At 63.2% G+C, this 55841-nt stretch carries 55 protein-coding genes, 5 tRNA genes and 1 other RNA gene (1 of these 61 running past the window's edge); 36 read left to right on the top strand and 25 right to left on the bottom strand.

The features are described 5' to 3' along the window. Positions 1-398 carry the final stretch of a hypothetical protein gene (locus QP884_RS09120; RefSeq protein WP_284821801.1) on the top strand. 511 nt of this gene lie to the left of the window's left edge, so 398 of the gene's 909 nt are visible here — the last part of the coding sequence; its start codon lies off the left edge, out of view; it ends in the stop codon at positions 396-398. 11 nt (positions 399-409) lie between these two features. Then, the gene (locus QP884_RS09115; RefSeq protein WP_005323207.1) at positions 410-850 is read left to right on the top strand and encodes a GtrA family protein; all 441 of its coding nucleotides are present in this window, start codon (positions 410-412) and stop codon (positions 848-850) included. A gap of 294 nt (positions 851-1144) precedes the next feature. Here the strand turns inward: QP884_RS09115 and glfT1 are convergent, their stop codons facing one another. From glfT1 to wzm, 3 genes are all read right to left on the bottom strand, one after another. Beyond that, positions 1145-2068, bottom strand: coding sequence for a galactofuranosyltransferase GlfT1 (gene glfT1, locus QP884_RS09110; RefSeq protein WP_284821800.1), 924 nt, complete (start codon positions 2066-2068; stop codon positions 1145-1147). 74 nt (positions 2069-2142) lie between these two features. Next, positions 2143-2946, bottom strand: a complete 804-nt coding sequence (wzt, locus tag QP884_RS09105; protein ID WP_284821799.1) for a galactan export ABC transporter ATP-binding subunit Wzt/RfbE — start codon at positions 2944-2946, stop codon at positions 2143-2145. Between the two features lie 46 nt (positions 2947-2992). Beyond that, positions 2993-3844: a galactan export ABC transporter permease subunit Wzm/RfbD gene (gene wzm, locus QP884_RS09100; protein ID WP_204611390.1), complete on the bottom strand. Its 852-nt coding sequence runs from the start codon at positions 3842-3844 to the stop codon at positions 2993-2995. Between the two features lie 213 nt (positions 3845-4057). On the opposite strand from wzm, the gene QP884_RS09095 reads away from it, so the two are divergent. Continuing rightward, positions 4058-5314: an aminotransferase class V-fold PLP-dependent enzyme gene (locus tag QP884_RS09095; protein ID WP_284821798.1), complete on the top strand. Its 1257-nt coding sequence runs from the start codon at positions 4058-4060 to the stop codon at positions 5312-5314. On the opposite strand, the gene QP884_RS09090 is transcribed toward QP884_RS09095, so the two are convergent. Then, complete coding sequence (locus QP884_RS09090) at positions 5311-6267, bottom strand: NAD(P)H-quinone oxidoreductase (protein ID WP_284821824.1); 957 nt, start codon at positions 6265-6267, stop codon at positions 5311-5313. The two genes, QP884_RS09095 and QP884_RS09090, sit on opposite strands and share 4 nt — an antisense overlap. Before the next feature lie 177 nt (positions 6268-6444). Between QP884_RS09090 and QP884_RS09085 the strand changes: the two genes are divergently transcribed. Next, positions 6445-6528, top strand: a tRNA-Ser gene (locus QP884_RS09085). A 226-nt stretch (positions 6529-6754) separates the two neighbouring features. Next, positions 6755-7015 (top strand): hypothetical protein, encoded by a 261-nt coding sequence (locus QP884_RS09080; protein ID WP_284766412.1) that lies wholly within the window; start codon positions 6755-6757, stop codon positions 7013-7015. Between the two features lie 29 nt (positions 7016-7044). On the opposite strand, the gene QP884_RS09075 is transcribed toward QP884_RS09080, so the two are convergent. Genes QP884_RS09075 through QP884_RS09060 form a run of 4 tightly spaced genes read right to left on the bottom strand, consistent with a single transcriptional unit; the run spans position 7045 to position 10103 of the window. Then, positions 7045-8043, bottom strand: a complete 999-nt coding sequence (locus QP884_RS09075) for a ThiF family adenylyltransferase (protein WP_284821797.1) — start codon at positions 8041-8043, stop codon at positions 7045-7047. After that, on the bottom strand, positions 8040-8501 hold the full coding sequence (locus QP884_RS09070; RefSeq protein WP_284597723.1) for a molybdenum cofactor biosynthesis protein MoaE: 462 nt from the start codon (positions 8499-8501) through the stop codon (positions 8040-8042). The genes QP884_RS09075 and QP884_RS09070 overlap by 4 nt, the downstream gene beginning before the upstream one ends. Next, positions 8491-8970, bottom strand: coding sequence for a MogA/MoaB family molybdenum cofactor biosynthesis protein (locus QP884_RS09065; protein WP_284821794.1), 480 nt, complete (start codon positions 8968-8970; stop codon positions 8491-8493). The genes QP884_RS09070 and QP884_RS09065 overlap by 11 nt, the downstream gene beginning before the upstream one ends. Next, positions 8967-10103, bottom strand: coding sequence for a molybdopterin molybdotransferase MoeA (locus QP884_RS09060; protein WP_284821792.1), 1137 nt, complete (start codon positions 10101-10103; stop codon positions 8967-8969). The genes QP884_RS09065 and QP884_RS09060 overlap by 4 nt, the downstream gene beginning before the upstream one ends. A gap of 59 nt (positions 10104-10162) precedes the next feature. Here QP884_RS09060 and QP884_RS09055 point away from each other — a divergent pair, with 59 nt between their 5' ends. After that, a complete protein-coding gene (locus tag QP884_RS09055) occupies positions 10163-10423 on the top strand; it encodes a MoaD/ThiS family protein (RefSeq protein WP_269953802.1) in 261 nt (86 codons plus the stop codon). On the opposite strand, the gene QP884_RS09050 is transcribed toward QP884_RS09055, so the two are convergent. Together QP884_RS09050 and hisC are read right to left on the bottom strand one after the other, a co-directional pair. Further along, positions 10420-10812, bottom strand: a complete 393-nt coding sequence (locus QP884_RS09050) for a phage holin family protein (protein WP_239279081.1) — start codon at positions 10810-10812, stop codon at positions 10420-10422. The genes QP884_RS09055 and QP884_RS09050 overlap by 4 nt on opposite strands. Continuing rightward, entirely contained in the window at positions 10813-11865 is a 1053-nt protein-coding gene (gene hisC / locus QP884_RS09045) for a histidinol-phosphate transaminase (RefSeq protein WP_284821790.1), read from the bottom strand. A gap of 108 nt (positions 11866-11973) precedes the next feature. Here hisC and QP884_RS09040 point away from each other — a divergent pair. Then, positions 11974-12062, top strand: a tRNA-Ser gene (locus tag QP884_RS09040). 80 nt (positions 12063-12142) lie between these two features. On the opposite strand, the gene QP884_RS09035 is transcribed toward QP884_RS09040, so the two are convergent. Further along, the gene (locus QP884_RS09035) at positions 12143-12280 is read right to left on the bottom strand and encodes a hypothetical protein (RefSeq protein WP_284821788.1); all 138 of its coding nucleotides are present in this window, start codon (positions 12278-12280) and stop codon (positions 12143-12145) included. Between the two features lie 175 nt (positions 12281-12455). Next, complete coding sequence (locus QP884_RS09030) at positions 12456-12839, bottom strand: NUDIX hydrolase (RefSeq protein WP_284821787.1); 384 nt, start codon at positions 12837-12839, stop codon at positions 12456-12458. 120 nt (positions 12840-12959) lie between these two features. Here QP884_RS09030 and QP884_RS09025 point away from each other — a divergent pair, with 120 nt between their 5' ends. From QP884_RS09025 to QP884_RS08980, 10 genes are all read left to right on the top strand, one after another. After that, a complete protein-coding gene (locus QP884_RS09025) occupies positions 12960-13322 on the top strand; it encodes a YidH family protein (RefSeq protein ID WP_284821785.1) in 363 nt (120 codons plus the stop codon). Continuing rightward, entirely contained in the window at positions 13315-13623 is a 309-nt protein-coding gene (locus tag QP884_RS09020; RefSeq protein ID WP_284597718.1) for a DUF202 domain-containing protein, read from the top strand. Before QP884_RS09025 ends, QP884_RS09020 begins: the two co-directional genes overlap by 8 nt. A gap of 44 nt (positions 13624-13667) precedes the next feature. Then, positions 13668-14447, top strand: a complete 780-nt coding sequence (locus QP884_RS09015; protein ID WP_284821783.1) for a hypothetical protein — start codon at positions 13668-13670, stop codon at positions 14445-14447. 91 nt (positions 14448-14538) lie between these two features. Beyond that, positions 14539-15903 (top strand): magnesium transporter, encoded by a 1365-nt coding sequence (gene mgtE, locus QP884_RS09010; protein ID WP_284821782.1) that lies wholly within the window; start codon positions 14539-14541, stop codon positions 15901-15903. A 260-nt stretch (positions 15904-16163) separates the two neighbouring features. Further along, positions 16164-17738 carry an SLC13 family permease gene (locus QP884_RS09005; protein WP_284821781.1) on the top strand — a complete coding sequence of 525 codons (1575 nt, stop codon included), beginning with the start codon at positions 16164-16166 and terminating at the stop codon, positions 17736-17738. 50 nt (positions 17739-17788) lie between these two features. Continuing rightward, a complete protein-coding gene (locus QP884_RS09000) occupies positions 17789-18862 on the top strand; it encodes a GTP-binding protein (RefSeq protein WP_284821780.1) in 1074 nt (357 codons plus the stop codon). Positions 18863-18981: 119 nt separating this feature from the next. Then, positions 18982-19054: transfer RNA gene (locus QP884_RS08995), tRNA-Arg, on the top strand. A 63-nt stretch (positions 19055-19117) separates the two neighbouring features. Beyond that, positions 19118-19309 (top strand): hypothetical protein, encoded by a 192-nt coding sequence (locus tag QP884_RS08990; protein WP_239229284.1) that lies wholly within the window; start codon positions 19118-19120, stop codon positions 19307-19309. 237 nt (positions 19310-19546) lie between these two features. After that, positions 19547-20410, top strand: coding sequence for an acyltransferase family protein (locus QP884_RS08985; RefSeq protein WP_434736461.1), 864 nt, complete (start codon positions 19547-19549; stop codon positions 20408-20410). Between the two features lie 2 nt (positions 20411-20412). Then, positions 20413-21459, top strand: coding sequence for a trypsin-like serine protease (locus QP884_RS08980; RefSeq protein WP_284821778.1), 1047 nt, complete (start codon positions 20413-20415; stop codon positions 21457-21459). Here the strand turns inward: QP884_RS08980 and QP884_RS08975 are convergent. Beyond that, positions 21456-22484, bottom strand: coding sequence for a prephenate dehydrogenase (locus QP884_RS08975; protein WP_284821776.1), 1029 nt, complete (start codon positions 22482-22484; stop codon positions 21456-21458). The genes QP884_RS08980 and QP884_RS08975 overlap by 4 nt on opposite strands. A 39-nt stretch (positions 22485-22523) precedes the next feature. Here QP884_RS08975 and QP884_RS08970 point away from each other — a divergent pair, with 39 nt between their 5' ends. From QP884_RS08970 to tgt, 6 genes are all read left to right on the top strand, one after another. Further along, a complete protein-coding gene (locus tag QP884_RS08970; protein WP_005323176.1) occupies positions 22524-23003 on the top strand; it encodes a tRNA adenosine deaminase-associated protein in 480 nt (159 codons plus the stop codon). 25 nt (positions 23004-23028) lie between these two features. Beyond that, positions 23029-23460: a nucleoside deaminase gene (locus tag QP884_RS08965; protein WP_284821823.1), complete on the top strand. Its 432-nt coding sequence runs from the start codon at positions 23029-23031 to the stop codon at positions 23458-23460. 51 nt (positions 23461-23511) lie between these two features. Next, the gene (locus QP884_RS08960) at positions 23512-23712 is read left to right on the top strand and encodes a CsbD family protein (RefSeq protein ID WP_284821775.1); all 201 of its coding nucleotides are present in this window, start codon (positions 23512-23514) and stop codon (positions 23710-23712) included. Between the two features lie 91 nt (positions 23713-23803). Further along, a tRNA-Ser gene (locus QP884_RS08955) sits at positions 23804-23891 on the top strand. A gap of 202 nt (positions 23892-24093) precedes the next feature. Then, a complete protein-coding gene (locus QP884_RS08950; protein WP_284821774.1) occupies positions 24094-26682 on the top strand; it encodes an MMPL family transporter in 2589 nt (862 codons plus the stop codon). 2 nt (positions 26683-26684) lie between these two features. Next, positions 26685-27929 carry a tRNA guanosine(34) transglycosylase Tgt gene (gene tgt, locus QP884_RS08945; RefSeq protein WP_284821773.1) on the top strand — a complete coding sequence of 415 codons (1245 nt, stop codon included), beginning with the start codon at positions 26685-26687 and terminating at the stop codon, positions 27927-27929. Here tgt and QP884_RS08940 read toward each other — a convergent pair. Then, complete coding sequence (locus tag QP884_RS08940) at positions 27914-28588, bottom strand: queuosine precursor transporter (protein WP_179387271.1); 675 nt, start codon at positions 28586-28588, stop codon at positions 27914-27916. The genes tgt and QP884_RS08940 overlap by 16 nt on opposite strands. Positions 28589-28621: 33 nt before the next feature. Here QP884_RS08940 and gluQRS point away from each other — a divergent pair, with 33 nt between their 5' ends. From gluQRS to QP884_RS08925, 3 genes are read left to right on the top strand one after another with little or no spacing between them, the layout of a single operon-like run. Further along, the gene (gluQRS, locus tag QP884_RS08935) at positions 28622-29515 is read left to right on the top strand and encodes a tRNA glutamyl-Q(34) synthetase GluQRS (protein WP_150851312.1); all 894 of its coding nucleotides are present in this window, start codon (positions 28622-28624) and stop codon (positions 29513-29515) included. An 11-nt stretch (positions 29516-29526) separates the two neighbouring features. Then, positions 29527-31107: a cation:proton antiporter gene (locus QP884_RS08930; protein WP_284821771.1), complete on the top strand. Its 1581-nt coding sequence runs from the start codon at positions 29527-29529 to the stop codon at positions 31105-31107. A 10-nt stretch (positions 31108-31117) separates the two neighbouring features. Beyond that, entirely contained in the window at positions 31118-31453 is a 336-nt protein-coding gene (locus tag QP884_RS08925) for a hypothetical protein (protein WP_086588628.1), read from the top strand. Between the two features lie 76 nt (positions 31454-31529). Here QP884_RS08925 and QP884_RS08920 read toward each other — a convergent pair. After that, a tRNA-Ser gene (locus QP884_RS08920) sits at positions 31530-31618 on the bottom strand. Between the two features lie 179 nt (positions 31619-31797). On the opposite strand from QP884_RS08920, the gene ffs reads away from it, so the two are divergent. From ffs to recR, 6 genes are all read left to right on the top strand, one after another. After that, positions 31798-31896, top strand: an RNA gene (ffs, locus tag QP884_RS08915) — signal recognition particle sRNA small type. A gap of 60 nt (positions 31897-31956) precedes the next feature. Then, entirely contained in the window at positions 31957-33228 is a 1272-nt protein-coding gene (locus QP884_RS08910; RefSeq protein WP_284821770.1) for an aminotransferase class I/II-fold pyridoxal phosphate-dependent enzyme, read from the top strand. Then, on the top strand, positions 33182-33772 hold the full coding sequence (locus QP884_RS08905; protein ID WP_284821769.1) for a hypothetical protein: 591 nt from the start codon (positions 33182-33184) through the stop codon (positions 33770-33772). Before QP884_RS08910 ends, QP884_RS08905 begins: the two co-directional genes overlap by 47 nt. Before the next feature lie 18 nt (positions 33773-33790). Continuing rightward, on the top strand, positions 33791-36127 hold the full coding sequence (locus QP884_RS08900; RefSeq protein ID WP_284821767.1) for a DNA polymerase III subunit gamma and tau: 2337 nt from the start codon (positions 33791-33793) through the stop codon (positions 36125-36127). Between the two features lie 62 nt (positions 36128-36189). Next, positions 36190-36558: a YbaB/EbfC family nucleoid-associated protein gene (locus tag QP884_RS08895; protein WP_005327377.1), complete on the top strand. Its 369-nt coding sequence runs from the start codon at positions 36190-36192 to the stop codon at positions 36556-36558. A 70-nt stretch (positions 36559-36628) separates the two neighbouring features. Continuing rightward, positions 36629-37285: a recombination mediator RecR gene (gene recR / locus QP884_RS08890; protein ID WP_005323161.1), complete on the top strand. Its 657-nt coding sequence runs from the start codon at positions 36629-36631 to the stop codon at positions 37283-37285. A gap of 24 nt (positions 37286-37309) precedes the next feature. On the opposite strand, the gene QP884_RS08885 is transcribed toward recR, so the two are convergent. The 7 genes from QP884_RS08885 to leuA all read right to left on the bottom strand — a co-directional run bounded on the left by QP884_RS08885 (position 37310) and on the right by leuA (position 46943). Beyond that, positions 37310-38413: an HNH endonuclease signature motif containing protein gene (locus QP884_RS08885; RefSeq protein WP_284821766.1), complete on the bottom strand. Its 1104-nt coding sequence runs from the start codon at positions 38411-38413 to the stop codon at positions 37310-37312. Between the two features lie 109 nt (positions 38414-38522). Next, complete coding sequence (locus tag QP884_RS08880) at positions 38523-39296, bottom strand: type 1 glutamine amidotransferase (RefSeq protein WP_179387277.1); 774 nt, start codon at positions 39294-39296, stop codon at positions 38523-38525. Beyond that, positions 39289-40566 carry a Mur ligase family protein gene (locus QP884_RS08875; protein WP_284821765.1) on the bottom strand — a complete coding sequence of 426 codons (1278 nt, stop codon included), beginning with the start codon at positions 40564-40566 and terminating at the stop codon, positions 39289-39291. The genes QP884_RS08880 and QP884_RS08875 overlap by 8 nt, the downstream gene beginning before the upstream one ends. A 27-nt stretch (positions 40567-40593) precedes the next feature. Next, entirely contained in the window at positions 40594-41895 is a 1302-nt protein-coding gene (locus QP884_RS08870; RefSeq protein WP_350309251.1) for a DNA polymerase III subunit epsilon, read from the bottom strand. A 198-nt stretch (positions 41896-42093) separates the two neighbouring features. Continuing rightward, the gene (locus QP884_RS08865) at positions 42094-44178 is read right to left on the bottom strand and encodes a hypothetical protein (RefSeq protein WP_284821763.1); all 2085 of its coding nucleotides are present in this window, start codon (positions 44176-44178) and stop codon (positions 42094-42096) included. A gap of 110 nt (positions 44179-44288) precedes the next feature. Beyond that, positions 44289-45068, bottom strand: a complete 780-nt coding sequence (locus QP884_RS08860; protein ID WP_284821762.1) for a hypothetical protein — start codon at positions 45066-45068, stop codon at positions 44289-44291. 57 nt (positions 45069-45125) lie between these two features. Beyond that, complete coding sequence (gene leuA / locus QP884_RS08855; RefSeq protein WP_284821760.1) at positions 45126-46943, bottom strand: 2-isopropylmalate synthase; 1818 nt, start codon at positions 46941-46943, stop codon at positions 45126-45128. 217 nt (positions 46944-47160) lie between these two features. Here leuA and QP884_RS08850 point away from each other — a divergent pair, with 217 nt between their 5' ends. Continuing rightward, positions 47161-48288, top strand: a complete 1128-nt coding sequence (locus tag QP884_RS08850) for a mannosyltransferase family protein (RefSeq protein WP_284821759.1) — start codon at positions 47161-47163, stop codon at positions 48286-48288. Here QP884_RS08850 and QP884_RS08845 read toward each other — a convergent pair. Beyond that, the gene (locus QP884_RS08845) at positions 48285-49163 is read right to left on the bottom strand and encodes a DMT family transporter (RefSeq protein ID WP_005323152.1); all 879 of its coding nucleotides are present in this window, start codon (positions 49161-49163) and stop codon (positions 48285-48287) included. The two genes, QP884_RS08850 and QP884_RS08845, sit on opposite strands and share 4 nt — an antisense overlap. 226 nt (positions 49164-49389) lie before the next feature. On the opposite strand from QP884_RS08845, the gene QP884_RS08840 reads away from it, so the two are divergent. Both QP884_RS08840 and QP884_RS08835 read left to right on the top strand, forming a co-directional pair. Continuing rightward, positions 49390-50655, top strand: coding sequence for an aspartate kinase (locus QP884_RS08840; RefSeq protein ID WP_179387282.1), 1266 nt, complete (start codon positions 49390-49392; stop codon positions 50653-50655). A 34-nt stretch (positions 50656-50689) separates the two neighbouring features. Then, positions 50690-51721, top strand: coding sequence for an aspartate-semialdehyde dehydrogenase (locus tag QP884_RS08835; RefSeq protein ID WP_284821757.1), 1032 nt, complete (start codon positions 50690-50692; stop codon positions 51719-51721). 110 nt (positions 51722-51831) lie between these two features. On the opposite strand, the gene QP884_RS08830 is transcribed toward QP884_RS08835, so the two are convergent. Both QP884_RS08830 and QP884_RS08825 read right to left on the bottom strand, forming a co-directional pair. After that, positions 51832-53232 (bottom strand): YkvI family membrane protein, encoded by a 1401-nt coding sequence (locus tag QP884_RS08830; RefSeq protein ID WP_284821756.1) that lies wholly within the window; start codon positions 53230-53232, stop codon positions 51832-51834. A 284-nt stretch (positions 53233-53516) separates the two neighbouring features. Further along, a complete protein-coding gene (locus QP884_RS08825; protein WP_284766139.1) occupies positions 53517-54059 on the bottom strand; it encodes an RNA polymerase sigma factor in 543 nt (180 codons plus the stop codon). A gap of 106 nt (positions 54060-54165) precedes the next feature. On the opposite strand from QP884_RS08825, the gene QP884_RS08820 reads away from it, so the two are divergent. Further along, positions 54166-55716 carry a catalase gene (locus QP884_RS08820; RefSeq protein ID WP_284821755.1) on the top strand — a complete coding sequence of 517 codons (1551 nt, stop codon included), beginning with the start codon at positions 54166-54168 and terminating at the stop codon, positions 55714-55716. Positions 55717-55841 lie beyond the last annotated feature (125 nt).

The raw sequence follows: 55841 nt of genomic DNA, 5'->3' as shown, positions 1-55841 counted from the left end.
CCCCCGTGCGCGATTTGATTGAGCGCACCAAACTCTATGATTTTGTCCCGCTGCTGCAAGCGATGGACCTGGGCAGGGAAACCGACCTCACACCGCATACTTCCCGCGTGCTCGCCAGCCTGCCGCGGGAGGTGACCCATGAAGGCAAAGACGCCTTTTGGTCCATGGCGCTCGCCCTATCCTGCATGGGTGGCGCGGAGCTGACCGATTCCGTCGTGGAGACCACCATGGATGCGCTCGGCTGGGTCAATGACGATGGCACGGCGCTCTCCGGCGCCGACGTGCGGGAACTGTGTGCGGCGTCGTTGCAGCAATTGGCCGGGATAGGCGCCTATGGCGCCGAATCCGCCGCGCCGGTGGATCGGTTGGACATGTACCGAGCGCTCTTGCGCGGGTAGGCTACTCACTCGTGACTAATTCCGCTGACGACGCCGTAGAAGTAAAGCCCTCCTCCACCTCGCTGCACACCCAGCTAGTGCGTTTTATTTCCGTGGGCGTATTTACCGCCGCCATTGATTACGGTCTCACGCTGCTATTGACCTATCTGGGCCTGCACCGTTCCGCCGCCAAGGCCATCGGTTGGGTCTTTGGCACCATCGCTGCCTACCTAGCCAATGCGCGGTGGACCTTTGGGGCCAAGGTATCTGGCCGCACGGCCGCGACCGTGGGCATCTTGTACGCTTCTACCTTTGCAGTCCAAAACTTCCTGTACTGGGTGCTCAATGAGCCGCTTATGGCCCTCGGCTTTGAGGGGGCGGTGAAAGACACCATCGCCTTCGTCATCGCCCAAGGCGTGGCCACGGTGACCAACTTTGCCATTCAAAGGGCCTTTATCTTTAAGGAAAAATAGATGGCAGCAGCCTCCCCACGGGCGTGGCGCGGCGCGGCCCAGCGGGCTTCGCGCTCGACTAGCCTGCGCGCGCAAAGCGCCAGGTTCGCGGTGACGGGGGGCACTTGCCGCGCTTATCGACGTCTCCTTAACCTGGCTCCTGCAGATCGGCTTCGGCCTGCTGAGCGCCGATCCGGCGCGGGCGGTGGCCTTTGCCATCTCGCAGGGCACCGCCACCGTGGTGAACTTTACGGTGCAACGCTGGATTATTTTTAGGAATGCGGGAGTCAGGGTCGTCGCCAAGCAGGATCCGTCCTAGCCCTGGTGTGGCCGGCGGAAATCTTCTTGGCGCCCGCGGTTGTGGAGCTTGAGCCATTCGATAAAACCGGCCGGGTCGTGGCGCTGGACCAAGAAGAACCAGCCAAAGCGGGCAAATTCCTGGGGCAGTAGCTTGCGCATGCCGCGCTGCCACAGCAGGTAGCCGCGATTGCGGTAGATGAAAAAGCGCTTGAACTCACCCTCGGGGTACTGGGTATGCATCTTGCCGCCCAGGATGGGCTTGAACTCATCCGATCCGTCCGGGTGCAGGTAGCTGGTGGTCAGCGCCGTGCCGAAGGAGAGACCGGAATTGACCAGCCGGCGGTGGTATTCCACCTCATCGCCGCGGATAAACAGCCGGTAGTCCGGCACACCAATGATCTCCATGGCCGCGGCGGAAATCAGCGCGCCGTTAAAGAGCGAGGCGATGCCGGGCAGGAAATCGCCCTCCAGCTCGTCCATCCGGCGGCGCCATACCAACCCCTGTCGCAAGGGGAAAGCGAGGCGGCCGGGATCGGCAATATTGCATACCGCCGGGGAGACCTCATGCAGGTGGTTGGCCTCGGCCACCCGATATAGCTCCGCTAGTACCGCGTGATCGGCAGGGCGGCCGTCATCATCGGCACACCACACGGCATCGGCGCCCAAAGACAGCGCGGTGAGAAAACCCAACGCAAAGCCACCGGCGCCGCCCAGGTTGGTTTCCGAAGGCACGTAGACGCCCCGGTCACCCGCCATGGATTCGACGAGTTCGCGCACCGCATCTTCCGCGCCATTATCCACCACGACTACCCACTGCACGGGGTGGGTTTGGTGGACCACCTGTTCAAGCGAGGCCCGCAGTAGCTCGGCGCGCTGATGGGTAACAATGACGGCGGCGGTGGAACCGGTGGAAGTCAGGGTGGCAGTCATGGGTTCCATCTTGCCACCGGGCTGGGGCGGGCTAGCGCAGAAACACTCCGCGCAGCGGAAGCAAGATGCGAAAAAGAGTGCTGCTAGCTGTCGTTCGTATCCTCGTTCTCAAAACGCTCGCGCAGGTCGCGCACGTACTCGCCCACCTCAGGGCCTTCGTATTCACCGACTACCTCGGAAACCTCGCCCACCGAGCGGATCTCGCCATGGTCGATCCACAGCGCGGTATTGCACAGCTGCGCCAAGAAGTCATTGGAGTGGGAGGCAAAGACCAGGATGCCGGAGCGCTTCACCAGCTCTTGTAGGCGCACGCGCGCCTTGGCCATGAAAGCGGCGTCGACGGCGCCGATGCCCTCATCCAACAGCAAGATTTCCGGCTCAATGGATGTCACCACGCCGAGCGCCAAGCGCACGCGCATACCGGTGGAATAGGTGCGCAGCGGCATGGAGAGATAATCGCCGAGTTCAGAAAACTCCGCAATCTCATCCATCTTTTTCTTCATCTGCTTGATGGACTGGCCCAAAAAGAGGCCACGGATAATGATGTTGTCGTAGCCAGAGACCTCTGGGTCCATGCCTACGCCCAAATCAAAGACGGGGGCCACGCGGCCGCGCACATCGGCAGAACCACGGGTGGGCTCGTAAATGCCAGACAAAAGGCGCAGCAGGGTGGACTTACCGGCGCCGTTATGGCCCACCAAACCCACGCGGTCGCCCTCGCGCAGGTGCAGGTTAATATCCTTTAGCGCCTCCACCACGACGGTGTTCTGGGCATTTTTGCCAATGGCGCCGCCGGCGGAAGAAAGCATGGCCTTCTTGAGCGAGCGGGATTTGGCATCAAAGATAGGAAAGTCCACGCACGCGTTATACGTATCAATCGAGACCATCAGTCTGTATCCTTTCGAGGAATCTCAGGAAGTGCAGGGCGTGGGCTTAAACCCAGTAGCTGACGCGGAAGCGCCACTTGCGCATGACCAAGCCGGCGATGAGCAGGCCGAGAACCGTGCAGCCGATGACGATCCACCAGTGGTAGGCGGCCACCGGCTCACCGATCATGGGCGCACGGACGATTTCCAGGTAGTGGTAGAGCGGGTTGATTTCCGCGATGCGGGCGCGGCTGGACACCGCCCCGCCCTGGTCCTTCAAGGTATTAGTCATCCACACAATCGGGGTGACGTAGAACAGCAGCTGGGTCAGTGCTTCTAGCAGCGGAGCGACGTCACGGAAGCGGGTAGCGATGATGCCAAAGAACATCGTGACCCACACGCCGTTGACCAACAACAAGGCCAAGCCAGGGAGGAAGAGGAAGAACTCCCATCCCAAGTTGCGCGGGAAGATAAGGATAAGCAGCAACCAGATGATGAGGTTATGGCCCAAAAACAGCGTCTGGCGCCACACCAGGCGGTAAACGTGCACCGACAGCGGGGCGGGGAGCTGTTTAATCAAGCCCTCGTTGTCAATGAAGACGGTGGAGCCTTCCTTGATGCAACCCGAGATGAAGGTCCACATAATAAGGCCCACGGTGACGTGGGGGAGGAACTCCGCGACGGGAATCTGGAAGAGCATGGAATACAACAGGCCCAAGGCAAGGGCCATCACGCCGGTGGCGATGGTGATCCAAAACGGGCCCAGGACAGAGCGGCGGTAGCGCTGCTTAATATCTTGAATGCCCAGTTTGAACCACAGCTCGCGCTGCTGTGCACCCTGCGCCAGGTCCGCGAAGGCGGCCTTGAGGGTCTCGGACTGGGACGCTGGGGTGGCCTCGCCGTCTGGCTGGGAGGTCATGCGGGCGATATCAGCGCGCAGTTGATTGTTATCTTGCACGCTCAACACCCTAGCGCGCGGGCTGGGCAAACGGGAACTACACGCCGCCAGCCTGCGAAAACAGCGATATCCAGCGAAAATTCAGATTTGGGAAACTTGGGCCAAACGCGTATACAGTAGGGAACCGACCGCCACTGTGTGGCGATGCCTAGCGCGATAAAGAAGGGGACCGTAATGCCAGCAGGAGCTTCGGCACACTACGACGTATTCAGTGTGCGCGGTTTATACACCGGGCTATCTGATGGTTGGACCTACCTCAACGCGCACGCGGTGCCCCAAATCTCTGAGCGCGTCGCCTCCGGCGTGGCGCGCTCCTTCCGGATGTCCACTGCAGTGGCCACCCAGGAGGGCCCAGGCGGCGCCCACTCTGCCACGCCCGCGCCGGGCCGTTTGGAAGGCGATGGTAATTACACCGCCGCACGCATGGCTGTAGCGGATCTGACCGGGTCCAAGGCAGACCGCGTGGTGCTTGGCCCGTCCTTGCCCGTGTTGTACCAGTCCTTGGCGCACGCGGCCCGCCCGCTGTTGGGCAGCAACTCTTCGGTGGTGCTCTCCAAGCTGGATCCACCGTCTTTGTACTCGGCGTTTTCTGAGGTCAAGGCAGAAACCCGCTGGGCCCAGCCAGACTTGGGCACGGGTGAGCTGCCAGGTTTCCAATTTGCCGAGCTTGTCGATGGCTCCACGCGACTTGTCGCTTTTTCCGCCGCGCACGAGCTTTTGGGTACGGTATCCCCGGCCGCCGAGATCATTGACACCGTCCATGAGCGCTCCCGCGCCTGGACGCTTCTCGACGTCTCTGCGATCGCCCCCTACCGCCCCATCAACTTTGATGATCTCGGCGCCGATATCTTGGGCCTCGACCTGGGACTGCTGGGCGGACCGCAGCTAGCAGCTTTGGTCTTCCGCGATACCCGCATGTTCCGCCGCCTCGACTCCCTCGATCCGGTGCATACCGGCAAGGGCGCCCGCAAGCTGGAAACGCCCATTTCCTCTGGTCTGGCCGGCGGTGTCGGACCGCTTGTAGACCATCTTGCCGCCCTCGCCGGTGGGGAGAGCGGCTCGCGCCGCAAGCGCCTGCGCACTTCTATGGATGCGCTCAGCATCTACTTGGAGGATCTGCGCGCTGACCTCTATTCTTTCTTGAGCACCCTGCCCGCCGTGCATATTCTTGGCGTGACCGGGGAAGCGGCCGCAGGCGCCTCCGACGATCGCCTGCCGCGCCTCACCTTCGCAGTAAAGGGTGTTCCGGCCGAGACCGTGTACAAGCGCCTCTTCGATAACGGCCTTGTTACCACGCTTGCCCCGCAGACCCCGTTGCTCACGGAGATGGGCGTGGAAGAAATTGGCGGTGCCGTTACCGTTGCGCTCGGCCCCTTCAACACCCATCACGACGTCGAGCATCTCATCCGCGTCGTAGCCTCGCTGGCCTAAACGTTAAGCACCAAGGTGCCGGTGACCTCGCCGCTGTCTAGGGCGGTGTGGGCTTGGGCGGCGTCGGCAAGCGGGTAAGTAGCATGCAGTGCGTGCTTTACTCGGCCGTCTTCCAGCATGGGCCATACATTTTCTACCGTGCCCGCAACAATCTGTGCCTTGTCTTCTAAGTCGCGGGCGCGCAGCGTCGTGCCCTGGATGGTCAGGCGCTTGGGCAGCATGGCGCCCAAGTTGATTTCCGCCTTGGTGCCGCCCTGCATGCCAATGATGATGAGCTTGCCGTCCTTAGCCAGGCACTTCATATTCTTTTCCAGATATTTCGCACCGATGATGTCCAAAATGACATCGCAGCTTCCCTTCAACTCTTCTACGAAGTCGTGCTCCTTATAGTTGATGAGAATATCGGCGCCTAGCTCGCGGCAACGATCCAGCTTCTCCTGCGAGCCAGCCGTAACCGCCACCTCTGCGCCGAGCGCCTTGGCTACCTGAATGGCAAAAGTGCCAATGCCGCCGCCTCCGCCATGGATGAGGACGCGCTGGCCCTCGTGAAGGCCCGCTTCGATGCCCAGGTTGGACCACACGGTGCATCCGACCTCAACCACCGCTGCAGTTTCCTCGACGCTCAACCCCTTGGGCACGGGAAGCAGCTGGCCCTGCGGAACCGCAACGTATTCGGCGTAGCCACCACCCGCGAGCAGGCAGCCCACCTCGGTGCCTACCTCCCAGTTCGTATCCCCGGCATCGGCGATGGTGCCTGCTGCTTCTAAGCCCAAGATTTCCGATGCCCCTGGTGGCGGCGGATAGGCACCCATCGTCTGCAGGATATCGCCCCGGTTAACGCCGGCTGCCTGCACCTTGACGAGCACTTCGCCGGGGCGCAGCTGCGGGACGTCAACTTCGCGGAGCTCTAAGGACCGACGATCCTGCGGGTCGGTCTGAACGATGGCCTTCATGTGTGTTGTAGTCATGGGCCCAATCTAACGAACCTTGTGTGTCCTGTGCCACGAAATTCGGAGTATCCTACGGTGACATTCAGTGCTGCAGGTGGCTTTTTGGGAAACCGGGCTATCAATTTAGTACACTGACTAAGTTGCTTCGTAGGCGCGAAGAGCGTTTACGAAATACAACGTGGAGACGTGGCAGAGCGGCCGAATGCACCGGTCTTGAAAACCGGCGAGGTAATACCTCCGCGGGTTCAAATCCCGCCGTCTCCGCAGCTGCCTAAGCTTCCTTTCTAAGTTAAGGGAGCATAGAAGCTTATAGCTTCTGAGTGAGGGAGAGCAGCATTAAGGCACCCTACCGAATCGGTAGGGTGCCTACTCACGTTTTGGGACGGATGCGCTGGGCGACAGTGAAACTTAAGTCCACGGCCAGACAGCGTTTACATTGAGCTTCTACCTTGAGGTACGGAATTTCAAACACCGTTAACGTTGAGGCACTATGACAAATTACATTTCCTACTTGGCCGAGGAGCAGATACCGGCATCGTATGACTGGCTATGGAGCGGGCTAGGCGCCGTCATCGTTATTGGTCTGTTGGTCTTTTGGGTGGCCTCCCTCATTTCCATCATCCGTTCGGGATATAGCGGAGGCGTCAAGGTATTGCTGGTGATGGCGGCATTTGCCTACCCATTCCTCGGGCCACTTGTATGGTTCCTTTTTGCGCGAAATAAGGAGCATAAGACCAAAATCGACCGTTAGGCTGCGGTCTCTTGCCAAGGGGCATTCGATTACTGCTGCTCGAGCCAGGAATTGATGCCGCCGCGCAAGGAGACGACGTGGGGGAAGCCGCGCTTGCGGAGGACATCGACGGCTTGGGCGGAGCGGATGCCGCTGGCGCAGTAGATAACGGCCGCAGCATCTGGTTCGATGTCGGGATCTTCGCCGGCGAGGATGCGGTCGAGCTCAAAGTGAGTGGAATTGGGGATGGCGGATTGGGCACGCTCGGGGGAGGTGCGGACGTCGATAAGCGGGGCGTGTGGGGGAACCTCGCGGACCTCGGGGGCGTCGGCAGGCTGGGTTGGTTGCGCGCCGGTGGGCTGGAGGGGAATGTATTCCCAGGTACCCGATAGGGCGTCGAAGTAGCCGAGCGTGCCGATGAGTGGAGTGCCCACGCCGGTGATGAGCTTGAGTGCTTCGAGCGCCATGGCTGAGCCGACAACGCCGACCACTGGGCCGAGGACTCCGGCTTGCGAGCAGGAAGGAACCTCGCCGGGAGCGGGAGCGGTGGGGAAGACATCCTCGTAGACAGGGCCGTGGCCGGACCAGAACACGCTGAGCTGGGCATCGAAGCCGAGGATGGAGGCCCATACGTGCGGGATGCCGAGCTCGTGGGCAGCCCAGGAGCTGAGGTAGCGGGCGTCGAAGTTATCGGTGCCGTCGAGAATGAGATCGCAGCCGCGCAATTGTGCAAGGGCCGTCGCCGATTCGAGGCGGCCGTAGCAGGTGATGTCCACCTCTGGATTGAGCGCGCGCACGGCGGCCGCGGCGGAATCCGTCTTCGGCGTACCGATGGCGGCGGTGGTGTGGATGACTTGGCGGTGCAGGTTGGAGGGGGAGACCACGTCGTCGTCGAAAAGCGAAATGCGGCCCACACCCGCCCCGGCGAGGTAGAGCAGGGCCGGGGAGCCCAGGCCGCCGGCGCCGATGACCGCTACGTGGGCGTCGCTGAGCTTGCGCTGGCCGTCCTCGCCCCAGAGTGCTTCCTGGCGGGCATAGCGGATGCTCATTCCAGACCCACCCAGTTGGTGGAGCCATCGCCGTGGCTTTGCTCCTTCCAGATGGGGACTTCTGCCTTGACGCGATCGGCGCATTCCTCGGCGGCGCGGAAGGCATCGCCGCGGTGTGCTGCGGCAGCTACTACGGCAAAGGCGAGGTCGCCGACCTTGAGATCCCCCGTGCGGTGGGCGGCCCACAGGCGCACTGGGTGGTTGGCTGCGACGGAATCGGTGACGTCTTGCAGCTTCTCCGGCGCGGATGGGTGGGCGCTATAGGAAAGAAGGGTGACATTCGGCCGGCCGCCATCGTGATCGCGGACGATGCCCTCAAAGGTGACGACGGCACCCATGGCGGCCGTGGCGGCCTCTTCCTTGGCAGCGGCAAGGAGGGACTCCAGGGGTTGATCACTCAGAAGCGTGTCGATGGTGCACCCGGTTTGCTCGGCCACATAGGAGGGATCAGTGCTCATGTTTTCCTTCTAACATATCGACGATCGGAACGATTAATTCTTCCAAAACCGCGCAGCCGTCTTTTACCCCGCCGGTAGAACCGGGAAGCGTCATGGCAAAGGTGGAGTCATTGACGCCGGCAATGGCGCGAGAGGCCACCGCGGTGGGCACGGTTTCCAATCCCTTCTGCCAGAAGGCCACCGCGATGCCGGGCAGCTCGCGGGTGATGTGTGGCGCTACGGCCTCTACCGTGCGGTCATCGTGTGTCAGCCCGGTGCCGCCAGAAGTCAGGATGACCGCGGGCTTTTCCGCGAAGGCGGCGGCAACGGCGGCGGCAATATCGGCATCGGGGACGATGCGCGCGTCGGGGCAGTCAAAGCCCTTGCGGCGCAAGAACTCCACCGCGATAGGGCCGGAGCGGTCGTCGTAGATGCCCGCGGCGGCGCGGGTAGAGGCGACGATGACGATGGCGGTGCGCTGTGGACTCATAGTGGGTAAACCTCAACTTCTTGGCCTTCTTCCAAGCGTTGACCGGCAGGAATGCGGATGAGATGGGTGGCGTCTGCCGCTTGGGCGAGCAGGTGGGAGCTGGCACCACCGAGGATATGGGCGCGGGAATCGACGCGCCCGCGGCGAAATTGGTCCTTGTGCGGGAGGCCCTCGACGCCCGCGGCAAGGGGGACGAGGAAAGGCCGCGGAGCCCAACCGAGCGCAGGGGCGACGAAGAGGCGGAAACTTACCAAGGTGGATATGGGGTTTCCCGGCAGGCAAACCACCGGCGTGCTGCGGAATGCGGCGATGCCCTGCGGGCCGCCGGGTTGCTGGTCCACATGGCCGAACCAGCCATTGAGTACCTGGCGGACTACTTCAAATTTCCCGGCGGAGATTCCACCCGAGGTAATGATGGCGTCTGGGCGGTGTTGCGCGATGGCTTCCGTGAAAGCGCGCTCTAGGGCCTGTGGGTCATCGTCGGTAGTGATATAGCCCGCGACGTCGATGCCGGCGCGGTGGGCCATTGCCATTAAGAGTGGCGCATTGGCATCCGGAATGGCGGCGCTGCCGTGGCCGATTTCAGCGCCGCCGGTGCAGATGAGGATGCGGGCGGGGCGGTAGACCTCTACCTCGTCGATTCCTTGGGAAGCGAGGGCGGCCAAGCGCACCGGCGTGAGCTTATCGCCGCGGGCGGCGAGGAGGGCGCCTTCTTCCAGGTCGGAGCCCGTACGGCGGATGAATTGGCCTGGCGAGGTCTCTGGCACGGTAATGCGGTCACCCGGAGCGAGGAATTCTTGTGGTTCGCAGCGCTCGATGGGCACGATGGCTGCAGTTCCTTCCGGTACCTTGGCGCCGGTCATGATGGGGCAGGCGCTGGAAAGCGGGCTGTCGAGTACCTGGGCGGGCTCAGTGCCGGCCGCGATGGTGGGGCCCACCGGGTAGGTCCCGGCCGCACACTGCGGGAGGGCGTAGCCATCCATCTGGGAGTTATCAAAGCGAGGGGAGGGGAAACCGGCGTGGATATCCGCAGCCAGAACCATATCCTGCGCCTGGGTGAGGGGCACGGTGGTGGCTTGGCGTGCGGGCAGGGCCGCGGCGACCTCGCGCGCGTGAGTCTCGGGTGTGCGCATGGCGGCTAGTTTACCCGCGGTCTCGACATGGCACGGGCGTGCGGGGCATAGTAGAGGGCATGTTGACCGTTCACTATTTCGCCGCCGCCCGCGCCGCTGCGGGCGTGGCTTCTGAGCAGGTAGAAGCCCCCGCCACCTTGGGTGACCTGGTGGCGCAGCTAGGCAGGGAACATGCCGGCACCACCGAGGCCGGCATGAGCCTGAAAGAGGTCTTGGGGCGCTGTAGCTTTCTTATCGACGGCGCCGGGAACACCGCCATGGATTCCCCACTGGCTGGCGTCACCCGGGTGGACGTCCTGCCGCCGTTTGCGGGCGGCTAATCGCGCTGCCGCAGCGGGCTAGTAAAGAAGTTGATGACGCTGCTGACGATGGACAGCACGATGGCGCCGATGATCGCGGCGCCCCAGGAGTCGATGACGAGGTGGCCGATTCCCAGGTCCAGGGAATTGAGCGCCCACTCCACGATGATGAGCGCGGCACCGTTGATGACGAGGGAGAAAAGCCCGAGCGTCAGGCAGGTCAGCGGCGCGCCGAGGACGCGCAGAACCGGCATGACTACGGCATTAATAATGATGAAGACGATGGCGATGGCGATGAAATTGCCGGTCTCTGCTGGGGTGATGGTGATGCCGGGAATGACGGTCACCACCGCCCACAGTGCCACCGCGATGGCAAAGACATTCAGGGCAAAGTTAATGAGTGAGCGCATTTAGCCTCCTATGGTTGCGTTCCACGCCTGCAACAGGGCGTCGGTTTCTTCCTCGGTGGTCACGGTAATGCGTATGCCTTCGCTAAACGCGCGCACGAGCACGCCGCGTTCGGCCAGGCGGGCGGCCACCTCCTGCGGGGTACCAAGGCGGGCCAGATTCGCGGCCGGCAGCCAGACATGGTTTGCCTCGGAATGCGGCACTCCCCAGTCCTGCAAGGCTTCTTCTAGGCGCTCGCGCTGGGCGACGGCCTCATCGGTGCGCTCCCGCAACGAATCCTGCGCCGCCAGTGCCGCGCGGGCACCAACCTGTGCCACGGTGCTGGCGGAGAAGGGGATGGCCACCTTATTGAGGGCCTCAATAATATTTTCTGGGCCAAAGGCATAACCGATGCGCACCCCGGCCAGGCCATAAGCCTTTGAGAAGGTGCGCAGGCACACCAGGTTGGGATAGGTGCCCACCAGCTCCGTACCCAACGGGATGTTGGTGGCACGGTTGTATTCGATATAGGCCTCGTCGAGGGCGACGAGGACGTCGGCAGGCACGGCATTCATGAAGGCGGCGAACTCCTCCTTGGTCACCGTGGTGCCGGACGGGTTATTGGGATTGCACACGAAGATAAGCCGGGTCTTGTCCGTAATCTTGTGCGCCATGGCCGGCAGATCCACGCGCTGGTCTGCACCTAGCGGAACCGGGATGGGGTGGGCGCCGACTACCTGGGCGAAGATGGGGTAGGCCTCGAAGGAGCGCCACGGGAAGAGGACCTCTTCACCAGGGGTAGCGGCAATTTCCACCAGCTGTTGGCACAGCGCGGACGATCCGGTGCCCACCGCAACCTGTCCATACTCCACACCCAGGTGCGCGGCGAGGTCCTCGCGCAGCGCGGTGGCCGCAATATCCGGGTAACGGTTGGCCTTCGTCACGGCCTCCGCCATGGCCGCGGCCGCCTCCGGCAGCGGCGAGTGCGCCGCCTCGTTAGAGGAGAGCTTGAGCGCGTCATCATTGCGCGCACCGGCGACGTAAGCGGGGATGGCTTTCAGGTCTGGGCGAATCATGCCTCCCACTTTAGGGCCTGCGCCTTTGCTGCGGGCGCGAAAGCAGGGGGCTAGTTTGGCAGCGGCGGGGCAGGCAGGTATTCTCAAACGAGGTTCCTTGCGAACCGTGGAGATGTGCCAGAGCGGCCGAATGGGGCTCCCTGCTAAGGAGTTGACCCTTCTGGGGTCCGGAGGTTCGAATCCTCTCATCTCCGCCATCTAATCCCGAGCGAGCGCGCTCGGGATTTTCTTATTTCAACTGGCGGCGCAAAGCTCGGGGTAAGCGTTGAGAATTCTGCTATTTGCGCTGGTACGCGGCGCAGCGGCGGAAGAGTAGGAGCATGCCGATGCCGAAGATAAAGCTTCCGGTAAATGCCGCAGCGCGCAAAGAAGTGACCTCGTGGAAGAGGGCGGGCACCAAGAGGATGGCGATCACAGAGCTAATAACTCCGAGGACGAGGAAGCAAATCGTTGTGATAGGACCAGGTGTGGATGGTTGCGGCACGGAGGGAAGTCCTTTCATCAATTAGTCCTGATGAAAATAACTTTAAGTTGACCTCCTAGGAGGCGCAATAGGGAGCGCGAAAGCGCCTTAGGATCGGTCGGGGGTTTTAGGGACGCAGGACGGGAAAGACCTTGTCACGCAAGAGGTGGGCGAGCTCGCGGTCCGGGTTGGTGGGGTCTACCCACGCGATTTCGGCAATTTCTGCGGCAGCGCGGGCCAAGACAGGGCGCGGATAGGTAAAGATGCGTCCGCGCACGGTTTCGCCGGGTTCGTTGGCGGCCGGGGCGTCGAAGGTGCCGAGCAGGGATAGCTCGGGGAGGCGGACGTCAACGCCGATCTCTTCTGCGACCTCGCGGGCCGCGGCCTGTACTGGGGTTTCGCCGACCTCTAGCTTGCCGCCGGGCAGCTGGAACTTGGTGGAAGACTCCTTGCGCACGGTGAGGACATGGCCAAAGGAATTACGGAAAACTACGGCGGCAACTTCAATCATGTGCCCGACTATAACTCGCGGCAGCGGATTAATTCAGAAAGCCTGGTACCCATTCGTGCCCACACACAGACCGTCGGGCTTATCACGACGCGGATGGCAAATGAATATAAAGTGGTACCCATGAGTGACTCGAGGTTTCCCCGCTCGGTGTTCGCGGTTGGCACCGACCCTGATCCGCGTTTCACGCTCGCTAATGAGCGCACGTTCTTGGCTTGGATCCGCACCTCCCTGGCTTTGATTGCTGGCGGCGTGGCACTCGAGGCCTTTGACGTTCCCCTGCCGGCCGAATTGCGCTCTGCGGTGTCGGTATTCATGCTGGTCGTCGCCATTATTCTGCCGCTAGTGGCGTGGGTGCATTGGAAGCAGTCCGAACGCGCGATGCGCGAGGAACGCTCGTTGCCCTTTAGCTTTGCCATCCCGGTGCTCGTCGTGGCGATCATGGTGGTAGCGGGCGCGCTTGTAGTGGGCGAGTTTCTTGGCTAACCCACTTTTTGATCCCGGCCTGCAGCCCGAACGCACCCGCCTATCGTGGCAGCGCACCCTATTGGCGTTGTCCTTGGTGGTGCTGGGCGTAATGCGGGCGGTAAGCGTGCATGTCTTTTTGCCGCTGGTCTTCCTCGCCGCCGGCGTTGTGGCGTTGGCCTTGGCGGTGTGGCAGCGTGCCTCGCTTGTCGACGCCGCCTTATCCACCCACCGTTCCCTCCCGCACGCGGTCATCCTTGCGAGCACCGCGGGACTCGTGTCCCTGCTGGCCTCTTTCGCACTGTGGGGGCTCTTCTTCTAGGTTTTCACCCGGCTCGGGGAGCCGCAGCGCTGTATATTATGCCTATGTCTAAATCCCTATCTCTCCCTCTTGCCGTCCTCGCGGTGACCGCCGTCGCCGCCTTGAGCGGCTGTTCCAATTCCACTGACTCCACCGAGTCCGCGGATAAGCCGAATTTCACCGGCACTGCCCCGAGCTCCTCCGTGGCGGCCGCATCCGAAACAGAGGCCGAGTCTCAGTCCTCGGCCACGGACTCCCCGGCAGAAGAAACCACCACCGAAGCCGCAGCGGATAAAGATGAAAACGATGAAGAAAAGGACACCGAGGGTGGCGGGGAAAATAAAATCATCCCGGTAGAGGCCCTCGATTCCCTGTGGGTGCCCGCGTTGTGCGATAACCAAGCGGGCAACTTAGAAGGCGGCCAGCTGCCACAGCATCTTAAGACCGGGATGCTCTTTGACGTCGCCGCGGCGGGTCTGAAGTTGAATCAGGACGATACGCCAAAGGGCGCCTACGCGGATATCAACGGTGATGGCAGGGACGAAGCAGTTATTACCTACGTCTGTAATAAGGGCGGTACGGGATGGCCGGATAACTTGCTGATCTATGACAACGACCTGAATTACATCACCAAGGTGGATGATTGGGAACGCGAGGGAATGCCACCCGCGCGCGGGCATATCCAGCAGCTGCAGTGGACCAAAGACACGGTCACCGTTACCTGGCGTGCCTATGCTGACGATGACCCGGCCTGCTGCGCTACTCAAGAATTCACCGGAAACCTCACGTTGGACGGGGATACGCCGCACCTTGCGGTAACCGGTCACCGGCAGGTTGCCGGCTAGCGGCATTCCCTGCAGCATGGCGTAGTCTAAATGGGCTGTAATTAATACTCAGGGAGCGAAATCTCAGAGGCAAGAAAGGCAGGGCAGGGCGATGGCGGAGACCACCGAGCAGGCTAGCGATATCGTCGAAGCGTGGCTGAAACAAGAAGACGCCATCGATCCACAAAAGGCCCCGCGCCTGCAAGAACTTTTGGATAGGGTGCCGCTGCAGGATCTCATCGCCGTCGTCGAGCGGCAAAATGCCATCCGCGCGGCGCTGGCCCTGCGCCTGCTGCCGCGCCAAAAATCGATCGCCGTCTTTGATGCCCTCGATGCCAAGCACCAGGCGGATATCATCGATGAGCTGGGCAATTCCGATGTCTATGAGTTCTTCGATGAGCTCGACCCGGAAGACCGCGTGGCCTTGTTGGACGAGCTGCCCGCGGAAATTGCGGACCGCCTGCTGCGCTCGCTGACTCAATCCAAGCGCGATGTCACAGGCGTGGTGTTGGGCTATGACAAGGGCTCGGTGGGCCGCCGTATGTCGCCCGAGGTTCCCGTCATCCACCCAGAGATGAGCGTACGGGATGCCCTGTACAAGCTGCGGGAAATCGCACACGAGTTAGAGACCATCTATACCGTGCCCATTACGCGCGAGGACCGGCGCTTGGTGGGCGTGGTCAGCCTGCGTGAGATTTTTACTGCCGATGCCGCACTCACTATGGCCGATATTATGCAGGAACCCGTCTTTGCCCAGGCCGGCGATGATGCGGAGGAAACCGCCCGGTGGTTCCTGCCACTGGATATGCTCGCGCTGCCCGTTGTGGATGAATCGCACCGCCTTGTCGGCCTGCTGACGTGGGATGACGCTACCGACATTGTGGAGGAAGAAGATAGCGAGGACTCCGCTCGCGCCGGCGGTACCGAGGCCCTCCAGCAGCCGTACCTGTCCACTCCGCTGCTCAAGCTGGTGCGTTCGCGCATCGTGTGGCTGCTCGTGCTGGCTGTCTCTGCGCTGCTGACGGTGCAGGTACTCGATTCCTTTGAAGGCACACTGGCCAAGGCCGTGGTCCTGTCGCTCTTTATTCCGCTGCTGACCGGTACCGGTGGAAATACCGGCAACCAGGCGGCTACCACGGTGACGCGTGCCTTGGCGCTGGGCGACGTCCGCACGCGCGATCTCCTCGCCGTCATGTGGCGCGAGCTGCGCGTCGGCATGTTGCTCGGCGCCGTGCTGGGACTAGCTGGCCTGGCGCTGGCCACCTTGGTCTATGGCCTAAGCATCGGCCTCGTCATCGGCTCGACGCTGTTTTTGATCTGTTCCATTTCCGCGACCGTCGGCGGGCTTATGCCCATCGTGGCTAAGACCATCGGCGCCGATCCGGCGGTCTTTTCCAACCCCTTCATCTCTACCTTCTGTGATGCCACGGGCCTGATTATCTACTTCCTGATTGCCAAGACCGTGCTGGGTATCTAGCGCGCCTCCCTACGGTTCGGGGGTAGGGAAGTGGTGGGGTCATTTCCGGTTTCGGGCAGGTGCAGTGTGTGCTCTACGGGGGTGCGGGGGTGGCTGCGTGTGGCGGGATATGGTTTCTGCGTCACATGTTTTGTATGGTCAGTGCATGCTTCGCAGTGAACTGGATAACTTTCGGTCTGCTGCCTCGGCCTAGCTAATAAACTGGGAAATACGGAGCATATCCCACAGCACAATCCTCTCTATGTGAAGGAGCGCGCGGTATGACCACCCCGCATACTCACGAATCTACCGCCCACACCGAAGGTGACGAGGCCCCCGGGGCGCCGCGCAGCGAGTGGCGCCGCCAGTTCATCGGCCTTTTCATCGGCTTGGGTTTGGCCGTACTGGTTTTCTTTATCTTCCCCTCGAATGCGATCGAGACCGTACAGGGCTCCGCGGGTGCAGATCCGGAAGCCGAGTACACGCTCAGTGTCATCCGCACCGTCGCCGCAGTAACCATCTTGATGGGCGTGTGGTGGATGACCGAGGCCATTCCGCTCGCTGCCACCGCGCTACTGCCGCTGGTCATCTTCCCGCTCGCCGGCGTGGGCACGATTAAGGAAGTGGGCGCCCCATATGCGTCCGCGACCATTTTCTTGTTCATGGGTGGCTTCCTGATCGCGCTTGCTCTGCAGCGCTGGAACCTGCACCGCCGCCTAGCGCTGTACGTGGTGAAGATTATCGGCACCTCGCCCAAGCGCCTGATCTTGGGATTCATGCTGGCCACCGGCTTTTTGTCCATGTGGGTATCCAATACCGCCACGGCAGTGGTGATGCTGCCTATCGGTACCTCGGTGCTCGCGCTGACCGCGGAAACCGTAGGTGGTTGGGATAAGCAAAAGAAGTTTGCCACGGCGCTAATGCTGGGTATTGCCTACTCCGCCTCTATCGGTTCGCTGGGTACGCTCATCGGCACCCCGCCGAATGCCTTCCTCAATGCATATATGGCCGATACTTGGGGCGTTACCCTCGGCTTCGGCCGGTGGATGGCGGTCGGTGTGCCGCTTGCGGCAATCTTCTTGCTGATTGCCTGGGCCCTGCTCATCACTATTTTCAAGCCGGAAATGAAGGATATTCCTGGCGGCCGCGAGCTTATTAACGACGAAATTGAGGCTCTCGGCCCCTGGACCCGCCCCCAGATCATGACCGGCATCATCTTCGTCCTCGCCGCCGCAGCCTGGGTTACCCTGCCGCTGGTCCTGAAGGAATTTGAGAACTATGACGATGCCATCGTGGGCATCGCCGCCGGCATCTTGCTCTTTATCCTGCCCGCGGACAACCAGCGCCGTATCCGCTTGCTGGACTGGAAGACGGCCAATGAAATGCCGTGGGACGTCCTCCTGCTCTTCGGCGGCGGCCTGTCGCTGTCCTCGGTCTTTAATTCCTCCGGCCTGTCCCTGTGGATTGGTGAGATGGCCAAGGGGCTTAGCGTCCTGCCGGTTGTCCTCATCGTCTCTGCTGTGGCTGCGCTGGTGCTCTTCCTGACGGAGATCACCTCCAATACCGCGACGGCGGCTACGTTTATCCCGATTATGGGTGGTGTTGCCGTGGGTGTGGGGCTTACTGCCGATGGCGATATCAACGTCCTTCTCCTCACCATCCCGGTGGCCCTCGCGGCAACCTGCGCATTCATGCTTCCTGTCGCCACCCCGCCGAACGCCATTGCCTATGGCTCTGGCTACGTCAAGATTGGCGAGATGATCAAGGGCGGCCTCGGCCTCAATATCATCGGCATCTTCCTCATCACCCTGACGGTGTACGTGCTGGCAGTGCCAATCTTCGGCCTGTCCATTTAAAGGTATGAGCTTCGTAGCCATTCCCTAATGAAAAACGTTACCATTAGGGAATGGCTACACCCGTTACTGTGCTGTCCGGATTTTTGGGCAGCGGAAAAACCACGCTCCTGAACCACCTGCTTGCCAACCGCGAAGGGCGCAAGCTTGCCGTCATCGTCAACGACTTCTCCGAGGTAAATATCGATGCCGCCCTCGTTGCTGGCGAGGGGCACCTCGAGCGCGGCGAGGACCGCTTTGTCGAGCTATCCAATGGCTGTATCTGCTGCACCCTGCGCGAGGATCTCATCGAATCCGTAGGTAAGCTGGCCCGCTCCGGCCGCTTCGATCAGATCGTCATCGAGTCCACTGGCATTTCCGAGCCTATGCCCGTGGCCGCCACCTTTGAATGGGAGTTTGCGGACGGCACCACGCTTGCCGACGTCGCCCCTATCGACACCATGGTCTCTCTCGTGGATGCTTCCACTTTTCTTGATTACCTGCGTCGCGGCAAGAGCCTCGCGTCCGAGAATATTGAGGCCACACCCAGCGATGATCGCACCGTGGCAGACCTACTCGTGGACCAAGTCGAGTTTGCTGACCTCATCCTTGTTACCAAGACCGATCTGGTTGATGCTGCCGAAACCGAGCGCGTCATCGCGACCGTTCGCGCTATGAACTCCCGTGCCCGGGTCGTAATGGTCACCGATGGCGTCATTGACCCACGGCTGGTCCTCGATGCCCACCTATACGATGCCGCCACTGCCGCGACTTACCATGGCTACGCCGAGGAGCTGGCTAAGCCGCACACGCCCGAAACCGAGGAGTATGGCATTTCCTCCGTCGTTTTCCGCGCCGACCGCCCCTTTAACCGCGACCGTCTGCTCGCCGCCCTTCGTGCCAGTACCGGCCTGGTGCGCTCTAAGGGGTATTGCTGGCTCGATACCGATCTTCAACTCGCCCACGCTTGGCAGCAGGCTGGGCCTAACCTTCAAATCCTGCCCGCTTCGCTCTGGGCTGCAAATGACGTGACGCCCGGTACCGAAATTGTCCTTATCGGTATCGACTTCGATCACGAGTCCACCCTCAGGGCGCTTCGAGGTGCGCTGCTTTCCGACGCCGAAGTTGCCGCCCTCATCGCTCCCTAATTGCCTCCATTTCCTTCAGGTAAACACCGGGTGAACAGGCGATTTGTTAGTTTTCCAGACCGTGGGTATAGTAAATTCTCGTTGCACAGCAGAGCACACGCACTGCTTACCAACGGTCTGCGCCCGTAGCTCAACGGATAGAGCATCTGACTACGGATCAGAAGGTTGGGGGTTCGAATCCCTCCGGGCGCACAAAATCAGCCGCCTTCGGGCGGCTTTTCTTGTATCTAGTTCGCCCCACCCAAGGCTCGATCTATGAAGTCTTCCGTCCTTGTTCCCGGCCTCATTGCCGGCGCCATCCTTGGCCTCCTGCTGTGGCTAGGCTCTGGCGTTTTCTGGCTCTTTTTGGCAGGCTTAGCCGTCGGCATCGCCGCAGCCCCGCTTCTAAAGCTGGCCACCGATCCTTCCCGTTCGCGCAAGCGCCGCGATAGTTCCTTCCGTGACTAGTCCCGCACCGCTGTACACCGTGCTCCACACAAGTCTCACGCAATCCACGTATAAAATGCAGGACACGTATAAAATATTTACAGCAACCTTCCAGACGGGCTTAGTAGAAAAAGAAAGTCTTTATTAACAAGGGGAGCGCGGCGACGCGTTCCCCTCCGTCTTGAAGGAGAACGCTAGGTGTTAGCACGCTCGCGCATCGTAGGGCTCGATATAGCCCGCTCACTTGCGATTATCGGCATGATAGTTTTGCATATGGCTTCCTTGGTGTGGCATACCAAGGTCATCCTCAATGGCTTGCCCGCAGCACTATTCGCCGTTCTGGCCGGCGTCACGTTGATGCTTATTTCCCGCGATTTCACGGTGACCACGTTCCTGCGCATCATCGCCCGCGGATGCATAATTACGATTATCGGTCTGGCCCTGCTGCCCGTGGGCGGCGAGATTCAAATTGTCCTCGTGGTCATCGGCATCACGATGATCCTGGTGTCCTGGGTCCCGCCGCTGCGCTGGTGGTGGAAGCTCCTGCTCCTCGTCGCTGCCACCGCCGCCGCGACCATAAAATATGCGCCGCTGACCCTTCCGCAGGTCTATCCGCTGCTGGCCTATTGTGCCTATTTCCTTGCTGGCATGCTGCTCTATGAGGTCTATATCCGCAGCTCTCGTGCCGCTGCCCAGTGGGTGTCCACCGGCATCGCGGCGGCCGTTGCGGCAGCCGGCTTTTACTTCCGCTTTACCCCGGATATGCCAGGCTGGCTGCGTTTTACCGGCCACACCGGCGTGCTTGGAGAGATTGTCCTATCCATCGCCGTCGCCGCTATCGTCCTGCACTTATGCCTGCTTATCGGTCGAGCGGTGCCTAAGCTGGCGTATCCCTTTGCTGCGTTGGGGGCGATGTCGCTAAGCATCTACATCCTGCATGTGCTCACCGCTTACTACTGGCAGAGCCACGTCTCCCTCCACAACACCGGGTGGGCCTGCGCGTTTATCGCCCTCTTCCTCGTCCTCGCGAGCCTATGGCGCCGCCTGATAGGGAAGGGGCCGGCCGAATGGGCCGTCGCTAAGACCATCGCCATCGCCGTTCCTGCCGGAAAGAAGGACTAATCATGCAGCACAAAATCTTCCCCGCCCTGCTTACTGCGGGCATCGTGGCATTAACCACTACCCCTGCCAGCGCCCTCGAGCACGGCGAGCCGGCCCCAGACTCGGCGGAGGCTCGCACCGTGGCGCAATTGAAAATCGGGCGCGTGGGCAGCTTCGGCGATTGCACCGGCACCCTGGTGGCCGCCCAGTGGGTGCTCACCGCCCGCCACTGCCTCGAGTCCGTCAACAACGAAGGCACGCAGGCCCGCATCAATGGCACCACCTACGATGCAGATTCGTGGGCGCTATCCCCGCTTTCCGACGCCGCCCTTCTCCACCTCACCGCCCCCGTCACCGACACCACCCCGGCCGAGATTTCCACTCACGTGCCAGAACCCGGCCAGCGCGGCACGCTTTACGGCTGGAGCAGCAGTTCCTCGATGGCGCGTCGCGGCCAGCTGCCGCAGGCGGAGATGGAAGTGGCCGAGCTCCTCGGCGCCGGCCCTGCCGGATCCGCTAACTCCCCTGAACCAGGTGCCGCAGACGCTGCCGAAGGGGTCGCCGAGGATGGCGCCGAAGTTGCTGCCGAGGATGCCGCTGGCGGAGAAAGCATTCCCGCGGCCGAGGCCATGCCGGGGCTCAGCGCACCGGAGGGAACAGAAAGTGTGCCGGCCGGCGAAGCGATGCCGCTGATTGAAAGCGCGATCCTCGATGTGCACTCCACCGGCCGCGCCGGCATGCAGGGCGGCGACTCCGGCGGGCCATTCTTCGTCGACGGAAAGCTTGCCGGCTTGGCCACCGCGGGAACGGCGAATGGGGATCCGGACTTGCCCTCGCCAAGCGCGGCAATCACCACGCTGGCCGGCACCAAGGACTGGATAGAAGGCGTGGTGAGCGGCCGCGATAATGACGCCATCCTTTCCGCTGAGACCACCCCTGAACCGCCAAAAACCCCGCAGACCAGTGCAGATCGTGCAGGGCTTTATGCGGGCATAGTCGCCATCGGCCTGATCGCCGCCGCGGTGCTGGCGCGGATTCCCCGCCTGCGCAACCGCGGCCGCAAGGGCTAGAAAATCTCGATGCGTCCGCCCAGGGACTCGGATTGGCGCAGCTGCGCCACCCACTTCGGGCCGCCTGGGTGCAGGCGCAGTACCGGGCGGGAAGAAATCTTGATCGGGGAGACCGATTCCTTGCGCGCGCCGGAGCGGGCATCGATGCGGGTGCGGGCGCGGTAGCCGGCGTCGGTAAGCTCAGCGATGGAAGGCTCGGGGGAGGCGAGCTTCTCGCGGGCATCGCGCAGCAAGTCCATGGCCTCGTCCAATGCCTCCACCAACGCCGGCGCATTGGTCTCGCACATCTGCTGCACCAGCTCCGGGTGCGTGCCGGCCACGCGGGTAGCGTCCTTGAAAGAACCGGCAGACAGGGACTGTGCCAGGATTCCGCCGTTATCGCCCACCACGGCGAGGATCTCCGCAAAGACGTGCGGCAGGTGGGAAATGCGCGCCACCGCGGCATCATGATTAGCCACGCGGATAGGCACCGCCTCCGCGTGCACCATCTGGGTCATGCGCACGACCTCGGTGAAGGTCTCAATCCACTGCTTCGGAATCTTTTCCCCGCGCGCCTCACACTCGGCGGCGTAGTCATAGGTAATGCCCCACGCCGCGCGGCGGAACAGGTCCTTCTGCGAGTTATCCCACCCGGACTGGGACGTGCCCGCCATCGGGTGGCCGCCCACATAGCGCGACTCCATACCGCGCTCCAGCACCTGTTGGCGCACGGCCGTCTTAACGGAAACGACGTCCGTAATACCGCAGCTCGGCGCGTGCTCCTGAATGGCGTCGAGCACCTCGCCCACCGCGCCCATAGGCACGGCTATGACAATGAGCGCGTTCTCCGTTTCCGCGCGGGTCAAAATCGTCGGAAGATCATCGGTGACGTCAAAACCCTGCTTTACTGCAGTGCGGGCGCCAGAAGTGGAGTGGTTGTAGCCAAAAACGGGGTGATTGTATCCGGCGAGATCGCGCAGCAAAGAGCCGCCGATGAGGCCGAGGCCAATAATGCAGATGGGGCGTTGAACATCTTGAGAACTCACGATGACAATTGTGGCACAACACGACTAATCTCACGAGGTATGAGCAACGAAAATTACTCCTTCGCAGTAACCGTCGCCCGCAACGCGGGCCAATGGCTGGTGCGCAGCTTCAACGATGACTTTGAGGATCCGCAGACCTCCATCAATGCGGTGCGCAGCCTGCGTTCCGAGGGCGCTGCGTTCGCGCTGCTGTGCGTGGAGGATGCCTATTTTATTGCCGTGCGCCCGGTGCCGGGCGGGGTGAAGATGCTCATCTCGGACGCCACCTATGGCGTGGACGATGACTTCGCCGCCGATTTCATGGATATCAACGATCATGAAATCCCGGATGTGGACCCCGAAGAGGCCGATCCTTATGGCGAGGGCGATTTCGATATCTTCGCCGACCTTGGCCTATCCGAGGACCAGGTGGGCTACATCATTGACAATGATGAAGACTGGCCTTCCGATATGTTGCTGCGTATCGCCGGCGAGCTCGGCTTTGGCGATGAGTTGGAAGACGTCATTGATAACGCCTGAGCCCCTGCTGCGCGCTGAGGCTCGGATGCGCCGTGCCCTCGACGTCGCCAAGCGTACGCCGGCCGGCGACGTCCCCGTGGGTGCGGTGCTTTACGACGCCGCCGGAACCGAACTTGCCACCGGCGTCAACCGCCGCGAGGAGCTGGCGGACCCCACCGCCCACGCCGAGGTCGAGGCCATTCGCCAGGCCGTCCGCGTGCACGGCGATGGCTGGCGGCTTTCCGGCTGCGAACTCGTGGTCACCCTGGAACCTTGCGCCATGTGTGCCGGTGCGCTGCAGGCCGCGCGGGTGTCTTCCGTAGTCTTCGGCGCCTTTGAGCCCAAGACGGGCGCGTGCGGCTCGCTTATCGATGTCCTGCGTGCCCCCACCGCCCCCTTTACCCCGCAGGTCCGCGGCGGCGTGCTCGAAGAGGAGTGCGCCGCCGGGCTCCGTAAATTCTTCGACGGCCTGCGCTGAAAGTGCGTACACTGGTGGTCATACAACAACCGTCTACTCAAAGGAGTGAACATGGGCGATTTGGAAAACAAGAAGGATGGCCTTGTAGGCAAGGCAAAGGAAGCCTACGGCGAAGCTACCGACAACAAGGACGTAGCTAACGAGGGCAAGGCCGACCAGGTCACCTCCGAGGCTAAGGACAAGCTGTCTGACGCTGCCGACGGCATCAAGGACAAGGCCAACGAGGTTATCGGCGGCCTGAAGGACGACTAATCCTCGCCCCTCGTTTCCGCATTTCGCTGCGCTGGCACCCCGCCGGCGCAGCGATTTTGTCGCTCGGGCCCACTCCCGTAGTCTGGAACGCGGTGGCGTGTCCGAGCGGCCGAAGGTGATCGCCTCGAAAGCGATTGTTGGGTAACCCCCAACCGCGGGTTCAAATCCCGCCGCCACCGCACCGGGATCCCGGCCTGTTTGCGCAGGTCGGGATTTTCTTTTGCCCAATTTTCCGGCAGGCGCGGGGAATCCGGTCGGCTGGCCGCCAGCTGTGAAAACTGGGACGCAGGTGGCTTCGCGATAGGGGATTAGAGGGTATGGCCACTACACTAGGGCAAAGTTCAACCCGTCCCCCACGCGAATGCGAAGGTACATCTACCCGTGGCTAAACTGCTTTATCGTCTTGGGCGCTGGTCTTTCCTCCATAAGTGGAAGGTCATCGTGGCATGGCTGCTGCTGCTCGCCGCCGTCGGCGGTGCCGCCGCCTTGTTGATGAAACCGATGACGAGCGAGTTCTCCATCAAGGGAACCCCGTCCATCGATGCCACCTACAAGACCATGGACCTCTTCCCAGAGGGAGGCAACCCTGCCAACTCGCCCTCGGTCAACGTGGTCTTCAAGGCCCCAGACGGCCAGAAGCTTTCTGATCCCGCAAACCGCGAGGCCATCGACGCCACCATCTCCTATCTCGAGGACAACCTAGAGATGGGCGATACCATGCGCTTTGGCAACCCGCTTGAGGTCTCGCCTCGCCTGCAGGACCAGGTCATCCACCAGTTCACGGATATGGGGCTACCGGAAGCATCCGCCCGCGCGGATGCGGACAACCTCGCCATGGTCAATGATGACGAGACCATTGCCTATACCACCTTTAATTTCGACGCCGAGTCGCCCTATAGCGTGGAACAGGCCGACAAAGACACCGTTACCGACGCAATGAATATTGCCCGCGACCGCGGCCTCACGGTAGAAGGCAATGGTGCCGGCTTTGGCGATGAGATCGCAGTCAATTCCACCTCTGAGATCATCGGCCTGGGCGTCGCCTTCCTCGTGCTCATTTTCACCTTCGGCTCGCTGGTGGCCTCGGGAATGCCCTTGGTGTCCGCCGTCATTGGCGTGGGACTCGGCGCGCTGGGCATGTTTATTGCCACCCACTGGATTGAGCTCAATAACATGACCCCGGTTCTGGCCATCATGATCGGCCTGGCTGTGGGCATCGACTATGCGCTGTTTATTCTTTCGCGCTACCGCGCCGAGCGCCGCCGCATGGACGGGCCCGATGCCGCAGGCATGGCGGTGGGTACGGCCGGCTCCTCCGTGGTCTTTGCCGGCGCGACGGTCTTTACCGCGCTCTTCGCGCTCATCATTGCGCGCATTGGCTTCCTCACGGCCATGGGCTTGGCCGCCGCCGGCACCGTCGCGATCGCCGTCTTGGTCTCGCTCACGCTCATCCCTGCGATGCTGGGCTTGCTGGGCGATAAGGCCTTCAACGGCCGCATCCCCGGCGTGGCCGGCAATCCGACCCGCAAGGGCAAGCGCCGCCGCGGGCCCACCATGGGCAACCGCTGGGTGCGCTTGGTCCAGAAGGTCCCCGGCCTGGCCATGGCGCTGGTCGTGCTCTCCCTAGGCGCGATGACCGCGCCGGTACTCCAGATGGAGCTTGCCCTGCCGGCCGATACTACGTCGAATCCCGATACCACCCAGCGCAAGGCCGCCGACATCATGTCCGAGGGCTTCGGCCCCGGCGTCAACGGCCCCTTCCTCGCCGTGGTCGATGCCCACACGGTCAACGCGGATGCCGGCGCCCTCGCGCCGCTTGTCGACGCCCAATCCCAGCCCGAACCAGCCCCCGCCCCCGAGGACACTGCACCAGAGGACGGTGCGCCGGAGGGCGTTGAGCCGGAGGACGCAGCCCCTGAGCAGCCGCAGCCGGACCAGCCCGAGGCCGAGGCCGAGCCGGAAATCGCCCCGGCCGCCGAGGTAGTAGACACCTCCGCAGACGCTGCGGACAATTCCTCGCCGGAGGATAAGGCCGCGCTCGCGTCCTTCCTGTACACCGCGGACCAGCTCAAGGGGCTGGGCGGCGTGAAGCACGCGCAGATCGTCGGCCTGAGCCAGGACCAGCGCGCCGCGCAGATCATGGTCACCCCAGAAACCGCGCCGACGGACGCCGCGACGGTCAACGTCGCGCACGCGCTGCGCTCGGCCACCAGCGAGATCGAAGACGCCACCGGTACTGACATCGGCTTGACCGGCCTGACCGCCGTGCAGCTCGATATCACGGAGCGCCTCGAGGAAGCCATGGCGCCGTACCTGGCCATCGTCGTGGGCTTGGCCATCGTGCTATTGCTGTTGGTCTTCCGCTCCATCCTGGTGCCGCTGGTTGCGGGCCTGGGCTTCCTGCTGTCCGTCGGCGGCGCCTTCGGCCTGACCGTCCTGGTCTGGCAGGAAGGCCTGTGGAACCTGGTTCCCGCGCCGGGCCCGCTGATTTCCTTCATGCCCATCTTCCTTATCGGCGTGACCTTCGGCCTTGCGATGGATTACCAGGTCTTCCTCGTCACCCGCATGCGCGAGCACATTTCTCGCCACCCGGAGGGCACCGGCGGGCGATATAACGCCGTCGACGAGGCCACCATCACCGGCTTTACCCAAGGCGCCCGCGTGGTGACGGCCGCGGCCATTATTATGATTTCGGTTTTCGTGGCCTTTATTAATCAGCCGCTGCCCTTCATCCAGATCTTCGGCTTTGCCTTGGCCGCCGGCGTGCTTTTCGACGCCTTCTTTATCCGCATGACCCTCGTCCCCGCCACCATGTTCCTCATGGGCCGCGCGACGTGGTGGATGCCGAAGGGGCTGGCGAAGATTCTGCCCACCCTGGATATCGAAGGCACCGCCCTGGAAGAAGAATGGGAAGCTAAACACGCCACCCCAGCCCCAACCCCTAGCCCTGCACACAAGGAAGAAGAATAAAGATGGACTTGAGTTTCGACGTCGGCAAGCGCCTGCCCGAAGGCCCCGGTAAGCACGGCCGCAGCGGTGTCATCCACACCCCGCACGGTGATATTAAGACCCCCGCCTTCATCCCGGTGGCCACCAAAGCCACGGTCAAGACGCTTACCCCGGAACAAATTCGCTCTACCGGTGCGCAGGCCATCCTGTCGAATGCGTACCATCTCTACCTGCAGCCGGGCCACGATATCGTGGATGAGGCTGGCGGCGTGGCCGAGTTTGAAAACTGGCACGGCCCGACCTACACCGACTCCGGCGGATTCCAGGTCATGTCGCTGGGCGTGGGCTTCAAAAAGGTCCTGGCGATGGACGTTGCGGATCTCAGCGATAAGGACATCCGCGCCGCCAAGAAGGAACGCATGGCGCAGGTGGACGAGGATGGCGTGGATTTTAAATCCGTCATCGACGGCTCCAAGCACCGCTTTACCCCCGAGAAGTCCATGCAGATCCAGCACGGGCTGGGCGCAGACATCATGTTTGCCTTCGACGAGCTGACCACGCTGGTTGATACGCGCACCTATCAGGAAGAATCCGTCGCCCGCACGCACCGCTGGGCCAAGCGCTGCCTGGATGAGCACGATCGCCTCACCCGCGAGCGCGCCCACCGCCCGAAGCAGTCGCTGTGGGGTGTTGTCCAAGGCGCGCAGTACGAGGATCTGCGCCGCCAGGCCACCCGCGGCCTGCTCGACCTCGACCGCGCCGCCCGCGAGGATGGCAAGCGCGGCTTCGGCGGCTTCGGCATCGGCGGCGCGCTGGAGAAGGAAAACCTGGGCACCATCGTCGGCTGGGTCTGCGATGAGTTACCCGAGGACAAGCCGCGCCACCTGCTCGGCATCTCCGAGCCGGACGATATCTTCACCGCCGTCGAGGCCGGCGCTGATACCTTCGACTGCGTGGCACCCACCCGCCTGGCGCGCCGCGGCGGCGTCTACACCCTTGACGGCCGCATGAACCTTACCAATGCGCGCTTCAAGCGGGATTTTGCCGGCGTGGACGAGGAGTTCGGCGGCTACGTATCCGAGAATTACTCCCGCGCCTACCTGCACCACCTGCTCAAGGCGAAGGAATTCCTCGCCGGCACGCTGTGCACCATCCACAACGTGGAGTTCATGATTCGCCTGGTGGATAATATCCGCGCCGCCATCGACGGCGGCTACTACGAGGCCTACCGCGATGAATTCCTCGGCCGCTATTACGCCGGCAAATAGTCCTCGCGCTTCTTCACCCACTTAATGACCGCGGCCGTCACCGGCAGCATGACGGCCTCCATCAGGGTCTTCCACACAAAGCCCACGATGACGTAATTGATGAACCCGCCCACGGTGTCCACGCCGATGACCGGCGCGGCGATGGCGCAAAAGAGCAGCGTATCGCCGAACTCGCCCACCACGGTGGAGGCGATAAGGCGAGCAAAGAGGCCCTTTTCGCCCGAGCGCTTCTTCATGGCAGTCAGCGTCCAAGCGTTGAGGAGCTGGCCCACTAGGTAACCGGCCAGCGAAGCGGCCAGGATCTGCGGCATCAGGCCGAGCGTGGCGGCGAAGGCCTCCTGGCCCTCGTAGAAATCGGCCGCCGGCAGCCAGATGGCGATATAGAAGCACACGGCCGCCAGGATGGCCATCGCAAAGCCGATGTAGACCGCGCGCCGGGTGGATTTGAAGCCATAGCACTCCGAGAGCACGTCGCCGACGATATAGGCCAGCGGGAAGAGGAAGAAGGCGCCGTCGGTCACCAGCGGGCCGAGCTGGACGCCCTTGGTGGCGTTGATATTAGAAATCAGGAAGGTCACCACAAACACGGTGACCAGCCAGGGGTAGAGGGTGGAGCGGACGGGAATGAAGCGCACCTCAGCGCCGTTCGATTTTTCCATGCCCGCCATTGTGCCAGCCCGTAGACTGTGGGCATGAATTCCGCGACCACCGGCGCCGGCCGTTACGCGCCAAGCCCCTCGGGCGATCTGCACTTTGGCAACCTCCGCACGGCGCTTCTGGCGTGGCTTTTCGCCCGGTCGACGGGCAGGCGCTTTGTGGTGCGCGTGGAGGACATCGATAAGCAGCGCTCCTCCCAGGAATCGGCCGAGCGCCAGCTGGCGGATCTGCGCGCGCTCGGGCTGGACTGGGACGGCGAGGTCATCTACCAGCACGATCGCGACGCCGCCTATGAGCAGGCCCTGGCCCAGCTGCCCACCTACGAGTGCTATTGCTCCCGCAAGGATATCCGTGAGGCCTCCCGCGCCCCGCACGCCATTCCCGGCCAGTACCCGGGCACCTGCCGCAACCTCACCGAGGACCAGCGTGCGGCCAAGCGCGCCGAGCTTGCGGCCCAGAATCGCCAGCCCGCCCTTCGCCTGCTTGCCGACGTCCCCACATTCACCATCCACGACGCCCTCCACGGCACCTATACGGGCGACGTCGATGACTTCATCCTGCGCCGCGGCGGCCAAGACACCGGCTGGGCCTATAACTTGGCCGTCGTCGTCGATGATGCCTACCAAGGCATCGACCAAGTGGTCCGCGGTGATGATCTGCTCTCCTCCGCGCCGCGCCAGGCCTACCTCGCCTCGCTGCTCGGCATCGAACCGCCGGAGTATATCCACGTCCCGCTCGTGCTCAATGCATCCGGCGAGCGCCTGGCCAAACGCGATGGGGCGGTGACCATGCGGGAGATGGGAGAGGAGGGGGACGTCGTCAAGCAGCTGGCGGCCTCGCTGGGGTACGAGGCTCACAGTGCCGCGGAGTTGCTCGCGCAATTCGCGCCCGATCGACTCAGCCCTGAGCCTTATATCTGGCGGGGGTAAAATCTGGGCCCATGGAAGTTCTACTGGTGCTCATTGGGCTCATGCTGCTGACCGTGTTCGTCGTCGCCATCGGTGACAAGATTGGGCTGCCGTGGCCGGCCCTGCTGACGATCATCACCGCCTGCGCCGTCTTCGTGCCCGGCCTGCCACAGTTCGAACCGCCCACCGAGCTCATCCTGCCCATCTTCCTGCCGCCGCTGCTGTGGGCGCTGGCCCGGCGCACCTCGTGGGGCGTTATCCGCGAACAATGGGTGACCATCTTGAGCCTGTCCGTGCTGCTGGTGGTCGCCACCACGCTGGCCGTTGGCTTCACGGCCTATGCCTTCCTGCCCGGCATCAGTCTGGCCGCGGCCATCCTCATCGGTGCGGCCATCGCCCCGCCGGACCCCGTCGCCGTTGACGCCGTGGCCGAACCCGCCGGCATTCCGCGCCGCATCATCACCACCTTGCAGACCGAGGGCCTGTTTAACGACGCCGCTTCTATCGTCGCCTTCAATCTCGCGCTGACGGCCGTGACCCAAGGCGATGAGCTTTCCTTCGGCGGCGGCGTGCTCAACTTCTTCTACTCCGCATTCGTCGCGGGCGGCCTCGGCTGGGGCGTCGGCCGGCTGGTGGCGCTGTTTATCACCCACGTCCACGACGTCACTGCGCGCAACGCGCTGACCTGGGTGACGCCGTTTGCGGTCTACCTCATCTCGGAGGAACTCGGCGCCTCCGGCGTTATCGCCGTGGTCATTGCGGCTGTGGAGCTTAATTCCCGTGCCGATATCCAGGCCGAGGACCGCCTGTCCGGCCAGTCCTTCTGGGAGACCATCGAGCTGCTCTTTACCGGCGTGGCCTTTGGACTCATTGGCCTGACGGTCAATACCGCCATCGGGGAGGTGGGCTCGGACCTATGGCACTCCGTGGTGGTGGGCGTCATCTTGTCCCTTGTGGCCTTCGTCGTCCGCTTGGTGTGGATGTACATCTATTACCGCATCAACGTCTCCCGCGGCCGCCCGCGTGTGGCGCCGCTGCGCCTGCAGGAGGTGCTGCTGATGACGTGGTCCGGCATGCGCGGCCTCGTCACCCTGGCGCTGGTTTTGTCCATCCCAGCCGGCGTGTTCAGCTTCCACCACGAGCTTGCCGTTATCGCGCTGACCGTCTTGCTGGTCACGATGGTGGTGCCCGGCCTGCTGCTGCCGTGGCTGATGGAGCGCCTCGACCTCACGGAGGCCTCCCAGATTGCCAGCGATAAGATGCGCGCCGCCGTGGTGAGCCGCGCGCGTGCGGCCAGCATCGATGCCCTGTCGCATTTTAGGCCCGATGGGCATATCGCACCCGACGCCGAAAAGGTCGACCCTGAAATTTCCGCCAACGTTATCAAGTGGTTCGAGGACCGGCTGGGCGATGGCGAGGATGTTTCCGATGATTCCCGCATACATCGCGCCTGGCAGGCCCGCCACGTGGCGTTGGAGGCCCGCCGGACCGCTTTGGCGGCGGCGCAGGAGGAGCTGCTACGCATGCGCGGCGATCGGGCTTATAACCCGGCCATTGTGGACGAGGTGCTCGAGGAAATTGACCGCATGGTCTTGGGCACCAAGCGCCACTAGGCTGGGCGGCATGGATCCCTTCGATTATGCGCAGCTTGAGGACGCGCTGGATTACCTCTACGACTTCCTTGACCAGGACCTAGCGGACCGCGTGCGCGCCGAGCGCGAATTCGTTCCGGCCGGGTTGGAGGGCCTGCTTGCCGACGACTCCCTCGACGACTACGTCTGGCTCTGGATCAAGGACCCAGGCCCGAATGGCTTCCGGCAATACCTGCGCGATGGGGGCTATTCCGAGGCCGAGGTCTCCCAGGCTTTCCTCTGGGCGCGCACCGAGTGGGGGATGAATACGCCGCCGCACGTCGCATGGCTTAAGGCGGATGGCTACGAACCGCCGGTCATCGATTAGCGGCCAGCGCGGCCGCGCGCCCGTATACAACAAAAATCCCGGCTCCATGCTGTGTAGCAGGAGCCGGGATTTCCTGTGGCGGAGGATGTGGGATTTGAACCCACGAGGGGCGTGAACCCCGCACGCGTTCCAGGCGTGTGACATAGGCCGCTAGTCGAATCCTCCGAGAAGAAACATTAGCAGCCGTGGCAATTATTTTACCAATCGCCAGGTCAGGGGCCATTTTCAGCGATCTAAAGCCGTTTTGTGTCGGATGATCCTTGGGTCGCACGCCGGTGGGCGGTGGCGGCCCGTGCGGCCGGAGGCCCATTTGGCTAAACCGGCGCGCGGGCGTTAGAGTATGAGGCAGGATTCCGCGTGGCGTCCATCCTCTGAACTCCCCCAGGGCAGGAATGCAGCAAGGGTCAGGAGGCTCTGGCGGGTGCGCGGGGTCCCCTTTTTGTATGGCGTGCGTTACTATTGGGGGCTAAAAGTCGCCCTATACATGGAAGGTAGACATACGCATGTCGCTTCTTACTTTGGAATCGTCCGAACTCGCGGAGCTCGCCGCCCAGGTCCGTAAGGACTACGAGGACCTTAAGGCTAAGGGCCTGAAATTGGACCTGACCCGCGGAAAGCCGGCCAAGGCACAGCTGGACCTCTCCAATGATTTGCTGGCGCTGCCCGGCCTGGGCCATTACACTGATGCGGCCGGAAACGACCTGCGTAACTACGGCAACCAAAAGGGCATCAAAGAACTGCGCGATATCTGGGGCAAGCTGACCAACATGGACCCAGAGCTGCTCGTGGCCGCAGACTCGTCCTCGCTGAACATCATGTTCGACCTGATTTCTTGGGCGTTTCTCTTCGGCACCAATGATTCCGCACAGCCGTGGAGCAAGGAAGAAAAGCTCAAGTGGATCTGCCCGGTGCCGGGCTACGACCGTCACTTTGCCATCACGGAGCAATTCGGCTTCGAGCTGGTTACAGTGCCAATGGAGGAGGACGGGCCGGATGTAGAGGCCGTCGAAAAGCTGGTGGCGGATCCGGCAGTCAAGGGCATGTGGGTAGTGCCGATGTTCGCTAACCCCACCGGCGCCGTGATTTCTGAAGACAAGGCCCGCCGCCTCGCCCGCATGGAGGCCGGCGCGCCGGATTTCCGCATCGTGTGGGATAACGCCTACGCCGTGCACACCCTGACCGAGGACTTCCCGGAAATCCTGCCGATTCTGGATATCGCTGCGGAAGAAGGCAACCCGAACCGCTTCTGGGCCATGTCCTCTACCTCGAAGATCACCTTCGCGGGCGCGGGCGTGGGCTTCTTCGGCACCTCGGAGGACAACCTCGAGTGGTACCTGGAGCACGCCGGCATCCGCGGCATCGGCCCCAATAAGATTAACCAGCTGGCGCACCACGAGTTCTTCGGCTCTGCCGAGGGCGTGCGCGCGGTGATGCGCCGCCACGCAGCGCTGATTAAGCCCAAGTTCGATGCCGTGCTGCGCATCCTAGAAAAGCGCCTCGGCGAGTACGAGGTGGCGCAGTGGACCAACCCGAAGGGCGGCTACTTCATCTCCCTCGACGTCGTCGACGGCACCGCCAACCGCGTCTGGGAGCTCGCGCGCGATGCCGGCATCCTGCTCACCCAGGCCGGATCCGCCTACCCTTATGGCCAGGACGATAACGACCGCAATATCCGCCTCGCCCCAACCCTGCCGCCGCAGGAGGAGGTCGAGGCCGCGATGGACGGCGTTGCCACCTGCGTCCTGCTCGCCGCCGTGGAGAAGCTGGGGGCCTAAAATCAACGCCGACGAGTCTGCCCTGTGGCTGAGCGAGCTTATCCCGGCGCCGCTGGAGTTCCGCTACGTCGATAAGCGCCGGCTGGGCCTTGCCTCGCTTGCCGACGCCCAATCGCTCGCCCTCACCACCACCTTCAACACCACCGACACCGGCCTGCAAAACCAGGACGACGGCACCGATGTGCGCTGCGAGCTGCTCACGGTGGCGCGCACCGGGCAGCCCGAGGTGGCCGCCGCCATCAACGCCGCGGCTGACACCTTCGAAAAGGCCGACGGCCTGTTGCCGGCGCAGCCGGGCGTGATGCTGCCGTCCATCCTCGATGTCCCAGATATCACCGTGCACCACGGCCTGTTCATTGCGCCGTACCTGTGGGGCGGGCAGACCCCGCAGTTTCGCGAGGAGGGCCGCCTGACCCTCATCTTGCAGTTGGTCATGCTGACGGATTCGGAATATGCGTTTGGGGTAGAAGAGGGCGTCGGCAAGCTGCAGGCGGCGGTGGCCGAGCAGGGCATTGACCTGCTGGACTGGTCGCGCGAGGGTTAGCCGGTAGACTGGCTAACCGTGGCTTTATACCGGAAATATCGTCCAGCAACGTTCGCGGAGGTCGTGGGCCAAGAGCAGGTCACCACGCCGCTATCCGCCGCCCTTGATGCAGGGCGCATCAACCACGCCTACCTCTTTTCCGGCCCGCGCGGCTGCGGCAAGACCTCCTCGGCGCGGATTATGGCCCGCTCGCTCAACTGCGAGCACGGGCCGACCTCGACGCCGTGCGGCAAGTGCGATTCCTGCGTCTCCCTCGCCCCCGGAGGCCCTGGCAACCTGGACGTGACGGAGCTCGACGCTGCCTCGCACAACGGCGTGGAGGACATGCGCGAGCTGCGCGACCGCGCCTACTACGCGCCGGCCGAATCGCGCTACCGCATCTTCATTATTGACGAGGCGCATATGATTTCGCCCTCCGGTGCGAACGCGCTGCTCAAGGTGGTGGAAGAGCCGCCCGAGCACGTCATTTTCATCTTCGCGACCACGGAGCCGGAGAAAATCATTGGCACCATTCGCTCGCGTACCCACCACTATCCCTTCCGCCTGCTGACCCCGCCGGCCATGAAGGGCCTGCTGCAGCGCACCGTTGCGGCTGAGGGCGTACAGGTTGAGGACGCCGTGTACCCCATGGTTATTGAGGCGGGCGGCGGCTCCCCGCGCGATACTTTGTCTCTGCTGGACCAGCTGCTGGCCGGCGCCGGGCCCGACGGCCTGACCTACGACCTTGCCCGGCCGCTGTTGGGCGTCACCGATGTCTCGCTGCTTGACGACGCCATCGAAACCCTCGCCAACCAAGACAAACCCGGCCTCTTCGCGATGGTCGACCACGTCATCGAGGCCGGCCACGACCCGCGCCGCTTCGCCGTCGATTTGCTTGACCGTTTGCGCGATTTGATGATCCTGCAGGCCGTGCCCGGCGCCATCGAGGCCGGCCTCGTCTCCGCGCCCACCGACCGCGCCTCCGTGCTCACCGCCCAGGCGCAGCGCTTTTCCGGCCCGCAGCTGACTTACCTGGCCTCCACGGTCAACGACCGCATCAGCGACCTCACCGGTGCGACTTCGCCGCGCCTGCTGCTGGAAATCATGTGCGCGCATCTGCTTATCGGGTCCACCGGCCCCGCTGGCGCCGGGCCTGCACCCGCAGCGGCTCCCGCCCCCGCCCCCGCTGCCAATGCTGCCGCAGCCTCGCCCGCGCCGGCTGGCCCTGCGACCCCGGGTGGTGCTCCGGCGGCCAACTCCGCCGTCGCCGGTGCTCAAGACCCCCAGTCCGCCGCTGCTGCCATCATCGCTCGCCGCCGCGCCAAGTCCCAGGAGCAGCAGGCTTCTGCCCCTTCGTCTGCTCCAACCTCTGCACCGGCCGCTCAGCCGCAGCCGCAGGCCCCGTCCCAACCGGAATCGCAACCGGATGCGCAGCCGCAGGCGCAACCCGAGCAGCCGGCAGCCGCCGAGGCGCACAGCACGCAGAAGCCTCAGAACCAAGAGCCGCAGCCGAAACCGCAGCAGCAAGAGGCTGGGGACCCGTGGCAGCGTGAGCGGAAAATCCCGCAGGCAGAGGCGCCCGAGCAGCAATCGGCGCAGTCGGCGCAGAGCGAGGCGCCGCACTCAGCGTCGGCTGAGGAGAAGCATCGCGAGCCACTGGAGAAGCCCGTGCCGGCCCGCGCGGAGGAAACTGCGCCGGAACCTGCCGCGCAATCACAGGCGGCGGAGGAGCCGGCGGGCGACTTCGCAGAGGCCGTGAGGGAGAAATGGGTGGCGTTGAGGGGGAGCGTCGGAAAGCGGAATAAGGTGGCCGAAATCATGCTGGCCGAAGCCCGCGTGCTTGGCTTCCGCGATGGCACCCTGACGCTGGGACACACCACCGGCGCGCTGGCCGAGCGCATCAACGCGCCCGCCAATAACGCCGTCATCGTGGAGGTGCTCAAGGAGGAGTTCCAGCGCGATGTGGCCGTGACCTGTGTGGTGGGCACCGACCCGAAGACCGCCGGTTTCGATGCCCCGCGGCCGCCGCAGCGCAAGGAAGCGTGGACGCCGAATCAGCCGGCGCGCGAGCCGGCCGACGACCAGGAGGCGGAGAGTAAGCCGGAAAGCGCGCCCGGGTGGCGCTCGCGCATCGCACGGGCGACGCAGGCCGCCAAGCAGCGCGATGAATCGCAGTTCAGCAACGGCGTGCCGCTTCCGCCCGAGCCTGAGCCGGACTTTGCCGCTCCGCCCGAGGAGCCGCCGGCCTATACCCGCGATGACGAAGAGCGGGACATGATGGAGGCCGCGCAGTCGACCGGCGAGATGGATCATCGCAGCGCTACCGAGGTAGCTATGGAGCTGCTGGAGCGCGAGCTGGGCGCCCGGCGTGCCTAACCGGCAAGCACGGTACACTCGGGCGGTAGCGAAATTTACAGTTGAATTAGAAAGGAAACGACATGGCTGACCAAGACCCAATGCAGCAGGCAAATGACATGAACGATCTCATCGCGCAGGCCGCGCAGGTGCAGGCAGACCTGCAGAAGGCGCAGGAAGAAATCCTCGCCACCAACGTCGAGGGCCAGGCAGGAAACGGCCTGGTTAAGGTGACCATGACCGGCGGCGCCGAGCTCGTGGACCTGCAGATCGATAAGTCCGTCGTGGACCCAGAGGACGTCGATACCCTGCAGGATCTGGTCATGGGCGCGTTCAAGGAGGCCCACGCTGCAGCCGGCCGCCTGGCACAGGAAAAGATTGGCCCGCTGTCGCAGGGCATGGGCGGCCAGGGTGGCCCGTCTTTTGAGGATGTCTTCGGCGGCAACCAGTAGCCCGCGCGATACGATAAAAGGCCGTTGCCCCGGGTGGGGCCGCGGCCTTTTGCTGATTTGGGAGTAATTGATGTTTGAAGGACCTCTGCAAGACCTCATCGACGAGTTTTCGCGCCTGCCGGGCATTGGCCCGAAATCGGCGCAGCGCATCGCGTTTCACGTTTTGCACATGGAGCCCGAGGACATCGAGCGGCTGCAGAACGCGCTGGGCGCGGTGCGCGATGGCGTGACCTTCTGCCGCATCTGCTGCAATATTTCCCGTGAGGATGTCTGCCGCATCTGCATTAATTCGCAGCGCGACGCCTCGACCATTTGCGTGGTGGAAGAGCCGAAGGATATCCAGGTCATCGAGCGCACCGGCGAGTATGAGGGCCGCTATCACGTTTTGGGTGGAGCGCTGGATCCGCTGGCGAATGTGGGCCCGCGCGATTTGAATATTTCCACGCTGCTACAGCGCTTGGGCGGCGTGCTGCCCGACCGCGAGCTGGCGGATTCCACCCCTGAAGCCCCGCTTTACGACGCCACCCCCACCATCCACGAAGTCATTCTCGCCACCGACCCCAATACCGAGGGCGAGGCCACCGCCGCATACCTGGTGCGGTTGCTGCGTGACTTCCCTGATCTGAAGATCACCAGATTGGCCTCCGGCATGCCGCTCGGAGGCGATTTGGAGTTCGTGGACGAGCTCACCTTGTCCCGCGCGCTTTCTGGCCGCCTGACCATTTAGCGCGGGTGAGCGCGCGAGCGCGGACTAAGGCACGGCGGCCGTGGGCCCGGTTCGCGCGCGGCCGGTGAATACCGGCGGGCCGTGCGCTTTGCTGGCCGTCCCGTTATCTGCGCTGCTGTGTATACCGCTGTGGCCGCTATGCATGCTGCTATGCGGGTTGCTAGGCGAAGCGTTGTGCCGGCTGGCGGGCGGGAGCCAGGCGATTCGGCCGTTGACGCGGGCCATGCGGCCGCGGCCCGGCAGGCCGTTGATGGAGTTGTGATATGGGCACAGCAGCGTCATGTTTTCGGGGTGGGTGAGGCCGCCGCGGGAGTATTCGAGGAGGTGGTGGGCTTGGCATTCGGAGGCGGGGCGTCGGCAAGCGGGCCAGGCGCAGCGGGCGCCTTCGGCCTCGAGCATGCGGCGCTGCTTCGCGGAGGCCTGCCGGGTGCGGTAGAGGTTGACCGGGCCGCGCTCGGGGTGGATGAGCGTGAAAAGGCCGGCGCCGGCTAGGGTGCGGCGGACGAGTTCGGCGCCGGTGATGGTCGCGCCATTGGTCATCGCGAGGCGGATGTCATCGCCGTCGCCGGCCAGGATTTTCAGGTAATCCGGCAGCTCGATGATGACATTGGTGGTCACGGTCGCGGGCGCGGCGGCGCGGGAACCGGTGAGCCAGGCCAGCGGGTCGGATTTGGCGGCGGCCCAGATATCGGCCATCTGCGCGGCGGGGCCGGTAAAACTCAGGGTAGTTTTCTCGCCGTGCATGATGCGGCGGCCGCCGTCTTCGCGCTCGGGCGGCGGGTTGATTTCGCGCAGCAGCCGGGTCGCCGCGCGCGAGACTTGTGCGGTGGTGCCGGCGGTGGCGCATAGCTTCTCGCGGAATTGCCAGCGCTTGGTGGGGTCAGAAATGCCGCGCGAGCGGCGGGCGATGAGCGCGAGGGTCTCCAGGCTGTGTTGGTTGCGGCGCGCGGCGGCCAGGGCGCGGGATTGGTAGCGCGAGTGGCTGGTGGGCGAGAGGAAGGCCGCGGCGGTGCGGCGCACGGTGCGCGCTTGGTCCGCGGGCAGGGGCAGGCTGGAGGCGGCGTGGGCCTCTTCGAGAAGTTCCACGCCGCGCTTAGCGATGTCGCCCAGCTGCTCCAGTAACGTCATGCCCCGCAGCCTATGGGCGGGGGCAAGTGGCTACAAGGGGAAGCGGCCGAGCCTGTGGATAACTCGGGGGTTGTGGGGCCGCTGGGCGAAGTTATCCACAGGTTTGAGCCTATCTTTGGGAGCGCGGGGGCTCGGAGGCGTTGAAACGTTCGACGCGCAGGCGGTCGACGGCCGGGATCTCAATCGGTTCGAGGTCCGCGAGGGCCACGCCCATGGCCTGGGCGAGGAGGAGATCCGCCAATTGTGGGTTTCGGGCCAGCGCCGGGCCGTGCATATAGGTGGCGATGACGCTTCCTTGGACGGCGCCTTCGTAGGTGCGCTGGGCGGAGCCGTCGCTGAGGTCGGCGGTGGCGGCCTGGTCGGCATTGCCATTGCCGCGGGTGAGCGTGCCGAGCGGCTGCGCGGAGGGGCCGAGGATGGTGGCGCCGAGGTGGTTTTCGAAGCCGGTCAGCGGCTCGGTGAGGTCCGCGGTGACTCCGGCGCGGGTGGGCTCGGAGGCTACCTCGCCGATGGCGCGGTCCTGCATGCCGGCCGTGGTGGCGTCGAGCAGCCCGACGCCGTCGACGATGCGGCCGGAGGCGCGGAAGGATTCGCCCAGGACCTGCAGGCCGGCGCAAATGGCAAAAATCGGGCGGCCGGCGTTAGCGGCGCGGGTAAGGCCGCCATCGGAAATCAGGTGGTCCGCGGCCAGGATCTGCGCGGTATCTTCGCCGCCGCCGAGGGTGTAGATATCCAGCGTCTCGGGCACGGGCTCGCCCAAGCGGATGGGGTGAATCTCCGCCTCGAAGCCGCGCATGCGGGCGCGCTGGCGCAGGACGAGGGCGTTGCCGTCGTCGCCGTAGGTACCGAGGACGTCGGGAAGCACTAGGCCGATATTAAGCATTGGTGGCCTCCTTGGAAAGCGCCTTCTTCAAATCGCGGAAGGCGGTGTAGTTGGCGAGGACCTCGATGCGGCCCTCCGGGCAGGCGGCGAGCGCGTCCATCGGGTCCGGGATGAGCTCGTGGGAGATATCCGCGTAGACCAAGCGCACGGCCAGGTCGGTGCCGCGCTCGCCCGCGGCCTTGACGCTTAAGCCATTGAAGCCTTCGAATTTCACGTCCCACAGCCAGGACATGTCGATGCCATCGGCCACCTGGCCGTTGGTGGCGATGACCAGGCCATCGGCGCTGCGGTCCACCATGGACAGGGCTTCTTGCCAGCCGGCTGGGTTCTTGGCCAGCAGCAGACGAATGTCGCGGCCCTTCCAGTGAATAGTGGAGTAGCGGCCGGCGACGTCGTCGATGCCCTCGGCGGCCGCAATGGCCTTATCGAGGTCCACACCGAAGCCCTGCACGGCCGCGGCGATGGCTTGGGCGGCGTTGCCCCGGTTCGCGCGGCCGGGCAGCGCCAGGTTCAGCGGGCGCTTGGCGGTCGGGGTGATGATGCCATGCTTATCGACGCCCCAGGTAGGCTGCGGCCGGCGGAATTCGCGGCCGTCGGCAAGCGGCTTAACGGCGTACCAGTCATCCTCGGTGCGCACGACGTGCCCGCCGGTGCGGGGGCAGGTGACGGAATCGCCGATCCAGCCGGCGCCGGCCGAGACCCAAATGACATTCTTGGCGTCATAGGCCACGGAGGTCATGAGCACGTCGTCGCAATTGGCGATGACGAGCATGTCCGGGTGAGCCTCCACGGCGCCGCGCAGGGCGCGCTCAATCTTGTTGATTTCGCCCACGCGGTCCAGCTGGTCGCGGGTGAGGTTGAGCAGAACCAGCGCCTGCGGGTTGAGGTTATCGGCCACGTGGGGCACGTGGAGCTCGTCTACCTCGAGGACTAGGTGCGAGGCGTCTTTGCCGGCCATAAGCGCGGAGATGATGCCGGCGTCCATGTTGTCGCCGCCGTCGTTGGTGGCTACGGTGTGCTCGGCGCGGACCGCGGCGGCCAACATGCGGGTGGTGGTGGACTTGCCGTTGGTGCCGGTAACCAGCACGGCCGGGCGCCCACCGCCCAGGTTGGTCATGATGGAAGGGTCAATGGCATTGGCGATTAGACCACCGATCATTCCGCCGGCGCCACGGCCGGTGGCGCGGGAAGCGGTGGTGGCCAGCTTCGCGGCGGTTGTGGCGGTGGTGGTGCGCAACTTCTTCAGCGCACCCGGGACTCTAAAACTCATGTCCCCTAGGGTAGTCGGGCGGGCGGCTTAGTCGTTCTTTTTCGCCGCCGAGCCGCCAGAATTTCGTCGGCCCCTGCCGCGACCACCGCGGCCGCCGCGGCGCCGGCGGCGCTTGTTGTTCTTGCCGCCGCCCTTTTTGTTGTTCTGCGGCGAGCGTTGGGCGCGCGGCGCAGGCTTGGCGGATTCGGGTTCGGGCTCGGCGTCTTCGATGCGCGTGAGGGCGTCAAGAAACGCGGCGTCCGACATGAGCGGGATGCCCTTGCGGTGGGCATGCATGGGCTTTCCCACCAAGTCCGTGGTGACATTGCAGACAACCAGCGAGGACTCGCGGGTAAGCTTTTCCGAATAATTGAGCTCCTCGCGCATGAGCGCGGCGATGATGGTGTCTGGGTCCTCGAGGATTTCCGGTGCGACCACGATTTCCATGCCGCGGCGCAGCTCCTTGCCCGGTTCGTATTTGCCCGGGTTGTGGTGCTGGACGGGGGCCTCGGCGGCGTCGACGCGCACGTGGGAGCGTTGCAGGCCAAAGCGATCGGCGCGCACGTCCTCCGGCGCATAGCTGCGCACAGTGCCGCCTTCTTGCTGGCGGTAGAGCGCGATGAGCAGCTCGGTTTGCTCGCGCGAGGTTTCTGGCTCGGGCCGGCCGGCGCGCTCCACCGAGGCTTTCGGCGTGGCGTCCAGGCCGCTCTGCTTGGCGACGCCCCCTAAGCGCACATCGTTCGACCGCACCTGCTGCGCATACGAAGTGGCCAAGGTATCGATGATGCGCACCGGCGTGGGGACGTGTCCGACCTTCTGGCGGCGCCGGCGGCCCTTGTTGCGGCCGCGGTTGCGCGCCCGGTTTTGGCGGGCGGCGGCCATCATGGCGCGGCGGGCCTCGGCAACGATAAATCCCCAGGTATAGGGGAGATCGTGGACGATGAGCGTGCGGCCGTCGATAAGCTTGTCCAGCGATTTAAGGATCTTGCCAAAAGCTGGTGCCTGCTCAATATCGGTGGTGCTCAGCCCGTGGAGGTGACGCGGTCCGGCGTCGATATCGGGTTTAAGGACGGCGTGGAAGAGCTGGCCTTGTTCGCCGGCGTCGTTGAAAGCAACGGCGTCGATAGTCACGATGCGCCCGGTGCTGGGGTGGATGCCGGTGGTCTGTAGGGTCAGCGCCACGTAGGGGTAGTCGGCCGCATCGGTGGATGAGTCGGCCTGCTGCGGCTGCTGTGGCTTCTTATTAGCCGTTTCCTGCGCGGCAGGTCGCTCGTGACGGGCAGGCGGGTGCGGCTTCGGCTTCGGTTTTGGCTTGGGCTTTGCGGCGTCTGGTTCGCCGGACGGTCGCACCGCGCGGCGCGGCCGAGTGCGTCGTAGTTCTGCGCCTGGTTTGGGCGCTGTGGACCTGGCCGCGTGGCGCGAAGCCACCGTCGCGGGCGACGGCGCTGGGGCCGACGCCGGCGTGTGCTGCGGGGAGGGGCCAGGTGTGTTGTTCATTAAACTCAGTGTAGTATCCCGCAATTCGCGCAGGGGGACAGGGCGCGCCGCTTAATTCTCCACGACGATGACAATGACCTTCGGCGGGGTTGTTGGCTCTTCGGGCTCCTCAGGTCGCCCCGGTTCCTCCGGCTGCTGCGGTTCTTCCGGCTCGAGCGGTACCAGGGGCACCTCCGGTCCATCCGTTGCGCCGCGGTATGTAGTCGGCAGTGCCGGTTCAGGTTCTACGGTGATCTCTGGTTCTGGCTCCGGGGTGGGCTCGAGCTCAGGGCCAGGAATTGTCGTCGTAGGTGCAGTGGTCTCCGGCTCTGGCGTTGGTTCGAGCTCGGGACCTGAGATAGTGGTATCCGGCGCCGGCTCGGGCTCGGACTCCGAGGTCGGCAACGGAGACGTCGTCGTAGGCGCGGTCGACTCCGAGGGCTTTGGTTCCGAAGACTCAGGCGCTGAGGTGGGCGTAGACGGGTCTGCAGCCTGGGTCGGCTCAGACGTTGGCTCGCTCGTGGCAGAACTGGTGGCGGAGCTGGAAGGCTCTGCGGTCTGCTTTTCCGTCGAGGCTGCGGTGGTAGTTTCAGTCGTCGTTTCCTCGGAAGTTGTCTTTTCCGAGGTAGACGCGCTTGAGGTCGGCAGATCGGACGGCTCGGCAGACTGGGAGGACGAGGAGGTTGCGGTCGGTCCCTTGGCTGCTACCTCGGGTGCGGGTTCCGAGCTGGAGGATGGCGTCGAGGCAGGCGTGGTCCGAGACGGTGCCGGTGCCGGGGCTGGGGCCGAGGCGACGTCATTGGCTGCGGCCATGGCGGCAGCGGTCGCGGCGGAGGCGGCGCGGGAAATTGCCTGGGAATCCTCGCCGTGGTGGCCGCCGCGGGGTTCGCTGTGGTGGCCACGTCGGTTGTCGGCGGCAGGGGCTTGGGCGCGGTCAGCGTGAGGAGAATGCGTCGCGCTGGGCTTCTTCGTGGTTTGCGAAGTGGAGGGGGCGTCGGCAAGCGGGGGCTGAGCTGAGGTACCGCTGGTGGGGCCGGCATCGTGGATGCGCGGCGTGGCGGGGTGCGCGGGGCGCTTGGGGCCATTGCCGTCGAAGTGGGAAGAATCGAGGGAGGAATGGTTGTCTTCCGGAGCGGGCGCGGTGGAATGCGTGTTGGTGTCTGAAAGGGCTTCGTCCTCGCTCAGCAGGTTGGTGGCTACGGTGGCACCGCCACCAACGAGCACGGCGACGCCGGCTGCGGCCAGCAGGTTCGAGGTCACGGCACCGGATGTGCCGGCAGCACCGGCGGCAGAGGTGACGCTGAAACCGCTGGCTGCGGAGGTGCCGGCGGTAGAGACACCGGTAGCGGGGCCGCCGGGGACAGCGGATGCAGCCTGAGCGCGAGCTGCGGTAGCAGCGGACATGATGGCGGTGCCACCGGCGACGACGCCCAAAATTAGGCCCGCGTGGTGCTTGTTGGCGGCGTTATGCGCATAAATGGTGAGCGCGGGGCGGTCATCGGCGTTGTAGTGGAAGTAACCGTGGGCAATGGCGAGGCGGCCGGTCTTGGTGCAGTCGAGGACGGCGGGGGCGATCTCGCGGGCGGCTTCCCGGGGAAGGGAGCCTAAGAAGGTGCTATTGATATAGACGTCGACGGTATTGCGGCGCAGGAAACCGCGGGTGCGCAAAGAAACGAGGTAGTGCTCGTCGGTGTGCGGAAAGGCGGTGACGTCCTTGGAAAACTCCGTCAGCGTGGCGGTGGTCTCGCCGGGCAGCATGGTCCAGCGCTGCGCCGGCGGGTTATTGGCGGGAATGCACAGGTGCGGCGCCGGCAGGAGCAGGTTCAGTGTGGGCCAGTCTTCCCCAGAGGCATCCGTCATGCTCACATGGGCGGTGGCGCGTGGGTGCAGGCCGGCGCTGAGAATCCAGTCAAAGAGGGCGTAGGCCTGGGAATCGGCAGCACTGAGGTGGCCCACAAGGGAGTCATCGATCCGAACCGCGAAGCCTTCCTCGGTAGTGCGGGGGCCGAGTTCCGCGGATAGGTACCCGTCTTCCGCAGCAGCGGACTCGAGCAAGTCGCTGAAAATCTCCGGCGAAACATCCGCAATAGGCAGCTTATGGATCACGCCAAAACCGTGGTCAGGGACCACGTAGGTGGCGGAATCCAGCGAAGTCATTGGGGCCTTTCCATACGAAACAATAGTTACTTCGCATTTTAAGCATCGCTAGGCGCGATTTCCAATTTCCCAACCCGGCGAGAACGGGGTGTTATCCTGCCCAAAAGTTCCTACAGAATAAAAATGAGTACGGCGATAAGCGCTGCAATTACCAGTAGGGCAATGAGGGCGGGCCACCACTGCTGGCGGCGCGGTGCAGAGTCATTGACGTTAACGGCGCGGAAGCTGGTGGTTTCGAAGGTTTCGGTGGCGGCGGGGGAGGTAGGGGTGGCGTCGGCAAGCGAGGCTTCCTTTGAATCCGGCAGCGGCGCACCCGCATAGATGCTGAGCACGCGGCCGGTGCTGCGCGGCGCATGGTAGGCATGGGCCAGGGTTGTGCCCTGCTTGGCGACGTCCACCCTATCCAGCCGCCCCACCCACTGCGGGCCCAAATAAGCATCGGCGCCGGAGCCGGTGGTGCTGGGTGAAAGCGTCACCAATACGTGCATGCGCGCGTGGGCGGGAATATCCAGTTCCGCGGGCAGGTCGGTGATGTTGATGGGCGGGGCATAGCCCAGCATCGTCCACGGGCCGGCCGGCGGGTTATTGGCCGGCAGGCAGAGGCCCGGCCGGGGCAATAGCAAGGACAGGGATCCATCGGGCTGCGGCGCGGCCGTGGCTGCAGGGGTGAGCCCGGCGCGAAAAAGCAGATCTATCTCGGGGTATTCGGCGCGGTCGGCACTGGTGATGTGCCCGATGGGGGAGTCGGTGCGCACCTCCAGGCCGCCGTCCTCGCGGGGCGCCAAGGTGACGGTGAACTCCTGGTTTTCCTTCGTCTGCGCACCATAGATGGGCAGGGCCTGCACGGCGCCCAAGCCGCGGTGCGGGATGAGGTAGGTAGAAGAAGGCATACCCACCCTTCTACCACGCCAAGGCGCGGCATTGGTGTGCAGCACCGGCGGCTGGGCTTAGGCTAGGGCGCGGTTGACGGCGGAGTTAATCGCGTTAATGGAAGCCCGCGTGGTGGATCCGGCGATTCCGGCGCCCCACACCTTGTTCTGGTTGACGTCGGCGGCGATATAGCAGGCGGCCTCGGCATCATCACCGGCGGAGCGGGACTGCTGGGAGTATTCCATGACCTCGAAATCGATGCCCAGGGATTCCAGCGCGTTGGCATACGCCGCGATGGGGCCGTTGCCGGTGCCGGAGACGGTGGATTTTTCCCCGCGGAAGGCCACCGTGGCGGTCACGGCGACGTCACCGTCGGCGGCCGGGGAGTTGTCCATGTGGAAGGCCTCCACAGCCAACGGGGTTTCGCGGTCCAGGAATTCGGTGGCGAAGATGTCCCACATATTCTTGGAATTGACCTCGCCGCCCTCGGAGTCGGTGATTTCTTGCACCACGGTGGAAAATTCCGCTTGCATGGCGCGCGGCATATTGATGCCGTGGTCGGTCTTCATGATGTAGGCAACGCCGCCCTTGCCGGACTGGGAGTTGACGCGGATGACCGCCTGGTAGTCGCGGCCCACGTCCTTCGGATCGATGGGCAGGTAGGGAACCTCCCAGATGGCCTCGCGCAGTTCTTCCCACGAGACCTCGGTATTGTTCGCGCCGGGGCGGATGGTGGCCGCCAGCGCATCCAAGCCCTTGTTGATGGCGTCCTGGTGGGAACCGGAAAAGGCGGTAAAGACCAACTCGCCGCCGTAGGGGTGGCGCTCCGGCACGCGCAGCTGGTTGCAGTATTCGACGGTCTCGCGGATCTGCGGCAGATCGGAGAAGTCAATCTGTGGGTCCACGCCCTGGGTGAGCATGTTCAGTCCCAGGGTGATGAGATCGACGTTGCCGGTGCGCTCGCCGTTGCCAAACAGACAGCCCTCGATGCGGTCCGCGCCGGCCATAAAGCCCAGCTCGGCGGCGGCGATTCCCTCGCCGCGGTCATTGTGCGGGTGCAGCGAGAGCAAGATGTCCTCGCGGCGAGCCAGGTTGCGGTGCATCCACTCGATGGAATCGGCGTAGACATTGGGCGAGATCATCTCCACGGTGGACGGCAGGTTGATGATCATCGGATTATCCGGGGAGGGGTCCATGATCTCTACTACCTCATCGCAAACCTCGCGGGCGAAGTCCAGCTCGGTGCCGGTGAAGGATTCGGGGGAGTACTCCCAGCGCCACGTGGTGTCTGGGTAGTCCGCGGCGATGGATTTGATGAGCTCGGCAGCGTTGGTAGCCAGCTTCTTAATGGCGGGCTTGTCCTTGCGGAAGACCACTCGGCGCTGCAGCTTCGAGGTGGAGTTATAAAAGTGCACGATGACGTTCTTGGCGCCCTCGCAGGCCTCAAAGGTGCGGCGGATCAGGTGTTCGCGGGCCTGGACTAGTACCTGGATGGTGACGTCATCGGGAATCTTATTGCCCTCGATGATTTCGCGGACGAAGTTGAAATCCGTTTGGGAGGCGGATGGGAAGCCGACCTCGATTTCCTTGTAGCCCATCTTGACCAGCAGGTCGAACATGCGGTGCTTGCGCTCTGGGCTCATGGGATCAATGAGCGCCTGGTTGCCATCGCGCAGATCCACCGCGCACCACTGTGGGGCGTGGGTGATCTTCTTGCTGGGCCACGTGCGGTCCGGCAGGTTGATGTCTTCCACCTCGACGGCGAAGGGCTGGTAGCGCTCGTGGGGCATGGCGGAGCCGCGCTGCTTATTCCACGCGGGCTGGCCTTCGCGGCGTGGGCCGTTAGGGGTGGTGATATCGCGAGGGGCGCTGATAAAAGAGTCAGTGGGGGACATGGTGCGGTTTCCTTGTCTGTGGTGTCTATGGGGAGACGGCCAGCTGGGCTTGGGCAGCCGGACTCCGCGACGGGGCGCTGGCCAGTACTTAGGCCGAAATCCCGCCGCGGCAGATAAGGAGTAGGTCAATCCACTGTGTCATATCGGTCACACTACAGGCTCTCTCACTATGTGGCAAGAGATTTCATTCAATGAGACGCGGCGGTGGTACGGTACTATGCCTTTCGTGTCTACAGCCCGCCATGCCGCACCCACCTCACCGTCCTTACTGCGCTCCTTGTGGGCGCCTGCCGCACTCGTTGCGCTCATCGGCGCTGCACTGCGCGTGGGCGTGCTCGCGGCGGTGGCCGCCGTGCAGGACGATAAGCTCTGGGGACTGCTCAATAAGTGGGACGCCAAGCACTACGTAGAAATCGCCCGCGGCGGGTACTTCGGTGCGGATATCTCTACGGATGGGCCGGTCCATGAGACAACCATGGCCTTCTTTCCGGGCTTTCCCTTCCTGGTGCGTGCGGTAAGCGGCATCCTGGGAACCGGCGAGGCCGGCACCGCCATCGCGCTCAACGTGCTCTTTAGCATTGCGCTGGCCGCCGGGGTGATGGCCCTGGCCGCGCAGATGGGCATGGGGAAGTGGGCCCAAGTGCTCAGCGCCGTAGTGGTCACCAGCGCGCCGATGTCCATCGTTTTTTCTATGCCGTATACCGAGGCGCTTTTCGGAGCGCTGGCTATCTGGGCGGTGGTGGCGCTGGTGGGCGAGCGCTGGTGGGCCGCCGCGGCGTATATCTTTGTGGCCGGGCTCGTGCGCCTTACCGCGGTGGACCTCGTTGCGGTCTTTGGGCTTATGGTGCTGCTGCGGGACCGAAAGGACTGGCGAGCCTGGGCCGCGGTGGCGTTTTCGGTCGTGCCGCTTGTGGGGTATTTGTGGTGGTCGAGCAGCCACTTGAAAGAGGTCGGCGGCTACTTTGGTATCCAGAAAGAACATTGGAATTCCGGCTTCGATGGCGGCAAAGCCACGGTGGTGTGGCTGTGGGAGACGCTGACCGGGGCCACCAATGGCGGCTACCTGCTTAGCGCCGGCGTAATGATCGCTGCCCCGCTATGCCTGGTGCTGGCGTGGCGCCGCCTGCCGTTGGCGGCCTGGCTATTTTCCGCCGTCCTCATGGCCAATGTGCTGCTTTCTGATGGCATCATGCATTCGCGGCCCCGGCTGCTCCTGCCGGCGGTGATCGTGTTGTTGCCGTGGGTGAAAAAGGGGGCGTCGGCAAGCGTGGCGGTTATTGCCTGGGCCTTGTTTGGCGCGTGGTTTTCGGCCTATATGCTCGGCGTATTTGAGTGGGCCATCTAGCCGCGCTGGCTCACCGGGCTGCGGGAGAGCACGATGGTGGACAGCACCATGACGGTCAGGGCGATGAGCATAATTGCCCAACCGACGGCCGTATCGATGAGGAATTTCTCTCCCAGCACCATGTACCCCAAGCCGAAGGCCACGATGGGTTCAAAGATGGTCATGGCCGGCAGGGAATGGGCCAGGGGGCCGGCGTTGAAGGAATATTGCTGTACCACCGTGCCGGTGAGCGCGAGGCCGATGAGGCCGTAGAACTGCCAGCTAGCCAACAGGGTGGTGAGGCCTTCGTGGGTGAAAATATCCACCACGGCCTTCGAGAGCAGGGCGACGAAGCCATAGATAACGCCGCAGGCCGTGCCCAATGCCAAGGGGCGCTGATCCGGCAGCTTTGCGGCTGCTGCGCCCAGGATGGCGAGGGTGGCCAACCCCACAAGGAGCGCCGGCCACCAATCGCTCCATTCGGGGCGGGGATTGCCGGCAACCGGCCGGCCGTAGATGACCATGATGCCCACCGCGATGGTCAGCGCAATGGACCAGAAAACCTCGTGGAAGGGCATCTTGCGGCCGGAATACCACGCCGATAGCGGCAGGGTAAACATCAAGGACAGCACCAAGATGGGCTGGACCACCAGCAAGGTTCCGAAGCCGAGCGCGATAACCTGCAGGCCGTAGGCGCCAATTGCGGCCGCGGTGCCCACCCACCACAAGGGGTTAGACATGGCGGCGCGCATGACCGAATCATCGGCGTCGAGGGCGATGCGGTGGCGGATGACCGTGCCCCAAGCAACCGTCAGCGCGGATGCGAGCGCGAAAAAGATGGCGAGGAGGTTGCTTAACACCCGCTCAACGGTAGTAAAGATTCCTGTTATATGCATATTCTGCGCTGTATGGCGCGCGTTTTTCTCCGTGGGGGCGGCCGGCGCATGGCGCGCTTTACGCTCGGGGCGTGTGAATAAAAAGCAAGCATTGTCTAGGAATTATGATGAGGACTAGGCCCCTGCGGGGTAGCATGGGTATTTGACTAATGACCGACAGGTATTTCTGGCGGTGTGCAGACGCGCGCCAGGGGTGCCTTGAAAGACGAAAGGCGGCATCCTTACCGTGGCCCTGATCGTGCAAAAATATGGCGGTTCATCCCTCGAATCCGCAGACCGCATTCGCGCCGTTGCGGAGCGCATCGTGGCCACCAAGAAGCAGGGCAACGACGTCGTCGTGGTGTGCTCCGCCATGGGCGATACCACCGATGAGCTGCTCGACCTTGCCGCCCAGGTCAACCCCGTGCCACCACGGCGCGAAATGGACATGCTGCTGACCGCGGGCGAGCGCATCTCCAATGCGCTGGTGGCCATGGCCGTGGAATCCTTGGGTGCCCATGCCCAGTCCTTTACCGGCTCCCAGGCCGGCGTGCTCACCACCGAGCGCCACGGCAATGCCCGCATCGTGGACGTTACCCCAGGCCGCCTGACTGAAGCGCTGGATGAGGGCAAGATCTGCATCGTCGCCGGATTCCAGGGAGTTAATAAGGAATCGCGCGATGTCACCACGCTGGGTCGCGGCGGTTCCGATACCACCGCGGTGGCGCTAGCAGCCGCGCTGAATGCGGACGTGTGCGAGATTTATTCCGATGTTGATGGCGTGTATACCGCAGACCCGCGCATCGTCCCGGACGCGCAGAAGCTAGAGAAGCTCTCCTTTGAGGAGATGCTGGAGATGGCCGCGGTAGGTTCCAAAATTTTGGTTCTGCGCAGCGTGGAGTACGCCCGCGCGTTCAATGTACCCTTGCGAGTTCGCTCGTCTTATTCAAATGACCCCGGCACCCTAGTGACCGGATCGATGGAGGATATCCCTGTGGAAGAAGCAGTACTCACTGGTGTAGCAACCGATAAGTCCGAGGCAAAGGTCACCGTCCTTGGAATCCCGGACCGCCCAGGGGAGGCAGCGAAGGTTTTCCGTGTCATTGCCGATGCAGAGATCAATATCGACATGGTCTTGCAAAACGTCTCCTCTCTGGAGGATGGCACCACCGATATCACCTTCACCTGCCCGCGTGCCGACGGCCCACGCGCCATGGAGCTGTTGACCAAGCTGAAGTCCGAAGGCGGCTGGGCCAATGTGCTTTACGACGACCAGGTGGGCAAGGTCTCCCTCGTCGGCGCTGGCATGAAGTCCCACCCGGGCGTGACCGCCGAGTTTACCGAGGCCCTGCGCGACGTCGACGTCAATATGGAGCTCATCTCCACCTCCGAAATCCGCATCTCCGTGCTCACCCGCGAGGCTGACCTGGATAAGGCAGCTCGTGCGCTGCACGATAAATTCCAGCTTGGTGGCGAAGAAGAAGCCACGGTTTATGCTGGAACCGGACGTTAAATACCCAAAAGCAACTACAGAGGATTTTTAAGTCATGACCACTGTTGCAGTCGTAGGCGCTACCGGCCAGGTCGGCCGCGTTATGCGCTCCATCTTGGAAGAACGCAATTTCCCGGCGGATAAGGTGCGCTTTTTCGCCTCGTCTCGCTCGGCCGGCACCGAGCTGGATTTTCGCGGCGAGCAGATTACGGTAGAAGACCTCGCTGAGGTCACCGAGCAATCCGTTGCCGACGTCGATATTGCCTTGTTCTCCGCCGGCGGCTCCACCTCCAAGCAGTGGGCCCCGGTATTCGCCGCGGCCGGCGCGACTGTGGTGGATAATTCCTCGGCCTACCGCAAGGACCCAGAGGTTCCCCTCATCGTTTCCGAGGTCAACCCCGAGGCAGCCAAGAACACCCCGAAGGGCATCATCGCGAACCCGAACTGCACCACCATGGCGGCCATGCCGGTGCTGAAGGTCCTCCACGATGCCGCTGGCCTGAATAAGCTCCACGTGTCCTCCTACCAGGCGGTGTCCGGCTCCGGCCTGGCCGGCGTGCAGGCGCTGGCCGCGCAGATCTATTCCGTCGGTGAGCACAATGTGGGCTTGGTCCACGATGGCTCCGCGCTTAATGACGAAGACTTTGGCCCGTACGTGGCACCTATCGCCTATAACGCCCTGCCGATGGCCGGCAACCTCGTTGATGATGGCTCTCTGGAGACCGACGAGGAACAAAAGCTGCGCAACGAATCCCGCAAGATCCTGGACATTCCGGAGCTGAAGGTAGCGGGCACCTGCGTGCGCATCCCGGTCTTCACCGGCCACACCCTGACCATCCACGCCGAGTTCGATAAGCCCATCACCCCAGAGCAGGCCACCGAGCTTTTGGGTGGCGCTCCGGGCGTTACGCTTGCCGACGTCCCCACTCCACTCGCCGCCACCGGCATCGACGAGTCCTTGGTCGGCCGCATCCGCCAGGACCAGACGGTGGACGATAACAAGGGCCTCGTGCTCGTCGTCGCCGGCGATAACCTGCGCAAGGGTGCTGCTCTCAACACCATTCAGATTGCAGAGCTGCTCGTCTAGCACAGCGCTACTTCGCCGCCTGTCGCATTAAAAAGCTCGGCGCCCTCCTTTCCTAATAGCAAGGGAAGGAGGGCGCCGAGCTTTTGGCCTATCAGCCGTGGACGAGGGGGCTAGTCCTCAGAAACCGGCTTGGCGGTGCCAGTGCCGGAGTCGGCACCAGTGTCCTTCTTGCCAAAGTCGAGGTCGCTAGTGGACGACGGAACCTCCGGCTTGGTGTGCTGCACGTAGGTCACGGACGGCTCCGGATCCTCGCGGTCATACTCAATATCATCATCATTTTCGAGCTCCTCGTGGATCTCTTCTGCGATATTGGTGACGAACTCGGTGGTTTCCATATTGGACGCTGCAGCCAACTTGCGCAGCTCGCGCTCGTTCTTCTTGGTAAAGCGCTTGCGCGGATCCAGACGACGAGACACCAGCTCGTGTGCGCGCATGCGGCGGTCGGACTCGTCCGAGAGCTTGCTGCCGTTCTTGATGCGGTTAAAGACCATCACCACGATCATCAGCAGGCCCAGGTAGCCCAGGATCGGGTAGACGTTGCTGACCAAGGCCTGGAAGCCCACGAAGGACAAGATGAAGCCGATGATGCAGGCACCGGCATAAACCGGGTAGAAGCGCTTGGGGTTATTGCGGGTCAAGCGCTTGCCCAGCGCGTAGAACATGCCGATGGCGGTATTAAAGACCATGCCGTAAATGACAAAGGTCATCAGCACGCCCAAGACTGGGTGGATGCTGGTAATCAGGCTCAGTACCGGCATGTCCTGGCCGTTGACGGTCTCTGCCTCGAAGAAGAGGGCGAATACCAATAGTGCCAACAGGATGAGATAAAGCAGGCCACCGATGAGGCCACCGACGCCAACTGCACGGTTATCCAGGAAGTTACCGCCAATAACGATGGACATGGATACTGCCGTCATCACGTTTAGGCCGGTGTAGTTCAGTGCGGCTAGCCACCAATTGGGCAGCGAGGTATCAACATTGTTGACCGCCCAGTCATTCATGGCAGCGAAATCAACGTCTGCATTCAAGATGGTATAGCCGGTGGCAAGCACCATGAAGATGATGATGAATGGGGTGATGGTACCGATGACTGCGGTCACGCGGTCGACATCCATCAGGCCGACGAGCAGCACCAAAATCAGCATGGCGGTGGCGCCCACCCATACTGGGACGGACGGGAACTGCTGATTGATATTCGAACCACCGCCGGCGAACATGACGAAGCCGATGGCGAACAAGGTCACCAGGGTGGACCAGTCCAAAATCTTGGCGGTAAATGGCGATGCGACCTTGTCGTAGACAGCGGTGTGCTCCTCGGCTTGGAAGTACGAGCCGAGCTGCAGGATGGAGATGCCGGTGATCATCATCAAACCAGCGGCCAGGGCGATGCCCCACAGGCCCCAGTTACCAAAGGCCACGAAGTACTGCATGGCCTCCTGGCCGGAGGCGAAGCCTGCGCCCACGACGACGCCGATAAACGCCATGGAAATTCCGATTGCGCGTTTTAACATGAAAGGGAGAAACTCTCTTACTCACACGCGCCGGGCCCGGCATTGGTATCGCGCGGGCCCGGATCGACGGTCGATTTATCACGTGTGTACACAACTAATAAACCACACATTGGACAGATATTTCGGGCAAGAATCGCCCTCTCTGTGGCCTCGTTCACCCCACCTATTGCGCGTAAAGTGCAGCTAAGTGCCAAAATCTGGGGCCCGTGGGGTACAAGGTAACCAGAGCGTAACAATTTGAGAGTGAAATTAACTCCGCAATCGCAGGGGGCTATTTGGGGGTATTAACCCGTCCCCGCGATGAGATCCTTGCGGGCGCGCGCCACGCGGGAGCGAATGGTGCCCACGCGCACGCCGGCAATCTTGGCTGCCTCCTCATAGGTATAGCCCAGCACTTGGGTAAGGATGAGGGCTTCGCGGCGGTCGGCCGGGAGGGCGTCGATAAGCGTACGGGCGTCGATCCAGTCGCTCCACGCCGCGGAGTCTTCCGGCGCCGCACCCATCGCGTCTTCGTACTCGGTGGCAGACTTTCGCGGCCGGGCCATATCGTGGCGAATATTGTCCACCCACACGCGCCGGGCCAAAGAGAGCAGCCACGTGCGCGCGGAGGACCGCGCCGCAAAGCGCGGCAAGGCGCTGATGACGCGCAGATAGGTCTCTTGGGTGAGATCGTCAGCTCCCTCAGGCCCGCCCAGGTGCGCCAGCAAGCGCCACACATCATCCTGGGTGGCCTTGATAAACTCCGTCAGCGCCGCGCGGTCGCCGCGACCGGCCCGAAGGGCAAGGTCGGTGACGCGGGCGTCGTCTGCTGCGGAGTGGTGAGTCACCTGAATGAATCTACCAGCACCCCTTACTCTCTTTTGCGAGCCCTGACAACCGTGCAAAGTTTTGCCACACTGGGAAGAACTGAACGCGAATTGCCAGGAGGCATAAATGACTGAGTTCACCGCTGATGACATCCTGAATAAGGGCCAGCGCCCCGCTGGCAAGGGAAATACCACCCGCCCCTCGGGCCAGCCGGTGCTGTCCGAAAACACCTCGGTGACCGCCGGCCAGCAGGGCCCGGTGGCGCTGAATGATATCCACCTCATTGAAAAGCTCGCGCACTTCAACCGCGAGCGCGTGCCGGAGCGCACGCCGCACGCTAAGGGCCACGGCGCCTTTGGCGAGCTGCACATCACGGAAGATGTCTCTGCCTATACCAAGGCCAAGGTCTTCCAGAAGGGCACCGTCACCCCGATGATGGGCCGCTTTTCCACCGTGGCCGGCGAGCAAGGCTCCCCGGATACCTGGCGCGATGTGCACGGCTTTGCCCTGCGCTTCTACACCGAGGAAGGCAACCTCGACATCGTGGGCAATAACACCCCGGTATTCTTCATCCGCGATGGCATTAAGTTCCCAGACTTCATCCACTCCCAAAAGCGCCTGGGCACCAATGGCCTGCGCGATGCCGATATGCAGTGGGATTTCTGGACCCGCAACCCAGAGTCCGCACACCAGGTCACCTACTTGATGGGTGACCGCGGCACCCCGAAGTCCACCCGTCACCAGAATGGCTACGGCTCCCACACCTTCCAGTGGGTCAATGAAGAAGGCGAGGCTTTCTGGGTCAAGTATCACTTCAAGTCCCGCCAGGGCGTGGAGAACTTCACCGATGAAGAGGCCACCACCACCGCCGGCCAGAACCCGGATTGCCACCGCGAGGATCTCTACAACGCCATCGAAGAGGGCAACTACCCGATCTGGGACGTCAAGGTGCAGATCATGCCGCTGGATGAGGCGGAGAATTACCGCTTTAACCCCTTCGACCTGACCAAGGTCTGGTCCAAGAAGGACTACCCGCTGCACGATGTGGGCTACTTTGTGCTCAACCGCAACCCGCGCAACTTCTTTGCCCAGATTGAGCAGGTAGCACTCGATCCTTCCAATATTGTGCCGGGCGTTGGCCTATCCCCAGACAAGATGCTGCAGGCTCGCGCCTTTGCTTATGCTGACCAGCAGCGCTACCGCATCGGACCGAACTATAAGCACCTGCCGGTCAACCAGCCGCAGAATGTGGACCAGGTCAATACTTATGAGCATGAGGGCCCGATGCAGTACCTCTTCAACGCTCCTGAGGATCCGGTTTATTCGCCCAACCGCTATGAGAAGGGCACGGGCGTGCTTGACGACGCCGCTGTAAACGACCGCTCCCAGCTCGAGACCACCACCGCGGCGGAGCTCTACATCAATCCGGAGTCCCACGGCAGCGACCTGGTGCGTGCACCGTATGTTCGCCACGCCGAGGACGATGACTTTGTGCAGGCGCGCGACCTGTACGAGAACGTCTATGACGATGCCGCCAAGGAGCGCCTGGTCACCAATATCACCAACGCGATGGCTGGTGTATCCGAGGAGACCGAGCAGCGCGTCTACGAATACTGGACCAACGTGCACCCAGCCCTTGGCCAGGGCGTGCGCGAGGTCTACGCCGAGAAGAAGTAATCTTTTCCCGGCAGCGCTTGTGCGCTAACGACGCCGCCCCCGTACCGAGTGAACTGGCCCCCGAAAGTTGGACTGGTTTAATTCTAGGCGGTTAGGGCTTCAAGGGTCTGATTTCGATATTGCAT

The sequence above is a fragment of the Corynebacterium tuberculostearicum genome, from assembly GCF_030229345.1.
GTDB lineage: Bacteria > Actinomycetota > Actinomycetes > Mycobacteriales > Mycobacteriaceae > Corynebacterium > Corynebacterium tuberculostearicum_G.
The sequence above is the reverse complement of the archived record's forward strand: the minus strand, read 5'-3'. Positions and strand labels throughout refer to the sequence as shown.

Excerpts from the sequence above, each read along its gene's own strand:
- glfT1 (WP_284821800.1), bottom strand. The coding sequence starts at position 2,068 with ATGGAACCCATGACTGCCACCCTGACTTCCACCGGTTCCACCGCCGCC.
- wzt (WP_284821799.1), bottom strand. The coding sequence starts at position 2,946 with ATGGTCTCGATTGATACGTATAACGCGTGCGTGGACTTTCCTATCTTT.
- wzm (WP_204611390.1), bottom strand. The coding sequence starts at position 3,844 with ATGACCTCCCAGCCAGACGGCGAGGCCACCCCAGCGTCCCAGTCCGAG.
- QP884_RS09095 (WP_284821798.1), top strand. The coding sequence starts at position 4,058 with ATGCCAGCAGGAGCTTCGGCACACTACGACGTATTCAGTGTGCGCGGT.
- QP884_RS09090 (WP_284821824.1), bottom strand. The coding sequence starts at position 6,267 with ATGAAGGCCATCGTTCAGACCGACCCGCAGGATCGTCGGTCCTTAGAG.
- QP884_RS09080 (WP_284766412.1), top strand. The coding sequence starts at position 6,755 with ATGACAAATTACATTTCCTACTTGGCCGAGGAGCAGATACCGGCATCG.
- QP884_RS09075 (WP_284821797.1), bottom strand. The coding sequence starts at position 8,043 with ATGAGCATCCGCTATGCCCGCCAGGAAGCACTCTGGGGCGAGGACGGC.
- QP884_RS09070 (WP_284597723.1), bottom strand. The coding sequence starts at position 8,501 with ATGAGCACTGATCCCTCCTATGTGGCCGAGCAAACCGGGTGCACCATC.
- QP884_RS09065 (WP_284821794.1), bottom strand. The coding sequence starts at position 8,970 with ATGAGTCCACAGCGCACCGCCATCGTCATCGTCGCCTCTACCCGCGCC.
- QP884_RS09060 (WP_284821792.1), bottom strand. The coding sequence starts at position 10,103 with ATGCGCACACCCGAGACTCACGCGCGCGAGGTCGCCGCGGCCCTGCCC.
- QP884_RS09055 (WP_269953802.1), top strand. The coding sequence starts at position 10,163 with ATGTTGACCGTTCACTATTTCGCCGCCGCCCGCGCCGCTGCGGGCGTG.
- QP884_RS09050 (WP_239279081.1), bottom strand. The coding sequence starts at position 10,812 with ATGCGCTCACTCATTAACTTTGCCCTGAATGTCTTTGCCATCGCGGTG.
- hisC (WP_284821790.1), bottom strand. The coding sequence starts at position 11,865 with ATGATTCGCCCAGACCTGAAAGCCATCCCCGCTTACGTCGCCGGTGCG.
- QP884_RS09030 (WP_284821787.1), bottom strand. The coding sequence starts at position 12,839 with ATGATTGAAGTTGCCGCCGTAGTTTTCCGTAATTCCTTTGGCCATGTC.
- QP884_RS09025 (WP_284821785.1), top strand. The coding sequence starts at position 12,960 with ATGAGTGACTCGAGGTTTCCCCGCTCGGTGTTCGCGGTTGGCACCGAC.
- QP884_RS09015 (WP_284821783.1), top strand. The coding sequence starts at position 13,668 with ATGTCTAAATCCCTATCTCTCCCTCTTGCCGTCCTCGCGGTGACCGCC.
- mgtE (WP_284821782.1), top strand. The coding sequence starts at position 14,539 with ATGGCGGAGACCACCGAGCAGGCTAGCGATATCGTCGAAGCGTGGCTG.
- QP884_RS09005 (WP_284821781.1), top strand. The coding sequence starts at position 16,164 with ATGACCACCCCGCATACTCACGAATCTACCGCCCACACCGAAGGTGAC.
- QP884_RS09000 (WP_284821780.1), top strand. The coding sequence starts at position 17,789 with ATGGCTACACCCGTTACTGTGCTGTCCGGATTTTTGGGCAGCGGAAAA.
- QP884_RS08990 (WP_239229284.1), top strand. The coding sequence starts at position 19,118 with ATGAAGTCTTCCGTCCTTGTTCCCGGCCTCATTGCCGGCGCCATCCTT.
- QP884_RS08985 (WP_434736461.1), top strand. The coding sequence starts at position 19,547 with ATGATAGTTTTGCATATGGCTTCCTTGGTGTGGCATACCAAGGTCATC.
- QP884_RS08980 (WP_284821778.1), top strand. The coding sequence starts at position 20,413 with ATGCAGCACAAAATCTTCCCCGCCCTGCTTACTGCGGGCATCGTGGCA.
- QP884_RS08970 (WP_005323176.1), top strand. The coding sequence starts at position 22,524 with ATGAGCAACGAAAATTACTCCTTCGCAGTAACCGTCGCCCGCAACGCG.
- QP884_RS08965 (WP_284821823.1), top strand. The coding sequence starts at position 23,029 with ATGCGCCGTGCCCTCGACGTCGCCAAGCGTACGCCGGCCGGCGACGTC.
- QP884_RS08960 (WP_284821775.1), top strand. The coding sequence starts at position 23,512 with ATGGGCGATTTGGAAAACAAGAAGGATGGCCTTGTAGGCAAGGCAAAG.
- tgt (WP_284821773.1), top strand. The coding sequence starts at position 26,685 with ATGGACTTGAGTTTCGACGTCGGCAAGCGCCTGCCCGAAGGCCCCGGT.
- QP884_RS08940 (WP_179387271.1), bottom strand. The coding sequence starts at position 28,588 with ATGGAAAAATCGAACGGCGCTGAGGTGCGCTTCATTCCCGTCCGCTCC.
- gluQRS (WP_150851312.1), top strand. The coding sequence starts at position 28,622 with ATGAATTCCGCGACCACCGGCGCCGGCCGTTACGCGCCAAGCCCCTCG.
- QP884_RS08930 (WP_284821771.1), top strand. The coding sequence starts at position 29,527 with ATGGAAGTTCTACTGGTGCTCATTGGGCTCATGCTGCTGACCGTGTTC.
- QP884_RS08925 (WP_086588628.1), top strand. The coding sequence starts at position 31,118 with ATGGATCCCTTCGATTATGCGCAGCTTGAGGACGCGCTGGATTACCTC.
- QP884_RS08910 (WP_284821770.1), top strand. The coding sequence starts at position 31,957 with ATGTCGCTTCTTACTTTGGAATCGTCCGAACTCGCGGAGCTCGCCGCC.
- QP884_RS08895 (WP_005327377.1), top strand. The coding sequence starts at position 36,190 with ATGGCTGACCAAGACCCAATGCAGCAGGCAAATGACATGAACGATCTC.
- recR (WP_005323161.1), top strand. The coding sequence starts at position 36,629 with ATGTTTGAAGGACCTCTGCAAGACCTCATCGACGAGTTTTCGCGCCTG.
- QP884_RS08885 (WP_284821766.1), bottom strand. The coding sequence starts at position 38,413 with ATGACGTTACTGGAGCAGCTGGGCGACATCGCTAAGCGCGGCGTGGAA.
- QP884_RS08880 (WP_179387277.1), bottom strand. The coding sequence starts at position 39,296 with ATGCTTAATATCGGCCTAGTGCTTCCCGACGTCCTCGGTACCTACGGC.
- QP884_RS08875 (WP_284821765.1), bottom strand. The coding sequence starts at position 40,566 with ATGAGTTTTAGAGTCCCGGGTGCGCTGAAGAAGTTGCGCACCACCACC.
- QP884_RS08865 (WP_284821763.1), bottom strand. The coding sequence starts at position 44,178 with ATGACTTCGCTGGATTCCGCCACCTACGTGGTCCCTGACCACGGTTTT.
- QP884_RS08860 (WP_284821762.1), bottom strand. The coding sequence starts at position 45,068 with ATGCCTTCTTCTACCTACCTCATCCCGCACCGCGGCTTGGGCGCCGTG.
- leuA (WP_284821760.1), bottom strand. The coding sequence starts at position 46,943 with ATGTCCCCCACTGACTCTTTTATCAGCGCCCCTCGCGATATCACCACC.
- QP884_RS08850 (WP_284821759.1), top strand. The coding sequence starts at position 47,161 with ATGCCTTTCGTGTCTACAGCCCGCCATGCCGCACCCACCTCACCGTCC.
- QP884_RS08845 (WP_005323152.1), bottom strand. The coding sequence starts at position 49,163 with ATGCATATAACAGGAATCTTTACTACCGTTGAGCGGGTGTTAAGCAAC.
- QP884_RS08835 (WP_284821757.1), top strand. The coding sequence starts at position 50,690 with ATGACCACTGTTGCAGTCGTAGGCGCTACCGGCCAGGTCGGCCGCGTT.
- QP884_RS08830 (WP_284821756.1), bottom strand. The coding sequence starts at position 53,232 with ATGTTAAAACGCGCAATCGGAATTTCCATGGCGTTTATCGGCGTCGTC.
- QP884_RS08820 (WP_284821755.1), top strand. The coding sequence starts at position 54,166 with ATGACTGAGTTCACCGCTGATGACATCCTGAATAAGGGCCAGCGCCCC.